This is a genomic window from Flavobacterium sp. H4147 (assembly GCF_029360735.1).
Classification (GTDB): domain Bacteria; phylum Bacteroidota; class Bacteroidia; order Flavobacteriales; family Flavobacteriaceae; genus Flavobacterium; species Flavobacterium endoglycinae.
This window is the reverse complement of sequence record NZ_JARKNB010000001.1, coordinates 115,343-173,013: the sequence shown is the minus strand read 5'-3', so window position 1 is coordinate 173,013 and position 57,671 is coordinate 115,343. Positions and strand designations below refer to the sequence as shown.

Below are 57,671 nucleotides of genomic sequence, written 5' to 3'. Positions count from 1 at the left end.
GCTGATGAAACTGGTCAAAAAAGTACTGGTGACAAAGGTAAAAAAGGCGGAAGCATCGCTGATTATGCATTTAATGATTCTGAGCCAGATAAAATGACGGCTTATGATAAATACATGTATGATAACTACTATAGTGTAGGAACAAAAGATGATCCGTATGCTGGTAGAAAATTAAACAAAAAAGTTAAATTAATCAGAGATACTAAAGCTTATCCAGATGAGTATTATGCTGAAGTAATGGACTCAATGTATTTACCAATTGAAGAATCATACAATGGTTTAAGAACAATTGATGTAAATAAATTGAAATTCCGTTATTCTTGGATGGATATTCAAGCTGCTGCTAAAGCAAAAGTTGGAAAAAGAAAAGACTTCGTAAAAACGGAGCAAGTAAATGTGTATCCTGATACAACAGTTTGGATTAAAGATTTCGCTTATTCATATAATGAACCAATGCACAATGATTATTTCTGGCACAAAGCTTATGGGGATTATCCTGTAGTAGGTGTGACTTGGAAACAAGCTAAAGCTTTCTGTGCTTGGAGAACATTAAACAAAAACAGTTATATTAAATCTAAGAAAAAAGGACGTGACTTAGTTAACGCATTCAGACTTCCAACAGAGGCTGAGTGGGAATATGCTGCAAGAGGTGGTCTGGAGTCTGCTACATACCCTTGGGGGGGACCTTACACGAAGAGTGATAGAGGTTGTTTCCTTGCAAACTTCAAACCAAATAGAGGAGATTACGCTGCTGATGAAGCTTTATACACAGTTGAAGCTAAATCATACGAGCCAAACGGTTACGGATTATACAATATGGCAGGAAACGTTTCTGAGTGGACAGATTCTGCTTATAATCCAAATGCATACGAATACGTTTCTACAATGAACCCTAACGTAATTGATGGAAACAACCAAAGAAAAGTTGTTCGTGGAGGATCATGGAAAGATGTTGCTTACTTCTTACAGGTAAGTACTCGTGATCACGAATATGCTGATTCTGCTAGAAGTTATATTGGTTTCAGAACTGTACAAGATTACATGGGGACACAAGTAACTGGAAACGGAACTGGCAAAAAGAAATAAGTGAATTATTAAATCAATTATAATAACCAAATCGAATCTATTTTAAATTAAAACCTAAAAAAAAATTATTATGGCATTATTAAGTAAAAAAGCAATGAATTTCGCTTATGGTATGGGAGCGGCAGTAGTAATCGTTGGAGCTTTATTCAAAATTACTCACTTTGAAATTGGGCCATTAACAGGAACAGTTATGCTTTCAGTTGGTCTTCTTACTGAAGCATTAATCTTCGCGTTATCTGCTTTTGAACCGGTTGAAGATGAACTAGATTGGACTCTTGTTTACCCAGAATTAGCTAACGGACAGGCTAGAAAAAAAGAGGCTAAAGCTGAAAATCCAACTGAAGCACAAGGATTATTATCTCAAAAATTAGATTCATTATTAAAAGAAGCTAAAATTGACGGTGAATTAATGTCAAGCTTAGGAAACAGCATCAAAAACTTCGAATCAGCTGCTAAAGGAATTGCTCCAACTGTAGATTCTATTGCATCTACTAAAAAATACGGAGAAGAATTATCTCTTGCTGCTGCTCAAATGGAATCATTAAACAGTTTATATAAAGTACAATTAGAAAGCGCTTCTAGAAATGCTGAAGCTAATAAAGAAATCGCTGAAAATGCATCTAAATTAAAAGAGCAAATGCAATCTATGACTGCTAACATTGCTTCTTTAAACAATGTTTACGGTGGTATGCTTTCTGCAATGAGTAACAAAGGATAATTAGTTTTTAACTATTATAGTATATTTATTAATAAGAACTAATTAGAAAAAAATGGCAGGAGGAAAATTAACCCCTAGACAGAAGATGATCAACCTGATGTATCTGGTTTTCATCGCGATGTTGGCAATGAACGTATCAAAAGAAGTTATTTCTGCTTTTGGTTTGATGAATGAAAAATTTGAAGCGGCAAACACTGCTTCTGTTGCAACAAACGAAAGTTTATTAACGTCTTTAGATCAAAAAGCTGCTGAAGCAAAAGGAGAATTTGCTAAAGCTGCTGAAACAGCTCACAAAGTTCAAGCAGTATCTAAAGAATTCTATGACTATATCGCTGGTTTAAAAGCGCAGTCAATCAAAGGATTTGAAATTGATAAAGAAACTGGAAAATTACCTTACGAGGCAATGGACAGAGGTGATAATATCGACGACTGGTTTACGGGAGACGGTTACACTAAAAAAGGTAACGAAATTATCGCTAAAATTGAGAAATATAAATCAGATATTAAAGCTGCTCTAGGAACAGATAAAAAATATGCTGGTATTATTTCTGAGGTTGAGAAAAAATTTGATGTTTCTGACGTAAAAAACAAAGAAGGTATAAAAGAAAAATACTTAGCTTATCACTTTAAAGGTTTTCCTGCAATTGCATCAGCTGCTAAACTTTCAGCTTGGCAAAATGACGTTAAGAAAACTGAAGCAGACGTTTACAACAGCGCTTTAGGAAAAGCTGCGGTTGCTGCTGCATCTTACAGTAATTACCAAGCAATTGTTGTATTAGACAAAAATGCTTATTTCCAAGGAGAGAAAGTAACTGGTAAAGTAGTTTTAGGTCGTTATGACGAAAACACTAAACCAACATCTTTCCAAGGTCCTGGACAAATCGTAAACGGACAAGCGGTTATCTCTTTGACTGCAGGTGGAGTTGGAGAACAGGATATCAACGGACAATTTACGTTCTTAGAGGATGGAAAAAACATTCCACTTAAATTCTCTGGAAAATATGTTGTAGTACCAAGACCAAATTCAGCTACTATTTCTGCTGATAAAATGAATGTTGTATATAGAGGAGTTGTTAACCCAATCTCTGTATCATTCGCTGGTGTTGATGCAAACAAAATCGTTGCTAGTGCTCCTGGATTATCTTCAGCTGGTAAACCTGGAAAATATAACATGAGCCCTGGTTCAGGTACAGAAGCTACAATTTCTGTTACAGGAACATTACCAAACGGTGACAAAGTTACTGATAAGAAAACATTCAGAATTAAAGGTATTCCTGGACCAACAGGAACAATCAGAGGAGAAATGGGAGTTGTTAAAGGTCCTAAATCGAACTTAGAGATTGCTACTATTGGAGCTAAATTACTTGATTTCGACTTTGAAGTTGGTTTAGATGTTGTTGGATTCAACATGAAGATTGCTGGACAGCCTACAGTTGTTGTTACTGGTAATAAAATGAATGCACAATGTAAACAAGTACTTTCAAGAGCAGGTAAAGGAGATCAGGTTACTATTTCTGAAATTAAAACTAAACTTGTTGGAGCTGGTAGTTATTTATTACCAAGAACTGCTCCGGTAATTTATGAAATACAATAATAAAGTAGCTTAAAACTACGTTCAATATCATATAATAATACCACGATGAAAGTAAGAAATTTTTTATTAGCTGTTGTTTCTATCGCTGGAGGTTTTGCTTCTAATGCACAATCTAATTTGCTAAACGCGAAAACACCTGCTCAAATAGGACTTAAAACTCCTGCGCAACTTATCTCTGATAATGATAAGCCTCTAGCTTATGGTTATGTAGATGATAGAGATATTTTGATGGGAAAAACTACTTGGGAGATCATTGATTTAAATGAAAAAATCAACTTTCCAATGTACTTTCCTGTAGATACGGCTAATATTGGACCTGATAGACGTTCTCTTTATGACGTCTTGACGAAAGCTATCAAAAAAGGTAAAATAACAGAGGTTTATACTGATAGCTATTTCAATACTAAAAAATCTATGAAAGACATCGAAGGATCATTATCTCGTATTGATACAACAGATGCTGGTAGAGAGCTTATCAACCAATATCCAGATGATTACAAATCACGTGTAGTGAAGAAAAAAGTAGTTACTGGAACTGGTAAAAATAAGAAAGTAAACTATGTTGAAGAAACAGTTGGACCAACAAGAACAGTTCCTGCTGAGTACATCTTAAAACAAGATCTTACTTCTGCTGATGTATCTCAATATAAAATTAAAGGATACTGGTATTTTGACAAACGTCAAAGTGAATTGAAATATCGTTTACTTGGACTTTGCCCTGTAACTCCTGACGTTTATACTATGAATAGTGACGAAAAGGATTATATCGAGTTATTCTGGGTTTTCTTCCCAAATGCACGTGAAGCGCTGCATGAAGCTAAAGCTTTCAACGATAACAACTCTGCATTGCCAATTTCTTTTGACCAGATATTAAATTCAAGAAGATTTAATGCGGTAATCTATAAAGAAGAAAACTTGTACGGAGATCGTGAGATCAAAGATTACATGAAAGACAATGCTCAGAATCAGTTGTTAGAATCTGAAAGAGTAAAAGAGAAAATCCGTAATTTCGAGCAGGATATGTGGAATTACTAAGTATTTGAATTACAATATATAAAAAACTCTTACTACATTTGTAGTGGGAGTTTTTTTTGTTTATATCTCATTTTGAATATTTTATGTTCCATTTGTGATTGACAGCTCTAAAATGATTTTAATTATGTAAGAAAAATTGCAATATTTTTAAATGAATTACGTTTAACTTCTTAATAATATATATCATTATGAAAGTAAAATTATTTTTAGCAGTTTTTATTGCTTTAGTTGTAAACTTTAGTTCTATTGCACAGTCGAATTTATTGAATGCGAAAAAGCCTTCAGAGATTGGGCTCAAAACCCCTGCACAGCTTATTTCTGATAATGACAAACCTTTAGCATATGGTTATGTCGATGACAGAGACGTTTTGATGGGGAAAACAGTTTGGGAAATTATAGATTTAAATGAAAAAATAAATTTCCCATTATATTTTCCTGTAGATACAGTGAATATTGGTCCAGAACGACGTTCCCTTTATGATGTTTTAACAAAAGCCATCAGGCAGGGAAAAATTACAGAAGTTTATACGGACAGTTATTTCAATACGAAGAAATCTTTAAAAGACATTCAAGGATCTTTATCTCGTATTGATACAACAGATGCAGGAAGAGAACTTATCAATCAATATCCGGATGATTTTAAATCACGAGTTGTAAAGAAAAAAGTAGTTACCGGTACCGGAAAAAATAAAAAAGTAAATTATGTAGAGCAGACAGTTGGACCAACAAGAACAGTTCCTGCAGAATACATATTAAAACAAGATCTTACAGCTGCAGATGTGGAGCAGTATAAAATAAAAGGATACTGGTATTTTGACAAAAGACAGAGTGAATTAAAATATCGTTTGTTAGGAATTTGTCCTGTAACCCCAGACGTTTATACTATGAACAGTGATGAAAAGGATTATATTGAGCTATTCTGGGTTTTCTTTCCTGATGCCCGTGAAGTACTGCATGAAGCAAAAGCTTTTAATGATAAGAACTCGGCATTGCCTATTTCATTTGATCAGATTCTAAATTCGAGAAGATTTAATGCGATTATCTATAAAGAAGAGAATGTGTATGGAGACCGTGAAATCAAAGATTATATGAAGGATAATGCTCAAAACCAATTGTTGGAATCTGAAAGAGTAAAAGAGAAAATCCGCAATTTTGAAGAAGATATGTGGAATTACTAATCCACTTAATTTATAATAAGAAAAACTCTTACTAACTTTGCAGTAAGAGTTTTTTTATTTTATATACACTGCAAAATGCTTGATTATTTAATCGTTGGATCTGGATTGGCTGGAATTTCTTTTGCCGAAGTTGCCCTAAAAAACAATAAGTCTATTTTGGTTATTGATGACAAATCACAAAATTCTTCCAGAATCGCCGGAGGGTTGTATAATCCTGTAATTTTAAAACGCTTCAGTGAAGTATGGAATGCAAAAGACCATTTGGTTTTAATGAATGAATTTTATGATCAAGTGGAAAGTAAACTGCATGAAAAATTCAATTTTAAAATGCCAATTCTCAGAAAGTTCTTTTCGATTGAAGAACAGAATAATTGGTTTGCTGCTTCTGATAAAATTAATTTAGCTCCTTTCTTATCTACAAAACTGATTACTAAAAAATATCAGGGAATTGATTCACCTTACGATTATGGAGAAGTTTTGCATACAGGCTATGTTAAAACGGGACAATTATTAGAAAGTTACAGAGAGTATTTAAAAAACAATAAACTACTTCTAGAAGAATCTTTTCATAGCTCTTTTCTCGATTTTCCTGATTCAGGGATTCAATATAAAAATATTAAAGCACGCCATATTATATTTGCAGAAGGTTTTGGACTGCACAAGAATCCTTATTTTAATTATCTGCCTTTGGACGGAACAAAAGGAGAGTTGTTTTTAATAGAAGCACCTGATTTAAAACTGGATGTTATTGTTAATACCAGTGTTTTTATCCTGCCAATTGGCGGTAATTTGTTTAAAGTGGGTGCAACGTACAATTGGCATGACAAAACAGATCTTCCAACTGAAGAAGGTAAAAAAGAACTTTTAGATCGAATTAAAGAAATTATTACCTGCGATTTTGAGATTGTAAAGCATTTTGCAGGTGTTCGCCCCACAGTTGCTGACAGAAGACCGATTATTGGAACTCACGAAGCTTATCAATCAATTCATCTTCTTAACGGATTAGGGACGCGTGGAGTGATGCTTGGACCGGCTTTGGCCAAAATGTTATTTGATCATATCGAATACGGAATTCCAATCGATAAAGAAGCCGATATAAAACGATTCCATAAAAGATATTTAAAATCTCTTACTCCTGACCGGCTTTAGGATCGTATGAAACAAACATGTTGATGTATAAGTTTCTCGAAAGTCGTAATACAAAAGGAAATAAAAGAACAAGAGTTATTATAATAGCGATGAACGATTGACTAATACTTGCTCTAAAAAAGACGAAAGAGACAATAAAGGCAGCGATTCCAACAGCAACATTCAAAGCATAACTCACATACATTGCTCCATAAAAAAAGGAAGGCTCAATTTGATATTTTAGTCCACAGTGGCTGCAGTGATCATTCATTTTGAGAACGTTATTCAAATGAAGCGGATTTTTGTCTGAATACATGCTTTCTTTTTGGCATTTTGGACAACTTCCTGTTAAAATACTATTTAGTTTGGATCCTTTTTTTAACATTTGCAAAAAATTTAAACAAAGGTACATTTTTGAACCTTTACTGCTGGTAATTATAGTCACAAATTATGCTTAATATACACAATCTTTCTGTTTCTTTTGGTGGAACCTATTTATTTGAAGAAGTTACTTTTCGTTTAGGTGCTGGCGACCGTGTAGGTCTTGTTGGTAAAAACGGAGCTGGTAAATCAACCATGCTTAAAATGCTGGCTGGGGATTTTAAACCAGATTCAGGAGTTATTTCTCAAGAGAAAGATATTAGAATGGGATTCCTACGTCAAGATATTGACTTCGAACAAGGAAGAACTGTTTTAGAAGAAGCATATGAGGCTTTTACTGAAATTAAAGCTGTAGAGAAAAAACTAGAAGAAATCAATCATCAATTGGTTACTAGAACTGATTATGAAAGCGAAGAATACGGACAAATCATAGAAGATTTATCGGATTACACACATCGTTTTGAACTTCTTGGAGGTTATAATTATGTAGGTGATACAGAGAAAATTCTTTTAGGTCTTGGTTTCAAAAGAGAGGTTTTTAATAATCAAACCGAAACATTTTCTGGAGGTTGGAGAATGCGTATTGAGCTTGCAAAGCTTTTGCTGCAATCAAACGATGTATTACTCCTTGATGAGCCAACCAACCACTTAGATATCGAAAGTATTATTTGGCTGGAAAGTTTCCTTAGAAATTATCCTGGAGTAGTGGTAATTGTATCGCACGATAAAATGTTCTTAGATAATGTTACGAACAGAACAATCGAAATCTCTTTAGGAAAAGCATACGATTTCAATAAACCCTATTCTCAATATTTAGAATTACGTCATGAAATTCGTGAGAAACAATTAGCGACGCAAAAGAATCAACAGAAAAAGATTGAAGAAACCGAAAAACTAATCGAGAAATTCCGTGCAAAAGCTTCTAAAGCTTCGATGGCGCAATCGTTGATTAAAAAATTAGATAAAGTAGAAAGAATCGAAGTTGACGAAGACGATAATTCAGTTATGAATATCTCTTTTCCAGTTTCTAAAGAACCAGGAAAAGTAGTTATTGAAGCTGAACATGTAACAAAAGCGTACGGCGACAAAACGATTCTAAAAGATATTAGTTTATTGGTTGAAAGAGGAAGTAAAATTGCCTTTGTTGGGCAAAACGGACAAGGTAAATCTACTTTTATTAAAGCGCTGGTAAACGAATTTGAATACGAAGGAAATATAAAATTAGGACATAATGTACAATTGGGATATTTTGCTCAAAATCAAGCCGAATATTTAGACGGAGAAATTACGTTGCTTCAAACTATGGAAGATGCTGCAACCGATACAAACCGTATGAAAGTTCGCGATATGTTAGGTTCTTTTCTTTTCCGTGGAGATGATGTTGAGAAAAAAGTAAAAGTACTTTCAGGAGGTGAGCGTAACCGTTTGGCACTTTGTAAATTGTTACTACAGCCAATCAACGTATTGCTGATGGATGAGCCTACGAACCACTTGGATATTAAATCTAAAAACGTATTAAAAGCGGCACTTCAGAAATTTGGCGGTACTTTGTTGTTGGTTTCTCACGACAGGGATTTTCTTCAAGGAATGTCGAATATCGTTTATGAATTCAAAGATCAAAAAATCAAAGAATATCTAGGCGATATCAACTTCTTCTTAGAACAGCGCAATCTTGAAAATATGCGTGAAGTGGAGAAAAAAGATGTCGTAAAAAAAGATACTCCAAAAGAAAAAGAAGTCAGCAAAGTGTCTTACGAAGATCAGAAAAAAACAAAAGCGCTTCAGAATAGATTAAGTAAAATCGAAAGTCAGATTCAGCAATTAGAAAAAGATATTCAGCACGACGATAAAGCGCTTGAAACGAATTATGACAAACACATCGAAGACGCTTCATTCTTTACCGCTTACAACAAAAAGAAATCAGATTTAGATCAGTTATTAATTGACTGGGAAACTGTTCAAGAAGAGATTGATAGTTTTAATGCATAGTTATAAGTCGCGATTTTCAGTTTACAGTCTCAGTTTATAGTCACAGTGAAATATTAAAAAACCTTTTTCAAAGTTCTAAACTTTGAAAAGGTTTTTTAATTAAGATTATGCGTAAAGTGTAAACTGAGACTGAAAACTCAAACTAAATAATCCCAATAGACTTAGAATGCTCAATAGCCTCACTGCTGTCTTTAAAATAACACACTGCAACATCAAGTGTTTCTAAATTGTGGAGTATTTTTTTAACTTCTGTTTTTTGAGATTTTCCAGTCTGCCTAATATAAACAGCAATTACGGTAACTGGAAAAATTTTACAGATTCGTTCGTACAACATAGGATCATGCTGAGAATCATCTCCTAATAAAACATATTTCAAATTTGGGTAAAACTCAACCACATGTTTTATCTTTTCATATTTGTGATCGTGATTCCCTCTTCCGCTCATAAAAAAATCGGTGATTCCTCTTTTGATATCTTTCAGCAGAAAAACTGCTTTTGGAAGTTTATTAATGCGGGTAAATTTGGCAATAAACCGGTATAAATTCCATTCGCTGCTTGAAATATAAAAGAATGCATTTCCTTCTTCAGGATTATTTCTTCCAGCCTGGCTCAATGCTTGATAATGTGCCACAACATCTTTGAATACTCTTCGGTCGTTTACATTTTTAAAAAGCAAAATATATATTTTGAGAAATAAATTCTTAGTATGCGAAATCAAAAATGTATCATCAATATCGGATATAATGCCCAGTTTTCCTTTATGTGGCCGAATAAAACTACCCTTGCAGTGAACCGTTTTATCTTGATATTTCAGACTGACTTCATACGGCATCCAGCCAAAATGAGTTTCCTTTTCCAGCGGAATGCAAAAATTAAAAAAACCATCGTCTAAAGTTTTGGTATGAATCACTTCATTATTATAATGGAGATAAACATCAAAATTTTTAATGGTTTTTATTCGGAATAACTTTAGAATCGAGGTGGCGTTTTTTAGCTTTCTTTTTTCAAAATCGTAGTTGTGTTCTCTTCTTAAAACATGCCCCATCACAATTAATTCTTGCTCATTTGCATAACCTCGATATAATTGTAAAATTGGTTTCATTAATTACGTATATTTATGTAACTGTAATTTACTTAATATAATTGGTTTTAAAAATAAAATTTTGAAAAAGAATATACTCTTTGTCGTAAATCCCATCTCTGGAGATCTCGACAAATCCGATTTAATAGAAGCTGTTCAAGAATTTGCAACGACAAATCATTTTGATTTAGAAGTTTATGAAACAACTGGAAAAAATGATTTAAAAGAAATTCAAAAAATATACGATCAATATAATCCAGAACGAATCGTTGTTGCGGGCGGAGATGGAACAATCAAAATGGTCGCTGAAGCCATGGAAGAACACGATGTAATTATTGGAATTCTGCCGGCTGGATCAGCAAACGGACTTTCTGTTGATCTAAATCTCCCTGCTGGAATCGAGGAGAACCTAAAAATAGCCTTTCTGCATCATTATATCGAAATGGATATGATTTGCATCAACGGCAAAAAAAGCATTCATTTAAGCGATCTCGGATTAAATGCTAATCTGGTAAAAAACTACGAGCAAAGTGATGTTCGTGGCTTTTGGGGATATGCGCTGCAGGCTTTTACAACATTAACAGAATCAGATGCGCCGTTTGTAGCTACAATTTCTGCGAATAATAAAACAGTTCAGCATGTGGCCCGAATGATTGTAATTGCCAATTCGCAGAAATATGGAACAGGCGTAATTATTAATCCAAACGGAACTATGAATGATGGAAAGTTTGAATTGGTGATTCTGAAAAGTCTTGATTTGTTTTTAATTGGAAAAATTATCACCGGAAATATGCCAATTGATTCTGATGACATTGTGATCATTTCAACAGACAAAGCGACTATCGAAACGGATTACCCAGTTCATTTTCAAATTGATGGTGAATATTGCGGAGCGCAGACTTCTTTAGAAATTCATATTCTGCACAAACAAATGAAATTGGCAGTTCCTTGATTGTGATTGATTTTTTGTTGAAGGAATATTGCAAATCTTAAATCGTGTCGCTCCGCTGGAGCTTTTTATACCGCCGATATTATTTTCTATAAATATTTCGCTCTTCCAGAGCTAAAAAAGCTCCATTAGGAGCGAAATATTTATAGAAATTGTTATCACTAAAGTTCAAAAGCTCCATCGGAGCGACATGATATTTTTCTAAAAAAATAAACTTTGAAAGGGAATATTTTATTTAAAAGGATTGCGTTCCTGCCATTCCGTTTTAGGTTCCAGATAATTAAAAAATCTTGAAATATTGTGATTAATCAACGAGTTGCTGTGTGTTATCAAACCATACATTTTTACTGGTTTGGCGCCAACAGAACTTTTGATTTCAAGTGCAGTACGAGCAAAAACGATTTCCTTAAAGCCTTGTTTAATGGAGTAGGAGATCATATCGTACAACATGTTCAGATACAGCATTTTTTCGCGTTGTACACTTTCGTCGTATCCTAAGAAATAAGTGTCCATTACTTCGCCGTTTTTAATTAGAGTATTGAATCCGATAAGTTTTTCGTCTAAAAAATAACCATATAATAAAAAGTTATCTCCCATAATTTCTTTGAAAAAACTAAAATGATTTCTGGCTAGAAAGAAAGTATTGAAAGGAGCATTTTTGGCCACATGAAAATACAAATCATAAATTACATCCTCGTATTTTTTAATATCGGCAAGAGTCATTTTTTGTTTTACGATTCCTTCAGATTTTTTTCGGGCACGTTTGTATTGATCGCGGTATTTTTTAGATAAAGCATCGATATAATCCTGTTCGGTTTTCCAGTTTTCTCTGATTTCGAAAACCATATTCGGCTGTGTCGAAAACGTATAATTGTTTTTAAATTCAGCCTGAAGTGGTTCGATTTCTTTTGCAGTAAAATCCTTTATGCTTGTAATGTGGACTTTCTTTCCGCTTTCTTTCAAATCCTTTTTTAGCTGATTTATCGCTTTATGAAGTGTTTTTATCGCTTTAGATTGCTTAACATTTTCTTTAAAGATAAAAGCATTTTGTCCCGTAAGCATATTGTTGCCAACAAATAACACGTGCGAAGCAAAGTTTTTTAAAGCAAAATTACGGACAGATGTTTTTAAACACTTGTCACGTTCTCCAAACGATTCGAGTTTTTCGGCAAATAAAAATTGGGTCAGAACAATTCCAATTAGTTTTTTCTCTTCAAAAAGTCCAATAAAATGACAAGTCATGTTTACTGGGCAAGAATTTTCCAGTACTTCGAGATATTCCCGTGTCAAAAAAATATTATCAGCAGCAAGCGAATTCCATTCTAAAGGCAGTAAGGAAGTGCTTTTGTAAATCTGGAAAGAATAGGTTGTATTCAAATGAGTAGACTAATTTCGTCAAAATTAGAGAATATTTACAATAACTCAATTCCTTTAAGTTATTATTAAGAAAACCCGTTTGAACTTTGATTTCAAACGGGTTTTGTATTTTGAGCTAAGCAAATGCGCAAATGATACCGCCCATTAACGTAAGTGTTATTATCCAGAAACCAGCATGGATAAAAATGTATTTCCAAGATTTTCTTTCAAACAAACCATTGATTCCGATTACAGGGAAAGCAAAAAATAATCCAGATAAGAAACCATGCAGAGCGCCGTGTTTAAATGTTCTGTAAGCTGTTCCATAATCTGCCATGAAAGCAGAAAAAGATGGTTTTGCAGAAGCAATTAAAGGTGGGCCGCCAACCATTCCAACTGCGCCTGATTGATGAATGGTCAACGACATTAAAGTCATCGAAATCATCAAAGAAAAAATGTAAGTAAGTCCGAAAATTTTCAGCATACTTCCTTTTCTCAGTTCTTCTTGGGTCAGATTATTTTCTTTCATCCAAATCGTTCCAAAGACTTTTGGATTGTACCAGATGAAGCCTACGACAAGTGTTACGATCGCAGAAACTAGGAATGCGTAAAAGTTAATTTCCATAATATGAGGTTTTTGTAATTAGTTGTTTCAAAAATACTCAAAATAGTATTGCTAAAAACAAGAAAAATAATACCTTTTTATTTATTAACACTTTATCGACATAAGGCGCTTTGTATCTTGTAATAGATTTTCATAAAAACAATCTGGAAGGAAATATTCCCAATTTAATTGGTAATTTAAAAAAGCTGGAAGTTTTTAGTTTTTCTAGTAATCAATTCTCAGGATCAATTCTTGAAACGATTTGTAAGTTGAAGAATTTGAAAGATTTAGAGCTTTCTAAAAACAATTTGTCTGGAACAATTCCATCGGAAATGGGAAACCGTTTTTATGAGATTTAACCGAAGAAAAGAAATCAGAAAATCACATCTTGAATTGATTTTAACCACAAATTTAATTTAAGTTTGCAGGCCGGTTTCGATTTTTTTTATAACTTTAAAATTGGATTTATTTCCACCTTATTAATTACGAAAACAAAAAGTACAACCTTTAAAAAGATAAAATTATGACACTACAATATCAGGGCGAACAATACGGAAAATCAACAACATTTACCATTAGAATTATTGGTAACAACTTATCTAAAAGCAGTTCAAACTACCAAATTGATCTTTTAGTTGGCGATAAAAAACTTCCAACATTTACAAGTGAAATTCACCAAAGTCTTTCGAATTGTTTAAAAGAGATTTACTTATTCAGAAAACACAACGGAATTAAATTCGACGAATCATCAGAGAAAATTGTTTCTCTTTATGTTCCATACGATAGAGTTTTGTTTAACTATAATAAATACGCTTTATTCAGAGCTTAATTATTTGGAAAATAATTTAGAAAACCGTTCAGAGATGAGCGGTTTTTTTGTGTAAATGAGATTCAGGAAAATAGATCGCCAGTAAATTTAATGTTGTTTCATAAATTGGTTTCTGTCTCACTTTTGAAAGTAACCAAGCCAGAAAGCTCATGATGAAAATATCCTTAGGTCCGTTTTGTGCTGTAATGATAAAATTTTCTATTGTGGTTTGAAACTTTTCATTTTTTATGATTTCGGTTTTCATTACATATTGTTCTATAAGCGAAAGATATTGCACAACGCGCTCTTCGTTTACCGTTAACAGGTATTTTTTATAACGTCGTTTAAAGCTTTTGATTCGGGAAATTGCGAGTTCTGTGTTTTCCTGCTGTGTGTGAAGCATTATTTCCATCAGACATTTTTTGATAGTCCAGTCCATACCCATTTTTTTCTCGTACCAGCTGTCGGTATGGCTTAATTTTGCCATTTCTTTTACAGCACTTCGTCCCGCGTTTTGCTGAATATGAAAAACGATAAGCATTAAACGGACATCGTTACTATCATTAGGATCTGTTTTTTTGTTTAGGGTTAAAGCTTTTTCGGCAATTTCGATTGCTTTTTGCCAATTTCCCAGATAGTTTTCGTTGAAAGCCAGCAAAAGAAAATATCTCAAACAGAAACGATGGTAATATTTACCAGACTGTTTCTGAAGTTCGGTAAACATCGAATTAAGATAATTCAAAGACTCAGAAAACTGACCGTTGCGAAAATGAAAATTAGCAATAAAATACAATATGTAAATATGATAGTATAAATGCTTATTAGTCAAATCTGCTTTTTTGCTGATGAATTTGTAGCTTGTCATCACAAAAGGCTGAATAGGCAGGTAATTGTTGTTTATAGAAGCGTATTCGTTGGCAATAAATAAAATTTGGTACAAGGATTTAAAAGTCAATCCTTGTTTCAATGATATTCCGTGTGTTTCGATGGTGTTTTTTATTACCGCCTGAAAATCTACAATACGACCTTCATGATAAATCGCGGCAAGTTCGCGGCGTAAAACTGCGTAACCAAGATTAAGCTGCTCTTCGTATTCAAGCTTTTTTTTATTGGCTTTAAACTTTTGTATTACTTTTTCAATTGGCTGAGAAAGATTGAAATGAGCAAATTGTATTTGCATCAAATATATTTCATTAAGAAGACGGAAATGTTCAATGTTCGTTGCAATATTTTCCGCTTTTGCCAAACATTTAAAAGCCGTTTTTTCAAGTTTATGTTCAAAAAACAAACGGCTTACCACAATAAGGCGAAGAATTGTATTTTCTTCTGAAGTGTCATTCTCAAAACTTCGAGTCGCCATGAATTCCACCATGTTATCATAAAGCCTTTTTCGTAATGCATGATAAGCATCGCTGCTTTTTTGATTTTTTAAATCTGACTTTTTTAATTTTATATCGTCAGTTTTTAAAGAATTGAATAATTCAATATTTCCAACGTCTTTACGTTTGTTCTTTTTGGATAAATGTTGTATGAATGCCTTTTTTTCTGTTTCATTCATCATGTTGGATATTTCCTGAAGTGCATTCATAGTTTTATATTTATGAATGTAAAAATAAGAAAAACTATTTTTTATATCGTCAGTTTTATTCATAAATTGATTTTCATAACTCCGGTTTCATGCTGAAATTTGCTTCATAATTATAAAACATAAAATTATGGAACCGCTAAAATCAAATGAATCAAACAACAATTCGGAATTAAAAAATGCAAGATTAAATAATGGATCTAGTCCATTAAAACCTAGTGCTGCCTTTATAGGCGCTTCGTGGATGACGTTAATTATTGGGATGACCTCGTATTGTATCGGACTTTATAATTCGGATATGGCGTACAACGAAAAAGGATATTATTTTACAATTCTTCTTTTTGGTCTTTTCTCTGTAATATCAGTGCAAAAAAGTGTGCGTGACAGACTAGAAGGTATTCCGGTTACAGACTTGTATTACAGCATAAGCTGGTTTAGTACCATTGCCTCGATAGTATTGCTTATAATTGGTTTGTGGAACGCCAATTTACTCCTAAGTGAAAAAGGTTTCTTTGGGATGTCGTTTGTATTAGGACTGTTTTCTGCGCTTGCTGTGCAAAAAAACACCCGAGACCTTAAACAATTTGAATCATCGGCTATATAATATTTTAGCGGAGCCTCATTACGGTCACAAATTGTGCAGTTTTGAGGTTTTCTAATTTTAACTCTCTGTAGAAAATGGGGGATTTTCTTTAATTGAGAGTTATTTTAAAAGAAAAAAGCTTCAGATTTCTCTGAAGCTTTTTTTGTAGTCCGTGGGGGAATCGAACCCCCCTTACCAGGATGAAAACCTGGCGTCCTAACCGATAGACGAACGGACCTGTTTTGCTATTGCGGGTGCAAAAATGCAATTAATTTTGGAATAACCAAACACAAAAGCGAAAAAATTTTTTGAAGAATTTTAAGAAAACAACCTATTTAGGAATGTTTAATTATAAAATAATTAAGTTAAGTATGCTGTATTTGTTTGATAGATAATTAATTGTTTTGTGTATAGAAAATAAAATACAATGCTTTTTTCTTCTTTTATTAAAATGAAAAAATTTAAGAAAAATTGAGATTTATTTGATTTGAAGTAATATTCTTATATGTTTTAAAGAGCTTTTGTTTGTTCTTCAATATTTTTAAAATGAAAAAGAGGCTCAAAAGCCTCTTTTTGAATTATACATTTATAAAAGTTTATTCCTTTTTTAATAATTTTTCTAAAACCTTAATTTGTTCTTCTTTGGCTTTTAAAAGTTCCAGATTTAATCGTTTGATTTCTTCTAAAGCTTCAAGCCATTTTTCAATTGGATTTACATTGAAAGTTGGATAGTAATTGTATCCATTGGATTGATCATTAAAAGTATTGGATATAATATTTATGGCTTGTTCTTCATCAAAATTTTTAAAAGCTTCAACAGGAATTTTCAAAGAAGTAGAGATTTGTTTAAGCAGATTATCTTCGATTACATCTTTCTGTTCCAGAATAGAGATTTTTTTCTGATTCCAATCTTCACCCAAATCATAAGCAAGAGCTTCCTGTTTGATACCAAGCATTTCTCTGAAGCGTTTTACGTTTCTTCCCTGATGAATTTTCTGTTCCATAATAATTTCTGATTTTCTGAAGGCTCAAATATAAAGCTATCTCAATTAAAAAGTCTGATTTCAAAGATAAAAAATATCCCGTAAAATATTCTTTTTGTCAGATATTATATCCTAATTTGAAATCATTTATTCTTTTAGATGAATAGTAGAATTAAGAAAAAGTGTTTTGCGCCAAGTGCTGTAAATTGATATTTAAAGTTTGTACTTTTGCCTTTATGAATGATAATTTTATAAATGAATACTTTGGTATAGGAATACAAAATGGTAAAACGCCTGAAAATTTGGGAGTTTTGTGGCGTTCGGCTCAAAACATGGGTGCTACTTTTATATTTACCATTGGTAATCGATATGCGAAACAAGCGTGTGATACTCATGATGCTGTAAAAGCGATTCCTTATTTTCATTACGAGACTTTTGAAGCTTTCTATGAAAATTTGCCTAAAGGAGCACGATTAGTAGGTGTAGAACTGACCGACAAAGCCTCTGATTTAGAAACTTTTGAGCATCCAAGAAGATGCGTTTATTTATTGGGAGCAGAAGATCACGGTTTATCTAAAAATGCGATGAGTAAATGTCATAATTTAGTGAAATTTAAATCGGAAAAAAGCCTAAATGTGGCCGTGGCAGGAACTATTATTATGTACGATAGAAATTTGCCTAAACCACGTTCTTGAGGCAAAGCTTTTTAAAATAGTTTTTTTAAACTTTTCAAACTCGATCGCTGCGATATGTAGACAGCGATAGCGCAGATTTGTAATCTGTGCTCGCAAAGAGAATCAGAAACAAAAAAAGCTTCAGATTTCTCTGAAGCTTTTTCTCTTAGTAGCGGGAACAGGACTCGAACCTGTGACCTTCGGGTTATGAGCCCGACGAGCTGCCTACTGCTCTATCCCGCGATGTTTCGGGTGCAAAGATACACACTAAATACGTTTATCCAAAGAAATTCTTGAAATATTTTCTAGAAAAGGTGTTTTGGTGTAATTTGTTGATATTTAAATAATTATTTATTAATGCTTGAAGAGTTTATATTTTATAAGTCAATAATTCTGCGTAAGGATCGTTTTTTAAACCCAATAATTTGCCAAAAGCAGGCTCGGTTTTATAGCCGTTTTGTTTGAGTTTTATAATCTCTAAACGGAAATTCTCATCTCGCGATTGTAGAATTTCATGTTCTATAATCATGTGTCGGTAACCGTTTTGGTTTTTGGTTGGAATATTTTGACCGAAAATTTCAATTTCAAAATCTTCTAATTTAAAACTTGCAATTATAGAAACTTGTTCATTTACAATTGCTTCCGAAATTTTAAAATCAGTTTTAAATAGAAATAGGTCAGTGATGATTTCGATGAAATGAGTTTTGTTCTGCCAATAACAAATAATATCGAGATCGCTGTTTTCAATATCAATATTTATTGGAATAGTTCCCGCTAAAATAGGATCAAATTCAGACAGATTTTCTAAAATCTTATTTTGGGTAAGTGTTTTATAAGCCTTGATTTGTCTGGGATTTCCATTTTTTAAATAACCAATTGTATCGAAATGAATCATTTTAATTGTCATAATTTTTCTCTTCTTCGATTTCCTGTTTGAGTCTGTTATTGATGTTTACTTTAGCTTTAGTGAAAACGAAAATTGTTGTTTGGTATTCTCTGGCGTATTGATTTGTTATGCTTCCGCCAATGCGTGCAGATTCGAAAAACGGACTGGTTTCTTTAAATTCAGTACTATTTTCTTCAAATTCTTTTACACGAATTAGATTCGTATAATGCACATTCAAATTGAACCAATTCACGTAATCAGCATTGAAAGAAACGGCTTTAATGCTTTTTTTAGTGTAATAATTAATAGCTCCAGCTTGTCCGTAATTATCGCAAAGCACTAAAGTATTTTCAGATTTTGGAAATAAAGCATAAACAGAATCTGTTTTTCGAGCTAGTTCTTTCCAGCCCAGCATATCAGCAAAATCTTGAGAAAGGTTATGTTCTTTTCCATCTTCCCAACGATGTGTTCCAAGTTTGTTTTTTACAATGTATTCTGGACTTTTATTAGGAAAGGCAAGCTGGTACATCGGAATAAAAAACAATAACGGGAGTAAAATAAATACAGGTTTTAAATAGTGTTTCCATCCTGATTGTAAAACATCTTCAAGGTAAACAGCTCCAAATGCTATGTAAATTGGATACAAACCAATGGCGTAATAGGCTTTGGCTTTGAAATAAAGAAAAACAAGCAGCGTGAAAATGATCGATGTAAAAAAGAATTTGAATTTTTCGAAAGGTTTGTAAAATACTAAAGCATAAAAAGAGGAAAGAATTACGAATAAACCTCCAATAAAATATAGAATCTGCTCTTTTAAAAAATCGATACGGTCTACGTTTACCAGTTGTGTTTCTGCTAGTTCTTTCATGTGATGTACAATAGGAAAATTATTGTTGTACTGCCACAATAGATTGGGTAAAATCAAAAGAATTCCTAAAATCAACGCAAAATATAATTTTTTCTCAGCCAATATTTTACGTTGTTTTGAAAGTAAAAGCGCTGGAAAAAGTCCGATTAAGAGGAAAAGAATATTGTATTTGTTTAGGAATCCAAATGCAAAAACAACAGCTCCGATATAAAGCCATTTAGGTTTTTCTGAAGAAATATATTGAATTACCACATAATAAAAAGCTGTCCACGATAAAACATCTACAGAGTTTGGCTGATACAGCATGTTAATTCGTAACAATGCTGAAAAAACAATACATAATGCTCCTAAAATTAAAGCATACCAATTGCCTTTTAAAAGCTCGATAGTTTTCCAAACCATTAAAAGCGTTAAAGCGCCAAAAAGGGCGGGGAAGAACTTTACCCAGAAAACAGAATTTCCTAATAAAAAAATAACGTACGAAAACCAGGAAGTCACAGGCGGAACAGACAGATATCCCCAAGCTAAATGATGCGCTTGGTCGAGATGAAGGTATTCATCACGCTGTAAATCATATTCGGGACTGATTAAAGTATATTGTAAAACAAATTTTAAAATGATAAACCCAATTAATACAATCGTTTTTTTATTCATGAAAATTTAGTTTTTGGAGTGGTGGTTTGGTTTTAGTACAGCTAATATAGGATTTATTTTGATTGTGGGTTTAAAATAAAAAAGCTCCAGATTTCTCTGAAGCTTTTGATTTTATTCCTCGTTTGCGGTTTCAAATTCCATGTGGTCAACGATTTCTTCGTCGGCTTTTGCAGGTTTTGAAGCTTTAAGAGCGTTGAATCTTTCCAGCATTTCAGTTTCTTCTTCTTCACCGCTGAAATATGGAAAAACATCCATAATTGGTGATTCTGAAATTGCCGGAATCGAATATTCGCCCATCGTATTTTTCATTACGTGAATCGTATTGTCGAAGGCTTCTCGTACGTCATTTGCCTGAACCAGCATGTACATGTTTGATTTTCTTTCTTTTCCGCTTTCTTCGTCATAAGCAATCAAAGAAACTTTAGACTTAAACCAACGGTCTGCATTTTCAAAAGGATGAATTTCAGCAAAATTGGCAACTTTTATATTCGTGATTTTAAATTCTTCACTTACATAAGCCGCCATTTCTTCATTAATTCTTTTTTCAGCTTCTGTATACGATATAGCATCTACCAAATAGGGTTCTGTAACCACTTTTTGTCCGCCAGTTTCGTCTGTTTTTCTATATTTTACTTTGCATTCGTACCAAATTGCGCTCATCTTCTTTGTTTTTTTAAGGATGCCAAAGATAATTTTTGCTATCAAAATATCGTCAGAATTTTAGAAATAGATATTCACAATTTGATTTGGTTTTATGTAAAGTGTTGAATGGTTTGTGATTAAGATTTTTAGCAGAAATTAATTTATTAAAAGCCTCTATGCTTTATGTCTCCAAATAATACTCGTATTCAACATAAGTTGAAGTAAAAATTGGATAAGGATAAACTTAAAATTAAATATATATTAAAGTTTTAACCCTTACAAAAACTAATCAAAATTACATTAATGTATTTATTGTCAAATATTTAACAAAATTAATTTTCCAAGAGGGTTAATCTTGTTAAAAAAAATAAAAATTAACATTTAAAAATGGTCTAATATTGTCTACAAAATATATTTTGTTAAAGTTTATAATAATCTATCTAATATATGACCCTTATCCATCAAAACAAATTGCAATATGTTATTAATTATTTGATGAAACAAAAAAGCAATGTTTTTACATTGTTTTTTTTATGCTCAGTTAATACATTTTTATATTCACAAACAACAGCATCTTACACGCCCAAAATCAATAGTATTCCAACTTCGCCAGAAGCAGCGCTTCTCGGTAGGTTTGGTGATATTCCTATTGGATATTATACTGGAACAGCTAATATTTCGATTCCGATATATACTATTAAAGAGGGAGACTTGGAAATTCCGATAACACTAAATTATCATAATTCGGGTATAAAAGTATCAGATCAGGCAACTTGGGTAGGTTTAGGCTGGGATTTGTCTCCGGGTGGAAGTATACTGCAAGAAGTTAGAGGAAAAAGAGATGAATTAGACAATAATCTCAATTATGGGGGTAATCCAAGTGGATATAATTTGTTTAAAGATAGAATTAATAATTCATCTCCACAAGGCGTAAATAAAAACGTTGCAATGACAGGCTATTCATTTTATGAACCTTGTCTAAATATGAGTTGCGATAGCAAAATTGTTGGTAGCGAGGCAGGTGATGATGCAGGTGAAGTTATCGCAGCATTACTGGTAGGAAGCGGACAGCCAGATATTTATCATTATAATTTTGCAAATTATTCTGGTAAGTTTTACATAAATCCTGAAACACAGCAGGTAGTACAAATTGACAAAAAAACAGATATAAAATTTGAAAAAACAACCTCTGGAATTACTATTACAACTCTAGATGGCATAAAATATGTTTTTAATACTGTTGAAACAGCCTATGAACAAGGATATTATGCCAATAGTGATAAGGCCGGAAAAACTTTTAAATTATCAGAAATACAGTTAATAAATGGCAAGAAGATTATTTTTAGTTATATAGATGCACATTTTATTGATTATAACTACTCTGAATCTACACTTTTATATGATTTCTTCGGAGGGCCTTCGCCTGTATTAGGTCTTAATACTCAGCAAAGCGATATCAAAATTCTTTCTTCAATTACAACAGAAGATACTACAATTAATTTTAATTTAGAAAATAGAGATGATATTATTCCAAATGTTAATAATAACGGTAATTTAAAAAGACTAAAATCAATTTTAATTACTTCGGCTGTAACAGGTAGAAAGATAAAAGCATTTGAATTTGGATACAGTTATTTTCCTTATACCACACTAGCAACACCGAATGCTTTAAGCAACCCACTTGTTACATCTTATGAAGGAGCATTAGGTAAAAGATTAAAACTGGATAGTTTAAAGGAAATTGGATATACTGACGAAACAACTCAAGTAGAAGACAGAACTAAGCCTGCATACAAGTTTGATTATGATTTAACAAATACAATGCCTCTTAAAATTTCGATGGCAAAAGACTTTTGGGGGTATTATAATGCTCAGGCAAACCTGCAGTTATTACCTGATTTATCTTATTTTGATTATCCTAAACAATATCTTGCACAAACTAATAATAGTCCTTTTATTTATAATTATTCTGGTGCCAACAGATATACTGATAATTCAATGGCTGGAACATATTTACTCAATAAAATTACTTATCCAACCGGTGGTTATACACAGTTTGAGTATGAACCAAATTCATTTAACAATCAATTTATACCTGATATAGCAAAGAACAATCTCGCTTATAAAAACTACTATGTTTTAGACAATAATGATGTGAATAATACATTGATAAAAACTTTCACCTTATCAAAAAGCGTTGGAATTACTTTCAGTAACGTGATAAGTGCCACAAATATTAACAGAGCTCCTTGGACTTATTTAGAAATGTCAGGTTGTTACATTGAATTTACTAAAACAAAACCAGTTAACGGAACTCCAACTACCACTTTGATCAAAAGATGGGATTTAAGTACAGTTTTGAATGTGGATTTTACAAATAATAGTGGAAAACAATGGTATGAAACAATTCAAGTGCCTTACGATTCTTCTCCTTCAGTTACTTATAGTGTAAAAGTATTCATGCCTGATAATTTAAATTATGCGGAAAATTATTACCATTCTGCATCGGTTAATTCCAGATTTACTTATAATGATGATACTGGAATAGATACTTCTATTAGTAATCAATGTGGAATGCGAATAAAATCTGTGAAAAATTTTGATCGTCCAGGTAATTTAATTTCAAACAAACAGCTTAGTTATTATGGAGGTAAATTGTTAAATCGTTTTGATCCAATAGATGTATTAAGTGAAGCATGGTATTTCTCTTGTACGCCACCAGCGCCGGGATATTCATGCCCAAATTTTGTGGAGCATGGTCCACTTAGTAAATTATCTATATCATCAGATAATTTAATTTCTGAGGGAGGTAATTTAATTGGCTACGATAAAGTTGAAGAAACTGAGATGTCGACTAATACTCAAAATAATATTGGAAAGAGAGTTTTTAATTATTACAATTTTGATAATGTTGTTTCAAAGAACTATCCTGTTTTTCCAAATTTACGTAATGGCTTAATTTGGAACGAATATGTTTACGACAATCTTAATCAGCTTTTAACACAAAAAACATATAATTACACTAATCTCAACAGTGGACTTGTTTATTATTACGGAATTGCTATTAATACTCATTTTTTTGGTCCAGATCCACATGAAAGAGCCATATTAGGTGGAAGACATAAATATTCTTATAATGTTTATCCAATATCGTCAGAATGGAACTTGTTAGACAATACTGTTACAAAACAATATTATGGGACTAATTTTTTAACAAGTACTGAAAGTTATACTTATAATTCTGAAGGAAACATCAGAACTAAATCAACTACAAATAGTAATAACGATCAATTGTCAACTACTTTTTATTATGCTAATGATAATCCAGAACAATTAGCGATAAAAAATACAATGACTGCAGCAAAAATGATAGGAATTCCATTAGTAACTGAAAATCGTAAAAATACACAACTGTTATCGAGACAAATTATTGAATATGCAAAAGATGCTACTACATCTAATTTCATCTATCCAAAGTTTGTTTATGCAGGAAAAGGAATAAATGATGCTAACACCGCCAGTACAGAGAAAAAAGTTACCTATGATAAGTACGATTCAAAAGGAAATATTCAGCAATATACTTTAGAGGGCGGCACTAGTGTCACAATACTTTGGGGTTATAATAAAACTTTACCAATAGCTAAAATTGAAAATGCTACCTATTCTCAAGTAGCTGCTGCATTAGGCATAACAACTACAGTACTGGATACTTATGATGAAAGCAAGTTGTCTCTTATAAATCCTCTTCGTTCGAATGCTAATTTGGTTAATAGTCCTATTAATACATACACTTACAGACCATTAATTGGGGTTAGTACTATAACTGATCCAAAATCGGATATTATGACATATAACTACGATGCTCTGGGCAGGTTAATTACGATAAGAGATAAAGACAATAATATAGTATCAGAAAATAAATATCAGTATAAAAACTAATTTGAAAATGATGAAAAAATACAACTACTACTTAGTATTCTTATTGCTAATGTTTTTTGGTCAAATTCAAGCCGGAATTTATCCTAATTACTCACAAAGTATTGCCGTTACAAGTCTAAATAATACAGGTCAGACTGGTACCGGAGGTGGCGCAATTTCTATTATAGATGATGTTTTGACCATTAAAATAGATGCAAGTTGGGCAACTTCTCAAAATTTAAAAATCGGGAATATTGCTTCCTTGAGTATTTCATTACCTAATATGGATTTAGGTCAGCTTTCTTCAAGTCCTGGAAATCCGTTATCCAATTATGCAGCAAAAATTGAAAATAATACTTTAGTTTTTTATTTGACAAATGCACCTACTAACTTGACTGGGTGCTATTTAAATTTTTCCAAAAACCTTTCATGTACTTTAGCTCCAACTTGGTATTTAGATAATGATTTAGATGGTTTAGGTGATCCTTCATCACCTAGCTTTACCCAATGTATTAAGCCTGATGGGAATTACGTGACCAATAATAGCGATAATTGTCCTTTAATTCCGGGTACAAATGCTAACTGTACTTCTTTAGAAGCGAGTTTACAAAATCAAAACTCTATTAAGAATATTGTATATAAATCAGAGACAACATCGAGTATTGCAAACCCAACTATTTTACAGGCAAATCAAAATATAACCTATTTCGACGGACTTGGGAGGCCAATTCAAAAAGCAGCCTATCAAGCTTCTGGTTCTGGAAAAGACATCGTTATACCTATTGAATATGATTCTTATGGAAGACAGATTAGAGAATATCTTCCATATGCTTCTACGCAGACGAATTCAAATTATATTAACCCTTTAAATCTGATTCCTAATTTAATTTCACAGTATCAAACTAATTATGGCGTAGCAAATACAAATCCATTTAACGAAAAACAGTTAGAGTCTTCTCCATTAGATCGTGTTTTACAGCAAGCTGCACCAGGAAATGACTGGGCTATGGTAAATAACCATACAATAAAAATGGATTATCAAACCAATGTTACTAATGATGCAGTAAAAAACTATGCTGTTAATGCAGTTTGGAATTCAAATAATGGTTTATATGATATTGCATTGTCATACGGAAATGCAAATGGTCTCTATGATCAATATCAGCTTTTTAAGACCATAACATATGATGAAAATACAGCGGCTTCACCTTTAGAGGCTAATGGTTCAACAGTTGAATTTAAAAATAAAGAAGGACAGGTAGTCTTAAAACGTACTTATGATGCCGGAATAAAACATGATACGTATTATGTTTATGATCAGTATGGGAATTTAACATATGTACTCCCGCCTAAAGCGGTAGATATCGTTAATACATTAAACATACCAAGTGATGTTACATCTACTGCGGTAGTTTCTTCAGGATCGACACTGTCATTAACAGCAACAAATTCTATACGATTATTACCGGGCTTTAATGCTGTTTCCGGAAGTACTTTTAGTGCACAAATTGATAATAATTTACAAAACGCTTTAAATAACTTATGTTATCAATACAAGTATGATTCTCGTAACCGACTTGTAGAGAAAAAATTACCTGGAAAACAATGGGAGTTTATTGTTTATGATAAATTAGACAGACCAATAGCAACAGGGCCTTCTTTATCTCCATTTACAGATATTACTTCTTCCGGATGGACTGTAACCAAATACGATGCTTTAAATCGTCCAATCATCACAGCATGGATTACGGGAACTGTTACCAGTTTAGGTAGAAAAGTGCTTCAGGATAATCAAAATGATTATACAACAATTAGTGAAACTAAAATTGCAGATGCAACTAATACTACTATAAATGGAGTATCATTTAGGTATACTACTACTGCCTGGCCAATTGCGGATTATCATGTGCTTACTGTTAATTATTTTGATGATTATAATTATCCCAATGCACCAACAATACCAGCAGTTATTGAAACACAAAATGTATATTATATCACTAAAACTGCCACAACAGAAAAACCTGTTGGACTAGCGACAGGAAGCTGGACAAGAATTTTAGAGAACAGTACTACGTACAGAAACGAACTTGCTTATACGTTATATGACGCTAAAGCAAGGCCGATACGTTCTTATACACAAAATTTCTTAGGAGGCTATACCTATGCAGATAATAAATTGAATCCTTTTTCTGGGCAGCTGCAGTACAGCATTACAAGGCATAAAAGGTTAAGTTCAGATACAGAATTAATGACGAAAGATGCTTTTACCTATTCTAATCAGGATCGTTTATTGACACAGACACATCAAATAAATAATGGTACAGTAGAGCTTATTTCCAGTAATACTTATGATGAGTTAGGACAGTTGATTTCTAAAAAAGTTGGAAATACTACTGTAGCTCCAACTCAAAACATCAATTATGCATATAATATTCGTGGATGGCTTACAAACATTAATGATGTTGATGCATTAACTAAAGGTACAGATCCAAAAGATCAATTTGCTTTTAGAATAAATTACAATACTATATCGAGTGGTATAACAGGTGTAAGAGCTTTATATAACGGAAATATTGCTGAAACCTATTGGACTAGTGCTTCAGAAGTCACACCAGTAATTCGTGGTTATGGTTATAAATATGACAACCTGAATCGATTAAAAGAAGGTGTTTTTAAAAGAGGAACAGCTGCAGCCAATAATGCTTATAATGAAACACTAACCTATGATAAAAACGGTAATATTATGACTCTATTACGCAATGGAGGTAATGATCTCTCAGCAACTGCTATAGATAATTTAATTTACAGTTACGGAAGTACTAATGCTGGTAATCAGCTTACAAAAGTGGTAGACAGTAGTAATAAAAATGTAGGATTTGTTGATAATACTGCTTCAACTGATGATTATACCTATGATGCCAACGGAAACATGATTTCTGATAATAATAAAAATATTACCGCCATAACCTATAATCATTTAAACCTGCCTGCTAAAATTACTTTTGGTACAACAGGGAACATTGCATATCTTTACAATGCAGTGGGACAAAAAGTTCAGAAAATTGTAACTGTGACATCGCCAGCAACTGTTACAACTACAGATTATTTGGGAGGTTATCAATATGTAAATACAGTACTAAAATTCTTCCCGACAACAGAAGGATATGTAGAAGCAGTAACGGCAAGCTCTTTTAAATACATATATCAATACGAAGATCATTTAGGGAATATCCGTTTGAGTTATGACAAAAATCTTGTTATACAGGAAGAGAATAACTATTATCCTTTTGGATTAAAACAAGAAGGATATAATGTTCTTAAAAATTCTACGAATGATGGATTAAAATTCAAGTTCAACGAAAAAGAACTACAAGATGAGCTGGGGCTTAACATGTATGACTTTGGAGCTCGTATGTATATGCCAGATTTAGGTAGATTTGCGGTTGTAGACCCTATGGCTGATTTTGTAAACTATCAATCTCCGTACGTAGTAAGCGATGATAATCCAGTATACAATGTTGATGAATATGGTTTAGGGATTTTTAATTTACTTGGTAATATATTTAGGAGAATAGGTAATGGTATAAAGCAAATAATCTTTGGGAAAGATTGTAGTTGTGTTGTTAAAGAGCCTTCATTATATCAGTCTTTATTTATTGACGCTGATTTTCCAAGCAGTGGAAGCAGAGATAAACCAGTTTACGTAAAGAAAACTGAAAAAACAGGAGAAACAGGAGAAACTCCAGGTAAAATACCTGGGTTGACATCTACTGGGTTAGTTATAGGAGATAATCCTGAACCTGAAACTTCAGAATTTAATATTCCCACTCCTCCGGTTCCGAGTTTGACTAAAAGGATATATCCACCGAGCTTGAAAAAAGATAAAATTATTAATGTGGATATTGTTTTCGAATCTTTCTCACCTAAAATAGATTATGATGCTTCAAGAAAAACATTGAATGACTTATTAAAAACTTTAGTTGATTATCCGCAAGTCTTATTATTAATTCAAGGAAATGTAAGGAATCGAAATCATCCTAATTTGAAAAAAAATACCGTAATTGACATTGATGGGGTTGATGGCACAGTTGGAGATTTACAATTATTAAGAGCAAAAGCAATTAAGAAATTTCTTGTAAAAAATGGCATAGACCCACAAAGGCTGTCAGTAGGACAAGGTATAATAGGTGAAAATTCAAAGAGTGCAACTCTTAAAAGTAGATAATATATGAAAAGGAGATTAAAATATGGAATATTAATATTTGTCATAATTATTTGTAGTTCAACGATACCTAACTATGGATACAGTGAAAAAGCTTGTTGTCAAGAAGAAAATATTATTTTATGGTCTAATGATAGGAAGTTAAAATGGGAAGACTTTAAAGGTGTGCCTGATACAAGTCATTCGGTATTGGTTACTGTGGCTGGAACTACTTCTGTTATTAATTTTGAGTATAAAACAACAGAAAGTATTATTACAAGTTATAAAATTGAATCTATTTTTGTTAAAAATAAATCTTGGACATTAACAAGCGATACTCAAGTTTTAGCACACGAGCAATTGCATTTTGATATTACTGAGTTATATGCAAGGAGAATTAGGAAAGCGTTTGACAGCTTAAAATCTAGAAAAAATTATATTGAGGATAATTATGTGAAAGTTTACAATCGTAATATTATGCAGAAAAACGAATTAGATGATTTGTATGATAATCAAGTTTATGGTAATGACATAAATCAAAATTTATGGATAAAAAAAATTAGTAACGAGATTTTAAAACTGAAAAAATACGAATACTTACCAGATGATTAATCTTTGGTACTGTTTCAAAGTTAATGATATGCGATTTCGAAATTCTAATCTTTTGAAATCTTTTGAAATTGAACAAATTTTAGAAATAAATAATTTAAAGATGAGCATGCTCATCTTTTTTTGTTTTAATATTGCCTTAAATGAGCTAAAATGAGTAAAAATGCGATATAGTGTTCCAAAGTTAGGGATGGTAATGAATTGTGCAAATATAAGAGCAAAAGGTTATAAAAAATGGGAGAACAAAAATAATAAACACAGTACTATTGTAAAATGTGCTCTCACCGTTTTATAGAATATTATACAAATCGAGCTTACAAATTAGATATTAATGAAAGATTGTTCAATTAACCAAAGAGAGGATTGTGAAAGAAGCACAGGAAGAATACTGGAGATATAAGCCCAAACTCTTCCTGAGATATCTCTTTTTCAGAGCGTATTTCGGATCATTAATTAATGGTCATAGTATAGAACATGTAATTGAAGCTTTATCTCCTACAGGAGGGACTTGGGATGCAATAAAAAATATTTTAAGATCAGCAACTACACCTAAATTCTAAATAAATTATGAAAAAAAGCGTCCTAATATATTTTGTGATTTTTCTTTTCAGTTGTCAAAATCAGCAGACAATTGTTGACAAAACTAAGTTATCGAGTATGGATTACAGATTGTTTCAACAAACTATTGTCTGGACACTAGCAAAATCTGTGATGGCAGAAGACAAAGTTAAAATAGAAGAGGAAATAAATAATAAAAAGATACCGATAAATTTTCAAGAAAAAAAATTTGGAAGTACTTTATTAATGATTGCAATTTATAATAATAAATATGAATCTGTAAAGACATTATTAAAATTAGGTGCAGATCCAAATTTGCACGATACTTATACAGGAAAAACGGCAGTAATTGTCGCTGCTAAAAATGATGATTTAAAGTATTTAAGACTTTTGTTGAATTACAAAGGAGATCCTAATTCAATAGAGAACACATTCAATAAGAAGATAAAAAATGAATCTACTATAATAGATTCAGCTATAACTGCATCAATTTCCAGTAATATTGAGGACAATAGTTTTGAAAAAGTTAAATTATTGGTTGAAAAAGGCGCAGATATAAATTATTTTAAAAGAGGATATATTCAAAGTCCATTAGCAGAATCACTAATTCAGGAAAGAATGGATATCGCTGAGTATCTTTTAAGAAAAGGAGCGGATTATAAAAAGCCAATAATAATATCAGTAACTAATAATGAAAAAGAAGTTTCAGTTCTATATTTATTAAGAGCATCAATAATTGATTTAAAATCGCCACAATATCAGAAAAAAAAAAGAAATTGTTGATTTTCTAAAAACCAAAGGATTAGATTACGATAAAGAGCCTATAACAAGTGCAACAATAAAATATGTAAAGACTTTGTATCCAGAAAATTGGCAAGATTATATAAAATATTACTAAATTTATCATCCCTGTTGACGTCAGCGTCTCACTCGTGAATACAAAAAATTCTCTAGACATAAGAGAGAACAATTAATTCATTTGCAGAAGTACAAATAAAAAATGATAATGGGGCGCGTTTTAGTAATGCATATCAGAATTATCATTTCAATGTTGTATAACTTCGACAATAGTAGACTGGATAGATATTTTTACACATCAGTTTTACATGTTCATTTATTTATTATTCTAATGGTTAAAATTAAAACAAATAATAAGAAAATTGGATTATTAATTGCTTTTAATATTTGCTATACTTTATCAAATTTGTTTTTTAAAGTAGTATTTCAACAAAAAAAGCTTCAGAGAAATCTGAAGCTTTTTTTGTTGAGGTAATTTTTAAGATTCTTAAAAATTAGTATTTACTTTTTTAGAACGATCTGCAATAAATGAGATAAGCCATGTTACTTGTCCTTCTTTTACGAAATACACTTTTTTAGACTCCAATTCTGGAATACTTTCTAAACAAGTCAGCAAAATGTTGTTCGCAGAAATAAGATATTTTTGATCGTAAGTGCTTAAAACTCTTGCCGCTTCTGAATTGGTTTTGGCTAGGGTAGTAAATTTGGTGAAATTGTTTTTCAAAATCGCATCATAATCAATTACATCTTGCAGGGTTAAAGTAATATAATGTTCTTTAACGTTTTCATTGTAAAATAGTGTTGAAAATGCCCATACAGCACCACCAGATAAATAAATTTTATTCTTTTTGGTCAAAGGAGGATTTGCATCAAAAAGCTCTTTTGTTTTCTTACGCAGAATAGTATTGTAGTCAAATGACTTTTCTTGATAAGTCAACATATCATTTGCCTGACTTTGATTTAAAACGGTTTTCTGAACAGCATCAGTTAAAGTCATTGTTCCAAAATCCAATTCTAGTGGAACAAATTCTAGTTTGTTATCTTTAAGTTCATCAATGTAACCGCCTTTAGTAGTTTGAGCTCCAATATCAAGAAGAAAAGCACTAGCATAATCAACTGGAGGCATAGCACCTTTAACTAATGTTTTTGCTTCTTCATTAGCCTCAAGGATTTCAAGTTCTTTGTTGGTTAGAGTGGCGATTTTAGTTTTTAAAGTCTCAGCATTTCGTGCAGATTGAAAAACAGGAGCTGCAACGATAAAGATATTTTCTTCAAGAATTTTATAATCAGCTCTGATTTTTTTCAATTGGTCAGATACTACAACACTGGCTCTGTTGATGTCTTCCTGAGGAAGTGCTCCCGTAGCAGCAATATGATCGGCAAAAGGGATTCTTTCAGTTGAGAAAGAAAGAATTTTGTAATCGGCCTTTCTAATATTGTTTACGTCTATAACTGAAACTTTTATAGCTCGGCGACCAATTTCAATTCCAGCATAAATGCTTTTTTGAGAGAATAATGTGATACTAAAAAATAAATTTAAAAGAATGAAAAATAGAACGTGGGGTTTGTTTTTTTTAAGCATTGTATTTAATTAAATATGATTTGTTTTTGAATGCAGGTTTTAAAAAAATGTTGTGTGGTATTTATATGAAAATCGCAATTTTGTATTGAAAAAAATGGGTTTCAATAAAAAATTGCAAATTTATAAAAACATTCAAGAAAATAAACTCAGTTATTGAGAAAAGATATTATTTAATTATTAAGCTTTGTTCTAATGCTTGGTAATTTGTGATTTTTTCTTTTTATAAAGAATTGCCAAAAGATGATAATTCAAGGAAAACGTCAAATTTTAATTCGTATTTTTTTAAAGTATAAAGTAAGAAGTGTTTAAGAATATTACGTATTATGTCCAATAACTTTACTTCCCCTGCTCAATACGTTCCAAGTCTTCATTATGTTTTTTTCTGAATTGGAAATTTTGAAAATCATTGGTTGTTGGTGTTTCAAATTCAAAACTTTTTAGCTCGGCAATTTCGATTTTTAAATTCATGCCCTTAAAATCTAAAACGTGTCCTCCTTTTTTGGTGTCTGCTGAAAGAAAATGAAAATGGAAACCGCTCATTTGTATTCCATTCAAATATTCTGGTAGATGATAGCCAACCAATGTTCCTTTGGTATTTTGGATGTTGAAAAATTGCTGCCTATCTAAAATTGTGGAAAGCGCAGGAAAAGGTTCTTCCTTTACTGGTGGAAACGCCCTAGTTCTCATATTGCTAAAATCGCCTGTAATCTTTACAGCATACATTGCATTTTTATTTGTTAATCGGTTTTCAATAGTTTCCAATAAATCCTTTTGTTCTGTAGCATTGTTTACATAGAATGTCATATTTGCCTCGAAAAAAGTAACTGTTGATAAAGGAGTTTTGTACTCGTTTTCTACTACATTTACTTCGCCTGTGGCTTTTGTCTGGTAAACTTTTCCATTAAGCATAGTTAATTCGCCATCTAGCATATCTGGAGCTGCAATACCAAAATCTCCTTTCAGTTTTAATTCTTTGATAGGTAATGAGCCTTTGTAAAGTCCTCCGATAAAAGCGTCGATAATACCATAATGGTATAATATATTGTTTTTTGATTGTTCAGTTGATGTTATCTTGTCTTTTTCCTCGATTAGCACCCTATTGTGAAACATTTGAGGCATATAGATTTTTTTAGTAGCAGAATTGTAATAAATATCAGCAACACTTTCGCCTGTAAAGTATGTTTGGCTTGTTTGTTCTAATAAATCGTAAATCCATAATTTTCCAAAGTCTTTTACCGGAAATGTTACCCAATCTGAAATTAACAAATGGTTATCATCTATCCATTCTATACCGTCAAAAAATCCATTAGCAATATTAGGTAACTCTTTAAATATTCCATTTCCTGTTTTAATGTAAACCGAACCTTCTCCATAGTTTTTACCATTGGTGCAAACCACTAATTGTTTCGTTTTTTTGTTGTAGTTTATTCCGTTTGCAGCAGGTAAATTACCAATTATTTCAACTGATTTGTCTTTAGTGTTTATCTTGTAGATATTGCCTGAAATCGTTTCTGTAACACCAATAAAATCATTTTCTAACCTACAAATATCATTTAAAACTATTGCATCTGGTATAGTGAGTTCAAATACTGTTTTTCTTGTATTGATATCAAAGCCAACAATGCGCTCCATATCTGCAACGTACAATATGTTGTTTGCTATTGTTAACCCTTTAGGGGCATTTAAAACCCCTTTTTGTGGTAAAAACTTCAGTTTGATTAGTTTTCCGTCTTCCGATATTTCACTTATAAAACCATCTCCATCTTTGCTGAAAACATCTTGTCCTTGATTGGAAACAAAATAGCGTTTGCCATCTGATGTTACGCTTTCAGGCATTGCAAAACCGTTGATAATCTGTTGTGGGTAACCGTTAAATTTGATGCATACAAAGATTATCAAGACTATATTTCTTATTTTCATTTCTTTAAAATTTGATGACTATTTTTCCGAAAGCATTCCCTGATTTCAATTTTAAAAATGCTTCTTGTGTTTGTTCTATTGAGTAAATGCTATCTATGACAGGTTTAATGTTGTTTTTTTCAATAGCATTGACCAACTCTTCTAATTCCTGTGCATTCCCTACAGAATAGCCCTGCAAACGGATATAGTTTATAATTAAGGGGAAGACGTCAAAAGTAATTTTGCTGCCAGACATAAATCCTACTAAGCCTACAAAACCATGCTCTTTAACAGAAAGAATACTTTGCTCAATTGTTTTGTTTCCAGCTACATCAAGAGTAATGTCCACACCAGTATTGTTGTTTAAACGTTTTACTTCATTGCTCCATTCGAGAAAGTCGTTATAATTAATAACTTCATCAGCTCCTAATGCTTTTAGTTTATGCTCTTTTTCCTTGCTTCCTGTGGTAGCAATAACTTTCAATCCCGACATTTTTGCAATTTGTAAGGCAAACAAAGAAACACCGCCACTTCCTTGTATTAGGATCGTTTGTCCGGCTTTTATACTGGCTTGAGTTACTAGCATTGCCCAAGCGGTCAATCCTGCAATAGATAGGGAAGTGGCTTCTTCATCCGTAAGATTTTGAGGAGTGCGAACTAATGTGTTTTCGGGTTGTACAGTAAATTCTGCTAAAGTTCCAGAAGTCTGCATACCAGTTCTTAATGCATTATGATAGGAAGTGATTTTCCCTGCTTCCCAACGTATAATAAATGGAATAAGGACACGGTCGCCTTTCTTCCAGCGTGTAACATTCTTTCCTACGGTTTCTACAACACCCACACCTTCCGAAACAGGAATAAATGGTAGAGGAATGTTAAAGCCGAAACTGTTTTCAACTGTAAGTAAGTCCAAGTATTGCAATGAAACTGCTGTAGTTCTTACTAATACTTCATTTTCGTTTATTTCTGGCGTTGGAACTTCTACTGTTTTTAAATGTTCGATGCCATAACTGTTTAATTGTATTGCTTTCATAATGTAAATTTTATGAAGCAAAATTATAGTCTGATGTTTGCTTTAAATTATGCTAATCAAACAAGTTGTTATGAAATAGAAACGCTTGTTTTTCTAAATTGATTAGGAGTTTCGTTGGTTTGTTTTTTGAAGAAAATAATAAAATTGGATGAGTGTTCAAAGCCTAAACTATATGCTATTTCTGCTATATCCCAACTGCTGAATTTTAATAATGCTTTTGCTTCTTTAAGCAGTGTTTCTGCAATCCATTCAGAAGTGGTTTTGCCTGTACTTTCTTTTAATGCTCTGTTTAGAGTATTGGTATGTAAATTGAGTTGTGCAGCAAATTCATTAGCTGTTTTAAGTTTCAATGTTTGGCTTGGGGAATCAATAGGAAATTGTCTTTCTAATAATTCCAAAAACATCATGCTAATACGTTCTGCAGCATTGGTAGGTTGGTAAAAAGTTTCTGGTGATTGCATTTTCATAGCCTCGTGCATGATAATTTGCACATAACTTCTCAATAAATCATATTTATTGGTATATACGGAACAGATTTCCTGAGTCATATTTTCAAAAATGCCTTCCAAAAGTTTTAAATTTTCTTCATTGAGAAAGAATATATGATTGCCGCCTACTTTGAATAATGCTGACTGCGAAAGGTTTTCGTTTTTTAATGAGGAGTTTACAAAATCTTCAGTGAAAAGACAGAAAAAACCTGTTTGATTTTCAGAAGTTGGCTGCCATGAATAGGGAATAAGCGGATTAAGAAACGTAATCGCGGGTTTGTCAATATTTATTGATTTATCTGCATAACTCATAATTCCTGTACCTTTTGTAACAAGTGAAATTTTATAAAAATCTCTACGGTTAGGTGGTAAAGACGTATTATCGCAAGCAAATTCCTCTCTACGGTATACATTGAATTGTCCTGTTTTGGGATATTCTTGCCCGTGATTGGTGTAAAATTCTCTAATTGTTTCTTTTTGTTTCATCTTTTAAGTTATGAAAATCAAACAAAGAAGTTGGTGTAGTTTGAATCTCAATTAGATTAGAAGTAAATAATAAGGCTTTTGGCTTTTATGGAATTTTCGAGAATAAAGAATGTAAACAACAAATTCTTTCATAGATATAAAATTAATAAAAAAAAACACCACTTGTTAGAAGTGGTGTTTTTGGTAGTAGCGGGAACAGGACTCGAACCTGTGACCTTCGGGTTATGAGCCCGACGAGCTGCCTACTGCTCTATCCCGCGATGTTTCGGGTGCAAAGATACGCCCATTTTTGAGAATTCCAACGAAAATTTTAAAAAATCTTTTATTTTCTGTATTGAGTTGATATTCCTACCTTTGCAAATTAAATATTATGCAAATGTCACATAAAGCAGGTTTCGTAAATATCATCGGAAATCCAAATGTTGGAAAATCAACTCTAATGAATGCCTTCGTTGGAGAAAGATTATCAATCATTACCTCAAAAGCCCAAACAACACGTCATAGAATTCTCGGAATTGTGAACGGAGAAGATTTTCAATTGGTATTATCAGACACTCCCGGAATTATAAAACCAGCTTACGAAATGCAGGAGTCGATGATGAACTTCGTCAAATCGGCTTTTGAAGATGCTGACATTTTAATATATATGGTTGAAATAGGGGAGCAGAACTTAAAAGATGAAGATTTCTTCAAGAAAATCTATCATGCTAAAATCCCTGTTTTACTACTTTTAAACAAAATTGATAATTCAAATCAAGAACAATTAGAAGAACAAGTTGCTTTTTGGAAAGAAAAAGTGCCAAATGCTGAAATTTTCCCAATCTCAGCGCTTCAGAATTTTAATGTACCGGAAGTTTTTGGCAGAATTATCGAATTATTACCAGAATCACCTCCTTATTACCCAAAAGATCAGTTAACCGATAAACCGGAACGTTTCTTTGTGAATGAAACCATTCGTGAAAAAATCTTATTGAATTACAGTAAAGAAATTCCATATGCAGTTGAAATTGTAACAGAAGAGTTTCATGAAACAGATGCTATTATCAGAATTCGTTCTGTAATTATGGTGGAACGCGATACACAAAAAGGAATCATCATTGGACATAAAGGTGCCGCTTTGAAAAAAGTAGGAACAGATGCCCGAACTGACTTAGAGAAATTCTTCGGAAAACAAATTCATCTTGAACTTTATGTAAAAGTGAATAAAAACTGGAGAAGCAATGCGAATATGCTGAAGAGATTCGGATATAATCAATAGTGTTTATTTAATCGGTTAATCGTTGATTTGTTTAATCGTAAAAATGAAAGTTCTTTTGGAAAATGTCCTAGCCCAGATAGGAGCGATATCCTTTTTTTGGCTTCTTTAGCCAGGAAAAGATATAGCGGATAGCTGGATTAGCTCTTAAAAATTATACAAAAAAACAATAAAAACTTAGGTACTTAGAAACTTAACATCTTAGCAACTTTTTTATGTACCTTTGCAAAAAATTTAAACAAAGTATTTTGGATTACAATTGATTAGGTTTTTAAAGGAATTAAAAATCTAGGATCTGAAATCTAAAATCTAAAATTTACAAAAATGAGTAATAACATTGTTGCGATAGTAGGAAGACCTAATGTGGGGAAATCGACCCTGTTTAATAGGCTGATACAAAGAAGAGAAGCTATTGTAGATTCAGTATCTGGGGTTACCCGTGATAGAAACTATGGTAAAAGCGAGTGGAACGGAAAAGAGTTTTCTGTCATTGATACAGGTGGATATGTTCGAGGGTCTGATGACGTTTTCGAAGGTGAAATCCGCAAACAAGTTGAGCTTGCTATCGACGAAGCCGATGTTATTATTTTTGTGGTGGATGTTGAAGAAGGAATTACACCAATGGATGAAACGGTTGCAAAATTGCTGCGTAAAGTAACAAAACCAGTTTTATTGGCTGTAAATAAGGTTGATAATGCTATGCGCGAAAAAGACGCTGTTGAATTTTACAATCTTGGTTTAGGCGAATATTATACTTTCGCCAGTATTTCTGGAAGTGGAACAGGAGATTTATTAGATGCTTTAATTGAAGCTTTCCCAGAAAAACCAGAACCAGTTACAGCAGAAGTTGAATTGCCTCGTTTTGCAGTTGTAGGTCGTCCAAACGCTGGAAAATCTAGTTTCATCAACGCTTTGATTGGTAAAGATCGTTATATTGTTACCGATATTGCTGGAACAACTCGCGACGCTATTGATACAAAATTTGATCGTTTTGGTTTTGAATTTAATTTGGTTGATACTGCCGGAATTCGCCGTAAAGCAAAAGTTAAAGAAGATTTAGAATTTTATTCTGTAATGCGTTCTGTAAGAGCAATTGAGCATGCAGATATTTGTATATTGGTTATCGACGCAACACGTGGATTTGAAGGTCAGGATCAGAGTATTTTCTGGTTGGCTGAAAAAAACCGTAAAGGTGTTGTAATCTTAGTAAACAAATGGGATTTGCTAGAAAAAGATACCATGTCTACTCGTGATTACGAAGAGAAAATCAAGAAAGAATTAATGCCTTTTACAGATGTGCCCATTTTATTCGTTTCTGCTTTAACCAAGCAGCGTTTATTGAAAGCGCTTGAAGCTACAGTTCAGGTTTTCGAAAATAGAAAACAAAGAATTCCAACTTCTAAATTCAACGAATATATGTTGAAAGTAATTGAAGCTTATCCGCCGCCGGCTATGAAAGGAAAATATGTGAAAATCAAGTATTGTATGCAGTTACCAACTGCGACGCCGCAATTTGTGTTTTTTGCAAACTTACCACAATACGTAAAAGAACCATACAAACGTTATTTAGAAAATAAAATTCGTGATAATTGGGATTTTGCAGGAGTGCCAATCGATATTTACATTAGAGAAAAATAAGATTTTAAAAATCTTTATGATAAATAAAAGCAGTATTTCAGTCGAAATACTGCTTTTTTGGTTTAAAACTTTAATCTACGCTTCGTAGAAGAAAATTTGTTCCAATGGTGTGCCGCCATCAGAATCTCCATAATCACCATTGTGTTTTCTGGTAGACGAATACAATTTTAAAGTATACGTACAACGAGTCATATCGGCCGGCGGATTGTTGAGCTGTGAACTGTTATTAGTTCTTTCGTCAACTGCCGGAAGAGTATTTATTACCCCATCTGAAATATCTCTTTCTACCGAATGACTGTTATTATTTAAATGCAGGCTGCAACCTGATAAATACGGATGATAAACGGTATATCTCGCATGTATAGTGCCGCTTATTGGACTGCAAAGACTGGTTTCGTCCAATTCTTTAACAGATAATTGTCTGTATATTGGATTGTTATTCATGATAACAGAATTAAGTGTTTTTCCGTTTCCGCCAATAACGCCAAAAATGTTGGCTGCTTTGTTGATTACTTCTCTAATCTCAAATCGGATGGCAAATTTTTCTAATCCAATTTTATTGGCTGCTGGAATATTCTGCCCTGCTTTAATACCGCCAGGAACATTTGGTGCTGTTGTCAGTGCTGTTGTATTTAATGAAATCAGCGTATCTTCTTCAATAATATTATAAAGAGCTAAATCGGCAGGTGTCAATCCTACTGCAATTAAAGTTCTTTCAATAGCATGATTTACGTCAAACCAGCCTTCGGCATCAAAATCACTCTGATCGCTGTATACAAAAATGTCATTAAGAATAAACGAATATACTTTTCGGGTTAATTTTGAAACTATGCTTGGATAAAATAATCCTGGCGTAACGCCCACAATTTTGGTAAAATTAGATTCGGCTAAACTAGCTGTATTATTTGGCGCTGTAGTATCACTGATTCTAAAACGATATTCAATTGGATTCCCCGAAGCTGATTTTAACGCCGCCTGTCCCGTTAATCTAATAATCGAATAGATAACATGTTTGCCAGATCCAGCATAACCATCGGCATCAAAATCGTAACTGCTCGATCCATAAGATGAACTGAAAGCATTTCCAATTCCTGTCCATGCACTTGGGAAATTAGGATCGTCAGGATTTACGACATTTACATCAGAACATAAATTCACACATAAACAATACCCTACATTTTTGCGTGCATTGGCTTTGGTTTCGTCAATTAATTGTGTTCCCGCTAATTCTGCTTTAAAATAGACATCAGGTCCGCTTTGAAAAGAAAGAAAATTAGGATCAGTTTCTACATTAATCCATGGAGAAAGAAAAGTTTTTTTGAAGTCGGCAGAAGTATAATCAATTCTAAAATGTCCGTTAGAATCAGTTGTAGCAATTCCCAGATTGTCATCGGTTAAAAAATCCGCATCCATTGCTGTCACTTTTGCATTGGCAATTGGAGTATTGGTTCTGCAGTTCATTAAATGACCACAGATCGTCCAAGCGTCAAAAAAATGTCCGCGAATGTAACACCACCATTTATATGCAATGGCATATTCCCAACGATAATTTTGGTCTTTTGCCTGCTTTGCTAATTCTTCACGTATTGATATCGTAGCTATATGAAGCTGTACAATTTCATCTTTTTTTGGTTTTGGATGTTTAGGGGGAACAGAACCGCATACAAAATCAACATCAAAACTAGCATCAAGATATCTTTCATCAATTTCGATCGCAAAATTACCTTTTGCATCCGTTTTTGCTTTGTAAACGAGTAATTCTGCTCTTTGCTTTATTTCATCTTTTGAAACAAAACGAAAATCGTCTTTTTCATTGGTAGCTGCTTGAGCGGCAGTGTTCGTTCTTTTGTATGGATGATAAATTAAAATTTCAACTTCAGATATTTCTTCACGACAATCCTCACACACATATCCTTTTAAGGAACCTTTAAAAATATTTCTCATGATAATTTGGTTTTAAAAATGCCTACTCTAATCAGTTTTCGACTTTTCTGTCATACTCTTTTTTAGGATTTTCTGATTGCTCCTTTAATTTGTTGTCGCAAAGTTTTTGATTTTTTTAGAAGCAGGAGCAAGGTTAAAAACGGTTTTTATAAGGGGAAAATCACCCTTTTTTATTGGTGTAAATTTTTGAAATCCAATATTTTGCAATAAATTTAATTAGGAAGTGATCTTATATGCATTGTCTAATATGAATTTTAATGGCACGTTATTTGAATAAATGTAAAATCTACAATTAAACCTTTTGGTTTTTTTATAGTCTAACTAAACTCACCAACCTATTTTTATGACCAAATTAATTTCATTTTTATCGCTTTTTTTCCTTTTTGTTTTTGCTGCAAATGCACAAAACGATATCACTGTTAAAGGAACAGTTCTAGATGTAAACACACAACTGCCATTAGAACTTGCCACTGTTTATTTTACCACCGTAAAAGATTCTACTGTAATCGAATATGCCACAACCGACAAAAACGGTGCTTTTCGAATGAATATTAAAAAATTTGATAAACCTGTATTCTTAAAAGTAAATTACATGGGATATCAAACGTATTATGAAGAATACAAAGGACTTACAGAAAGTAAAGATTTTGGAAAAGTATACCTTATAGAAAATGTAAATGCGCTTAATGATGTTGTAATTAAGACGGAAGCAGCGCCAATTACCATCAAAAAAGATACTTTAGAGTTTAATGCGGCATCTTATAAAGTCCGCCCAGATTCTAATGTTGAAACTTTACTGAAACAACTGCCTGGATTTGATGTTGATAACGACGGGAAAATTACTGTAAACGGAAGGGAAGTCAATCAGGTTTTAGTAAATGGAAAAACGTTTTTTGACAAAGATGGCGCTATTGCCATTAAAAACCTTCCAGCCGATATTATCAAAAAAGTTCAAGTTTCGGACTTTAAAACCAAAAAAGAAGAACTTTCAAAACAAGAATCTACTTCTGATTTTTCAAGTATTAATATTACTATTGATGAAAAGAAAAACAAAGGGTATTTTGGAAAAGTAATGGGTGGCTATGGTACAGATGATCGTTATGAAGCCAATGTCAATTTGAACTTTTTCAATAATAAACAAAAAATAAGTCTGCTTGCTTCTTCAAACAACATTAATTCTACAGGATTTTCTATGGACGATGTGTTTGACAATATGAGTGGCGGACGAAATAGCAGTGGAAGAGGAGGGAACTCAAATTCTGGCTCAAGCGGAAAAGGAATCACACAGTCAAATCTAGTGGGAATTAATTACTCTGATGATTGGACAAAAGATTTGCTGGCAATGGGAAGCTATAATTTCTCCAATACAGTGAATAAAAATGACAGTAAAGCGAATCAGTTAAGTTTTCTGCCAACAGGAAATATTATCACTGAATCCGAATCAAAAACAAGAAACGAAAGTACAGGAAACAACGCCAACTTTGAGCTGGAATATAAAATTGACCCGAAAACTCGAATTGTGGTAGCACCCAAAGTGAGCCAATCGCGAACAAATAGTAATGCTATTTCTTCAAGCTCTTCTGAAGATGAAAACGGAAATCCTTTAAATGAAAGTACTGGAAGCTCTTATTCTGAAAGTAACAATACCAATTTTGCGAATACAATCAATTTCAATAAAGCTTTTGAAAGAAAATCGCGTAATCTGAGTGTTGTTTTCACGAATAATAATACCAACAGTGATTCTGATGCCTTGAATATTTCCGAAACTATCTTTTATCAGGATAACAAACCAAATGATGAAAGAAATCAGAAAACAAGAAAGAAAAGTACAAGTGATTCTTATTCGGCAGATATCGAATATACAGAGCCAATTACGGACTCATTACGAATTAGAATTGGATCAGATTTCGATTGGAAAAGTACCAGCAACGACGAACGTACTTTTAATTTTGATGCTGATACGCAAGCCTATACCGATTACAATCAGGCTCTAAGTAATTACACTAGTTCTACTCAAAACTCAGTTACACCAAAAGTTGGGGTTACTTTGCAGAAAAATAAATTTACAGTTAATTTAGACAGCCGTACTTCGATTGTGAATTTTGATAATCATTCGTTATACCTTAATAATGCTTCAGATTTAAATAAAAAATATGCATTACCTTTTGCGACTGCGTTACTTCGATATAAATTCAGCCGTTCTAAAAATTTATCATTTAAGTACGATTATTCGAATACATTGCCATCTGCAGCTCAGTTAATGCCAGTGGTTAATTTAAGTAATCCGTTGAATACCATTGTGGGAAATCCTGATTTGAATCCAATAGAAAAGAGCAGTGTTAATTTTAATTTTAGAAATTACGATTTCAGATCTCGTTCAGGTTACAGTGTAAATTTAAAAGGAGATTATTATGACAATGATATTGTGTCGACTTCGGTGTATGATGATAGTGGAAAAAGAACCACAACGTACTTAAATATTTCTGGAGTTTATAATATTTCGTTGGGAGCAAACTGGAATCAGTCAGTTAAAAGTGGTGCGCATACACTTCGTTATGGTCTAGGGATCAGCGGAAATTATACTTTTGATAAAGGATTTACAAATGCTGCTTTATACAATGCAAAATCAACTGGAATCACTCCAAAAATATACATGTCGTATGATTACGGAGAAATATTGACTATTGCACCATCATATAATTTATCATACAATCAGTCGAAATATGAAAATTATTCAAGAGATGCAACGTCTAACGTGGTGCACAGAATCAATTTACAAACGACAACGTACTGGCCAGAAAATTTAATTTTCGGTAATGATTTTGGTTATACCTACAATTCGAATATTTCTGATGGATTCAAAAAAGATTTCTATCTATGGAATACCAGTTTGTCTTATGGATTTTTAGATAAAAAACTGTACGCAAAAGTAAAAGTGTATGATATTTTAAATCAGAATTTAAGTGCCACAAGAACAATCTCAGCAACCTCAATCCGCGATGAAGAAAATACGGTTTTAAGACGATATGTAATGTTTTCTTTAGCTTATAAAATAGGAAACTTTACAGGTTCTGAAAAAGGAGGAAAGAGAAGATCTAGAGATTAGGTTTTTTTTCCAATAAAGGTTCAAAGGTACAGAGGCTCAAAGGAACAAAGCTTACAAAAAACCCGTTCAAATTTTCAATTTGAACGAGTTTTTTGTAAAATCTAAAATCTAAAATCTAAAATCTAAAATTAAAACTTACGATCAATGCGATGATATAAAGTAAATCGAATAATATCCCGATCATAGAAATCAACTCCGCTTAATCTTCTCTGAAAGTTTTTTATATATCCTAATTCCAATCCGATATTGGGAGTAACATGATATCGTAACGCAGCGTACAAACGGTTTTGATCAAAAGTATTTCTTTTGTTGTCTTTTCCAAAATTGAACATCACTTCATCAGAAATAGTTCCTTTTATGCTTCTGCTTTCTTTTTTCCAAAGATCAAATGTCGATTGTACTCTATAACGAAAGCGAAATGAAAATGAGAAATCATTCAGTAATTCTGTTTTGTCTGCTTTTTGAATATAACGCTCTTCAAGCTGAAATCGATTATGAAAAGTAATCTTGGCAATATCGTTGATTAAGGTAATATCTTGTTGTGCACGATATTCTGGAACAGAATAATCTGGATCAACGTTTGGGTTTTGTGTATTGACATTAAAAAAAGCAAAACCACTTCCTAAATCAATTAGTTTTGAAGCACGATATCGTCCTTGAGCTCTGATTACAAATAAATTTTGATGAATGGGATTTACAAAACTTCGATTGTCAATTTCAGAATGAATGGCCCATTTTTCAGACAGCGGAAAAATATTATAATAGCGAATCCAGGTCAGTGTCTGCTGATCTGTTTTCTTTATGTTTTGCGCCGATGCAAAACTGCTTATAATGCCTAAAATAAGTACTAACCTGAAAATCTTCATCTAGTCGATACATTCAAGCTGCGAATATAGACAACCAGAATTAATTAAAAGCAGGATTAAAATTTGTTTTAAATGCTATTTTGTGATTTCGGAATTCAAAAAAGCGAGATATATTTTTAGGTATATCTCGCTTTTGATTGAAAATTTACAGTTTAAATTTATTATTTATTAAACAAATCTTCTGCATTTACATTTTGGCGTTGTGTCTCTGTAGCCATTTGCCATTCCTGTTTTTTAAATCCAAAATTAGTACCAATTACATTTCCAGGAAAAGTGCTAAGACCATTATTGTAATCAGTAATAGAAGCACTTAAATAACGACGACTGGCGGCTATTTGTTCCTCTGATTCATTCCAGCTGTATTGTAAATTATTAAATTGACTGCTGGCTTTTAAATCAGGATAATTTTCTACTTGGATCATGATTTGTTTCATCATCTGGCTGACTTCACTGTCTGCAGTATACTCAGTTGTATCTGATTTTGATTGACGCAATTGTGTTATTTTTTCCAATACTTCTTTTTCGTAATTGGTGTATTGTTTTACAACGGTTACAAGGTTTGGAATAAGATCACTACGTTTGATAAATAAAGCATCTAAAGATGAGAACGCATTTTGAATTTGATTGCGTCGCATATTCAATGAATTATAAACCGAGATGATGGATACTATTATGGCTATGACTATTATAGCTATAATTAAAGAAATTAGTCCTGTCATAATTTGAATGTTTAATTAACTACTGTTTCCAAATATTGATATTCAGTTTAAGATCATCAATAATTGATAATTGTTTGTATAGGTCTTCGTAAAAAGAGGTCAATAATTCAGGTTTCAATTTGGTTGTAACACCAGTTTCAAATTTATTTTCACGATTATTGTTGGCAACAATTATTTTGTTATTGGTAAAAAACAAGAAAAGATTTCCTTTTGCTTTGACAGCTATGTCTTTAATATTCTGCATAGTGCTTGGTGTTAAAACATAACGTGCTTCTATTTGATCATCAGCATACACATCGAACATTTTTGTAAATTCAGGATCTTCCAGCATTATTTTGTTTGAAGGCTGGATAATATTCGCAGAAAAAGAATTGCTGGTGATAAATCCTGAGACTCCAGTTTTTGGAGAAACTACAATTTGCGTATTAAATGTTTTGTTGAATTTTGCCATAAAGAATTGCCCAGAAAAAATTTCTTCAGCTGATTGGTGTTCTAAACGTATACTAGGCATGTAAGTGATATGCAAATCGCAATACTGAAAAGGTACACCATTATGACTGCCAAGAATCTGGTCATTTCCTGTAATGTCATAATTTTTATCTTTAAGTATAGCTATTTCCTGTAGTTCTTTTTTTCCAATGTAACCATGCTCTACGTATTGAAAAGAAGGATTGATGAAGGAAATCATCTGTTTTAAGATACGCTCTTTAAACGAGGTATAATTTTCTCCAGAATCTCCCACTTGTTGGTATTTTTTCTTCATCAATGGCATGTAAACCAAGTAAATAAGAGCAAATAATATCCCAAAACCTATAATATAGTACATGAATATAGAATTCCCATATGTTTCAGTTGTAGTATTTGTTGCATTGGATACGGCCGTGTAATTGAACACCATAAATCCTACTATTATTAAAAGAGAAAAAATAGTAGCTATAATAGAAAAACTCAATCCTTTTTTTCGGCTTTTTTCCATTTTTTCCAATATTGAAGTCAGTTCCTGATTGGCATAATCTTTAAATTCTGCAATGGATTTCAAAGCAACAGGCTGTGCGCTTTCAATTTTTGAATCATTATAAAGATTCTCTTTTAGCGTATTAACATGATTGATGTTTACACCACTAAGTAAAACTTTAAAATCTGATTCGATACCCACCGGTACAGGTAAAATATATTGTTGATTGGCTAAAGAAAAAGTAAGGAAGTTTACAGGAAGCAATTTGATTTTCATTCTTCCTAATGGCAATATTACTTTATAATCAATGTATTGTGTTATCGAAGAAGCCTTTTTTCCATTATTTAAATTATTAAATAGCTGTTCTATTAATAAATGACGAGTGTTAAGTGCTTTAATTTTTTTGAATACTACAATTCCAAAACCAATAATGATAACAGGTCCAATCAATTTGTAATAAGTAGGAGTGGTTCCAGTAAAATTGGATAAAAGCATCCTGAACAAAGCAATTATAACCAAAACGCCAATTACAGCATAAAAAGCAAAAGCGTAAAAGGTTAGTTTTTTATCACGATTATGTTCTTGTAAAAGAATTTCTTGTATGTTATTATTGTTCATTTTATATTTTTTTATTGTTGATTATACAACTGCTATATTAAATATGGTTGTAACTTTTTATTTCTCGTTGTTTAAAAGCATTTGTATATTGAAAATAGGGGCCAGTAATAGGCCCCTTTGAAAAATATCTTTTTAAAAATTATATTATTTCAATGGATATGTATTCCACAAACTGCTAGGATTGTTTAACATTTCTAATATTGCAGCTGCAAAATTAGCTGGACTACCTCCATACATAAATAAGCGTCCTGTCATGAATGATGCTGCATATTCAGACCAATTTTGGTAGTTTTCTTTGGCCATTTTACTGGCGATTTCTAAATATTGCAGACAAGTTTGCTGATCTATATAACCAGCAGCATAGCAATAACGTGCAACAGAACCTATACGCTCAATATCCCAAGCGTCAATATCTGTAGGATTACCGTTTTCATCAATATTAAGTTTAACTTTTGGTGATAAAGCTTCTTGATATTCTTTGATTTCTTCTATTGTATCTTCATCAATTTCTGCTTGTTGGTTTCTATGTCCCTCTTCTTTTAACCATTCAAGAGTTTCAATTGCTCCTTCTTGATTTATTATTTCCCATGAATTTTCAAGCATATCTTTTAAATCGCTTTTGTAACCATAGATCTCAAAAGTATCTGTAGGATGCTGGCATAAAATTATAGAACCAAAAGCAAGTAATCCTTTCTTATCACTAGGTACTGGTTCAATCTCAAAGTCATCATCATCGTCATCATCGTCGTCTGCACCTCCAAAAAGATTTGACATATTACCCATTAATTGAGAGTAAATTGAATTTGCTCCCGCATTGGCATTATTTTCTGTGCTTGTTAGCAGATTGCTGAATTTAGGACTTAATCCAGGGTTACCATAATATTGCATATAGGTTCCCATGTCAGTCATTGCGGCAAATTGATATTCTGCACATACTTCTGTCCATTGATCAGAATTAATATTCAAAGCGTTTAATATGGCATCAAAGCTTAATGATTGATTTGCTAATGCTCCTGTTGCGGCAGCATAATCTGCAAGGTTTACACCGTGTATTGTATTACTCATAATACTGTTTGTTGTTAATTTCTAAATGACATATCAACTACAATTGAACCTGCAATTGCAATTGTTTTTAAAGGATCGTTCGTGTACTTTGGATCAATAGTTACACAATATTTATCAGTTCCTGGAAATAGTGCCTGTGCAGCTATTTCTTTTACACCATTTTTCCATTGTCGTTCTATAGTACCAATTTTTTCATCAGAAACTCCAGTAATGCTAAAGTCTGTTAAACCTGCTGAGGTTGATTTTATAGAAGCAATTACTTTTCCTTCAGGATTTTCAATTTCGAATGAATTATGCATTAGCTTCATCTTCTCCTTCATTACCCCAATTTTGTTGTTATTGGCATCATAGATTTCAATTTTTGACATAAAGAATGTCCATCCTCTTTTAATCGTTGCCGCTACATTTCCGCTATTATCTGCAATAGTATACGTATAAGGGAACGATTCTTTGCTTAAGGCAAGCGATAATAATTTTTGCCACCCAGGCACTTTTTGATCTATTACACCAATATTATTTCCGTTTTCGTCCAGTATATTATAGGTGTTTCCAAATTTTACGAATTTGGCTTTTTCTGCAATAACGTAAACGTCTCTTTTTAATAGGTCCGGAATTCTTGATTCTGTTTTTTCCATTTTTTAATTTTTTAGATAAGTTGCTTTGTTAGGTCAACAGGCTTATTTCCAATCTTTCTCTAGTTTTGTATCCCATTTTAACTGGAAAGGGCTTTTTGAGTCTTTGTTTAATTCTGTTACAAAACCTTGGCGCTGAACATATTTTGATGATTGATCTTTTGGATCTTCGTTACTCCAATACAAGTAACCGTATAAATAGCTTCTATTGTATTCATCCCATGATTTAAAGGTTTTTTGAATACGTTTTGTAACTTCAAGTGAATTGTTTAAAGCTGTACTTTCATCTGTAAAATCAGCTACGTAGAAACTTGTCAACAAGAAATTTGCTCTTCCTAAATCCCAACCCACAACAGCATTATATCCAAGATCTTTGTATGCATCATATAATAATTGGAAATGAATTTTGTGTTCAGGATCTGTCAGTTTTGAAAGCTGGCTATTGAATTCTTCTTTAGACATTTTATCAATACCTAGTTCTTTAACTTCACTGATAAAATCTTTACTGTCCATACCTTTTTCTGATGTTAGTTCGGCTACTTGTGCCATTCCTGATTTTAAATCAGATATTTTCCACCAATTTTGAAGCATTTCTTTTATACCTTCCTGTGTTGAAGCATCTTTTGGTTGTCCTCCAACTAAATTGTAATCTCCCTGATTTTGTAGAGTCATTATAGCATATGTACCATTTATAAACTGAATTGTTTCGGATGAGGTATTACCTTTTCCGCAACTAGATACTAAAAAGCTAATTGCTAATAAAAGTGTTGTACTTAAATAAAAGAAAGGTTTCATTTTTTTCATGTTTAATAAAATTTAGTTTTTTTAAATGTTTGACAAATAAATAGTTATTAAATGCCAAGATGGATTTATTGACTTTCTGTTTTATGAACAGAGGTATAATTAAGTCTGCAAAAGAACTTTATTACCGACATAAAATGTTACCGTAAAAGGTTTTAAAATAACAGAATAAGACAAAAATTATATGTGAAGACAACTGAACATAGTTTTTCTGAATTTTAAAAACAGGGCAAAAAAAAACCGGGACAAGTATTTAACTTGTCCCGGTTACTATTTTAATTATGATGAATCTTCTTTATAAAGAATATTTTAATGTAATTCCGTATGTTCTTTGATCGCCAAGAACACCAGCATATTGTCCTGCATTACCTCCTGCCGGTAATAGTTGCTCATAATAATCTTTATTCAGTAAGTTACGTCCCCAAAAGTGAACTGATAAACCTTGCGATGCACGGAAACCTAAACGCGCATTAAAAATGGCATATCCCTGAACTACTAAATATTTTGAAGCAGAAGGGCTTGATGAAAATTCAGAACGTGCATACGAATCAACAGCAAGGAATATTTTTCCTGCATTTCCAAAGAATCTTGCACGATCAGAAAGTTCTCCTCCTAAAGATCCTGCCCATCTTGAAGCTCCTGGTAAGTCAGTTCCCGAAACATCTTTAAAAGATACAGGAGCTCCAGTTTCTTCTAATGGAAGTGGTGCGTTTGTAAACTTAACATATTTTCCATCTGTATACGTTGCAGCACCATTTATCGTTAAATGGTCGCTTATGAAAAAACTTGCATCCAATTCAACACCTCTTACGCGAACTTTATCAGCATTAGCAAGATAACCACGGTTTACACCCAATTCGGCTGCTTGAACGTTAGTTTGGAAATCTTTAATATCAGTATTGAAGAAAGCCAAGTTAAAAATTGAATTTTTGAAGGGAGAAGTTTTTACTCCTACTTCATAATGGTATACTTTTTCAGGTTTGATAACAGCAAGATCTAATAATGGCTGACCAGCTGAATTTGTTGGAAGTCCTGCTACGTTTACTCCAACTGGTTTGTAACTTTTAGCGAAAGTTCCGTAAGCATTGATTTTATCTGTTGCTTTAAAATTTACAGTAATGTTTCCTGAAAAATCGGTGTTGTCTGTACTCGAATCAAAAGCCTGATCTGAATAAACCAATTTTTTCAAAGCCAATAATTGTGGATCATTTGTTTGTAATCCTCCGTATGTTGTACGCGCGTAGTGCGCATCTTTTTTGTCGAAATTATATCGTAAACCTGGTAAAACGTGTAAACGATCTGTAATTGCCCAGTCAAGCTGACCAAATACCGCAGCACTCGAAGCTCTAATTCTTGCATCAGTTTTGATTCCATAACCTTCAAAAAGTCCTGGAGTTTTCCATAATGAACTTGTAGTACTTTGAGAGAATCTCCATTGCGCATTTCCTGATTCTTCAGTTCCGTCTGTTTGTGAAGTTTGATCAATAAAGAATACACCTGCAACACCACTTAATCTAGAAGTTAACTGACCTGCATAACGAACTTCTTGAGTAATTTGAGTTTGTCTTGTTGGATTTTGAGATTTTGCCAATACTTGTAATCCTGTAAAATCTCTGTCGTTTGATGGATCCCAGTTCCAAAAACGCCAAGCTGTTGTTGAAGTAAGAGTTCCACCACCAATTTTAGTATCAATATTTAAAGAGAAACCTCCCATGTCTTGGTTAGAACGCCAAGGTGTGTCTTGATCAATTTTACGATCAAAAGCATTTTGACTTGGTAATTGGTAATTTAAATCAGCGATAATAGCATTGAACTGACGATAAGCTGCTCTTTGAGTTGGAGCTACTCCTGCAACAACTTGTGCATATCCATCCGGACGCTGTGTTGTAATGTCAGCAGCAAAGATAACATTCGTATTTACAGTTGGTGTCCAAAGTAACTGACCTCTGATTCCTTGATTGTTCAAAGTATTAGTTGGTCTTCCTGTTACCACATTATCAATTAGACCATCACGTTGAGTTCCTGAGAAAGATAATCTTCCGGCTACTTTTTTACCCAATGCACCAGTAAGAGAAGCTTTAGCTTGTAAGAAAGAATAATTTCCATAACTTACTTCAAAATCAGCGCCCGAAGTAAAACTTGGTTTACGTGTTGTAATGTTAAACGCTCCTGATGTAGTGTTTTTTCCAAACAGAGAACCTTGAGGACCACGCAAAACCTCAATTTGTTCTACGTCGATAAAGTCAAGAGTTGTAGCAGCTGGACGTGCATAATAAACTCCGTCTACATAAAAACCAACTCCAGGATCAATTCCGTCATTTGTCAATCCGAATGGAGAACCTAAACTACGGATGTTAATTCCAGTATTTCTAGGGTTTGAAGAATATAATTGTACAGAAGGTACTAATTCTTTAATACGATTTACGTTGAAAGCTCCAGTTTGTTCAGCTTGTTTTCCTGTAATAACAGATATCGCAATTGGCACATCCTGTACTTTTTCGATACGACGTCTTGAAGATACGACTACTTCAATAAGTTCATTTTCTTCTTTCAATGCAATTTGAATAGGATTTACTGGTATAGCCGAAACTTCAATTTCTGCGGTTACATAACCCACATATTGAACCAGTAAAGTTAAAGGAAGTCTTCCTTTTGTATCTATAATAAATTTTCCGCTGTTATCTGTAGTCGCACTAGAAGTAGTTCCTTTTATTACCACGTTAGCAGCCTCTAAAGGTATGTTTTCATTTGTTGTAACAACACCTTCTACGTTTTGAGCGAATGAAATAGAGAAGGTTAAAAAGAATAGAATTGTAAAAATATTTTGTATTGATGTTTTCATTTTTATATTAAGTATATATGATTAGTAGAATTTAATATTAAATTTTTTTTACCAACACATACACATCATAGATGAAGCATTCTTTACAGCTGTGAACTGCCTATTTTGTTTTTGCAAAAGATTTGTGACACCTGAGGGACTAAATTGTTCTTTCATGGGTTAAAATTTTGTAAATGGTTTGTTAAATATTTTTGGCAAATATATACATAAATTCTATCGATTTACTAGGAATTAAAAAATATTTTTTTATTTATTTACTAATGAAGCGATTGTGATGCCTTCCATTGCCTTTAAAGTTTTGTCGCGAATAAGCATTAAACCATGGCGTAGGTTGCATTCTGACTCGGTTTTGCAATCAGAACAAGGTTCGTAAAAGTTTAAAGAAGCGCATGGCAAAAGTGCAATTGCACCGTCAAATAATCGGTGAATTTCTGCCAAAGTGATGTCATTTTTTGATTTTATCAGATAATATCCACCAAATTTTCCCTGTTTACTGCTCACAAAACGTCCTCTTTTTAGATCCAATAAAATCTGTTCTAAAAACTTTTTAGGAATATTAGCTCCTTCAGCAATTTCCACTGTTCTGGAAATGTGATTTTCGTCTTGTTCTGCTAAATAAAGTAAGGCCTTAAGGGCGTATTTTGCTTTATGTGATAACATCTATTTTTTAATTATGAATTATGAATTGTAAATTATGAATTAAATTTTGAAACTAAAATATCTTCAAAGATAACTTGAAACTTTAAACAAAACTTAAAACATGAAACAAAATTTAATTTACCAGCTACCGCCAGAACCTCCTCCTGAGAATCCGCCGCCGCCAAATCCACCACCGAAGCCTCCGCCTCCGCCTGATGATCCACCGCCGAAACCTCCAAATCCGCCGCCTCCGCTTCTTCCAAGATTACTTAGAATAATAACGTCTAAAAGGCTTGGGCCTCCACCGCTGCTCCCCGAATTTCCTCCTCCTTTTTTGCCACGAGATAGTAAAATTAAGACAATTACAACGATCACAATAAACGGAAGTATTGGAAAATCTTTTGATTTGTTTTGCTTACGTTCACCTTTATATTTTCCTTTAAAAACATTAAATAAGGCGTCAGCACCTTTGTCAAGTCCGTTATAGTAACTACCTGCTTTAAATTCAGGAATAATAATATTTCTAACTATTTCTCCTCCAATTCCAGCGGTTAAACGATCCTCGAGTCCATAACCTGGTGAAATCCATATTTTTCTTTCAGTTTTAGCTAAAAGAATTAATACGCCATTATCTTCTTTGGCCTGTCCAATTCCCCATGCATGTGCCCATTTTGGAGTAAGAATACCAATATCTTCGCCTTTTAAGCTTTCGATAGTAATAACCACAATTTGAGTTGAGGTGGAATCTGAGTAACGAATTAATTTTTCTTCTAATTGCGTTTTTTCAGATGCACTTAAAACATTGGCATAGTCGTAAACAGAAGTTTGAAAATCAGGCTTTTTAGGAATGTCAAATTGAGCAAAAATACTGTTGCCAGTAAAAAATGCAATCAACAAAAGGGTAACTTGAAAAATTCTATTGAAATTTAGAATTTTATTTTTGGAATTTTTCATCATTTATCCTTTTGAGATTTCGTTAGATAATTCGTCAATATCGTCTTCTAATGAAGGAAAGTGTTTTTTTAACTGCTCGCCGGCATTGAGGATACCGTCTACAATACCTTGTTTAAAATTGCCAGATTTAAAATGATTGGTCATGACATCTTTGGTGCAATCCCAAAAATCATCAGATACCAAATCGTTAATTCCTTTATCGCCACAAATCACGAAGTTTTTATCTTCTACGGCAAAATAAAGCAATACTCCATTCTGCAATTTGGTTTCATCCATTCGTAATTCATGAAAAACTTCTAAAGCTCTTTCGTAATGAGCTTTAGAAGATGTTTTTTCTATATGTACTCTAATTTCACCGGAAGTGTTTTTTTCAGCCATACGAATAGCTTCAACAATTTCGTGCTCTTCTTCTTTGGTTAAAAAATCTTCTACTTTCGACATAAAAATGATTTTAGAGTTTAGATTGTTGATTTTAGATTTTGTCTAAAATATGCTTTTAGAATTTTACTTCAACAGGTTTATCTGCTCCCGTAGAAGCTTCAAAATATGGTTTTTCTTTAAGCCCATACATTCCAGCCAAAATATTTCTTGGGAAAGTATTAATATTATTATTATAAGGTTTCACAGCTTCATTAAAACGTACTCTAGCAGTTTGAATCTGGTTTTCAGTGCTAGCTAGTTCATCTTGTAATTTCATAAAACTTGCATCAGCTTTAAGATTTGGATATTGTTCAACACTTACTAATAATTTTGACAATGATGAAGTGACTCCTGATTGTGCAGAATTAAATGCGGCTAATTGTTCAGGTGTAACATTGGTAGGGTCAATTGTAATTCCAGTTGCCTTGGCACGTGCTTCTATTACGGCTGTTAAAGTACTTTGTTCATGTTGTGCATATCCTTTTACAGTACTAACTAAATTTGGGATAAGGTCATTTCTTCTTTGATAAGCAGTGTTAACATTTCCCCAACTTTCTTTTACGTCTTGGTCAAGTGTCACTGCAGTATTATAAATTCCACTTGCCCAGCTATACAATCCAATAACTATTACAGCAACAACTCCAAGAATTATTAATCCTTTCTTCATATTTGTTTCGATTTAAATTTATGTTTAATTACAATTCGTTTTTGATTTCGTTTAATTGTGTTTTGATGGTCTCTAATTTACGTATTATTTCGAATTTATCTAATGTTTTCTTCTGACCCTCTTTTAAGTGTGTTTTGGCTCCTTCGAGTGTAAAACCTCTTTCTTTAACCAGATGATAAATCAACTGAAGGTTTGTAATATCTTCGGGAGTAAACATTCTGTTGCCTTTGGCATTCTTTTTGGGTTTCAGGATGTCAAACTCGCTGTCCCAAAAACGTATCAACGATGCATTGACATTAAAAGCTTTGGCTACTTCGCCAATGCTGTAATATCTTTTATCTTTTGAAAGCTCAATGTGCATGTTTTTTTGTTCTAATTTATTTCAAAAATAATACTTTTTGTAGTATTAATCTAATGATTGATTTTCTTGGTTTGCCATATGTGAAATAGCAACATATTCGGCAGCTGAAATATTTCCGTAATAGAAGTTCAGCGGGTTTACGACATTTCCATCTTTATGAACTTCATAATGACAATGCGGGCCTTCCGATCTTCCGGTGCTTCCTACATAACCAATTACATCACCTCTTTTTACTTTTTGTCCTGGTCGGCAGTTGTATTTGCTTAAGTGGGCGTAGAGGCTTTCATATCCAAAACCATGCCTGATTACAACATGATTTCCGTATCCAGAAGCAGTATTGTCAGCTCGATCAACCACACCATCGCCGGTGGCATACACAGGAGTGCCTGTACTGGCTGTAAAATCCATTCCGTTATGCATTTTGCGCACTTTCGTGAAAGGGTCAATTCTATATCCAAAACCTGACGCGACACGTTTTAAATTTTCATTTCGGACTGGCTGAATGGCAGGAATTGCCAATAATAGACTTCCTTTTACACTGGCAAGTTTTAATATTTCATCTAATGATTTCGACTGGATCGCTAATTGTTTTGAAAGCTGATCTACTCGTTTCGTAGTGTTTAAAACCAATTGCGAGTTATTGTAACCTTCTAAAATTTTATATCGTTCTGGATTTCTAAAACCAGCTTTTCGGATAGAATCTGGGATTTCGGCTTTATTAAAATAAATTCGGTAAATATTATTGTCGCGGTCTTCTAAAGCATCGGCAACAGCATCTATTTCGTCTAGTTTTTTATTTAAAATGGAATATTGCAATTTTAAATTCTCAATTTCACGAGCCTGCAGACGATCTTTTGGGGTTTCAAAATAAGGAGTGTTAATTAAGAGTACAAAAATTAAAAATCCAAATAGGGCAGAGGCTAGTAAAAACAGCAATGCATAACCGATTTTTATTCTTTTTCTGGTTTTTATTTTCGTATAAGCCAGATTTTCTGAGTCGTAATAATATTTTACTTTCGCCATATTTTAAAATACCCTATTTTTGCAGCTTGTAAAATGAGTTAGTCGAGCAAATTTACTAAATGTTTCAGTTGTTCAGGGCTTTTTTACAAGAACAAAATTAATTAGATAATTGGACCAACAAGATAATTAGATAATGCGCAAAATAAAGAATTTATTGTTCTAAACTATAAGTTTTTTTAATTTCAATTTAAAAATAAATGCATCATCAAATAAACGAATTATCTAATTGTCTAATTTTCAAATTGACACATTTTAAACAGACACATTTTCTAATTTTAATATGAAATCACAAGACGTACGTAAACAATTTTTAGATTTTTTTGAGAGTAAAGGGCATACTATTGTTCCTTCTGCTCCTATTGTTCTTAAAGACGACCCAACCCTAATGTTCAATAACTCGGGAATGGCCCAGTTTAAAGAATTTTTCTTAGGAAACGGAACTCCAAAAAGTCCAAGAATAGCCGATACGCAAAAATGTCTTCGTGTTTCAGGAAAACATAATGACCTTGAAGATGTTGGTTTTGATACCTATCACCATACCATGTTTGAAATGCTTGGAAACTGGTCTTTTGGAGATTATTTCAAAAAAGAAGCAATTAACTGGGCATGGCAGCTTTTGACAGAAGTATATAAAATTCCAAAAGAAAATCTGTATGTTTCTGTTTTTGAAGGAAGTAAAGAAGATAATGTTCCTTTTGACCAAGAAGCTTGGGATATCTGGAAAACTTTAATCGACGAAGACCGAATTATTTTAGGAAATAAGAAAGATAATTTCTGGGAAATGGGAGATCAGGGACCATGCGGACCTTGTT

General features: G+C 32.7%; 47 protein-coding genes and 3 tRNA genes (2 of these 50 running past the window's edge). 20 read left to right on the top strand and 30 right to left on the bottom strand.

The annotated features are described in order from the left end of the window. The 6 genes from gldK to P2W75_RS00690 form a co-directional block, all read left to right on the top strand. Nucleotides 1-1,086 carry the 3' portion of a gliding motility lipoprotein GldK gene (gene gldK / locus P2W75_RS00715; protein ID WP_207297586.1) on the top strand. 318 nt of this gene lie to the left of the window's left edge, so the window shows 1,086 of its 1,404 coding nt (coding positions 319-1,404); the start codon falls outside the window, past its left edge; the stop codon is at nt 1,084-1,086. Between the two features lie 70 nt (nt 1,087-1,156). After that, complete coding sequence (gene gldL, locus P2W75_RS00710; RefSeq protein WP_207297585.1) at nt 1,157-1,804, top strand: gliding motility protein GldL; 648 nt, start codon at nt 1,157-1,159, stop codon at nt 1,802-1,804. 52 nt (nt 1,805-1,856) lie between these two features. Next, nucleotides 1,857-3,398, top strand: coding sequence for a gliding motility protein GldM (gene gldM / locus P2W75_RS00705; RefSeq protein ID WP_276378544.1), 1,542 nt, complete (start codon nt 1,857-1,859; stop codon nt 3,396-3,398). 45 nt (nt 3,399-3,443) lie between these two features. After that, complete coding sequence (gldN, locus tag P2W75_RS00700) at nt 3,444-4,433, top strand: gliding motility protein GldN (protein WP_207297583.1); 990 nt, start codon at nt 3,444-3,446, stop codon at nt 4,431-4,433. A gap of 188 nt (nt 4,434-4,621) precedes the next feature. Then, a complete protein-coding gene (gene gldN, locus P2W75_RS00695; RefSeq protein WP_207297582.1) occupies nt 4,622-5,611 on the top strand; it encodes a gliding motility protein GldN in 990 nt (329 codons plus the stop codon). 75 nt (nt 5,612-5,686) lie between these two features. Continuing rightward, nucleotides 5,687-6,760: an FAD-binding oxidoreductase gene (locus P2W75_RS00690; RefSeq protein WP_276378542.1), complete on the top strand. Its 1,074-nt coding sequence runs from the start codon at nt 5,687-5,689 to the stop codon at nt 6,758-6,760. On the opposite strand, the gene P2W75_RS00685 is transcribed toward P2W75_RS00690, so the two are convergent. Beyond that, nucleotides 6,741-7,124: a DUF983 domain-containing protein gene (locus P2W75_RS00685; protein WP_276378541.1), complete on the bottom strand. Its 384-nt coding sequence runs from the start codon at nt 7,122-7,124 to the stop codon at nt 6,741-6,743. The genes P2W75_RS00690 and P2W75_RS00685 overlap by 20 nt on opposite strands. 65 nt (nt 7,125-7,189) lie before the next feature. Between P2W75_RS00685 and P2W75_RS00680 the strand changes: the two genes are divergently transcribed. Beyond that, complete coding sequence (locus P2W75_RS00680; protein WP_276378540.1) at nt 7,190-9,109, top strand: ABC-F family ATP-binding cassette domain-containing protein; 1,920 nt, start codon at nt 7,190-7,192, stop codon at nt 9,107-9,109. Between the two features lie 142 nt (nt 9,110-9,251). Here P2W75_RS00680 and P2W75_RS00675 read toward each other — a convergent pair whose 3' ends face one another. Further along, nucleotides 9,252-10,211 (bottom strand): App1 family protein, encoded by a 960-nt coding sequence (locus P2W75_RS00675; protein WP_207297578.1) that lies wholly within the window; start codon nt 10,209-10,211, stop codon nt 9,252-9,254. Nucleotides 10,212-10,272: 61 nt separating this feature from the next. On the opposite strand from P2W75_RS00675, the gene P2W75_RS00670 reads away from it, so the two are divergent. Further along, nucleotides 10,273-11,142: a diacylglycerol kinase family protein gene (locus P2W75_RS00670; RefSeq protein WP_276378539.1), complete on the top strand. Its 870-nt coding sequence runs from the start codon at nt 10,273-10,275 to the stop codon at nt 11,140-11,142. A gap of 228 nt (nt 11,143-11,370) precedes the next feature. Here the strand turns inward: P2W75_RS00670 and P2W75_RS00665 are convergent, their stop codons facing one another. Both P2W75_RS00665 and P2W75_RS00660 read right to left on the bottom strand, forming a co-directional pair. Then, the gene (locus P2W75_RS00665) at nt 11,371-12,516 is read right to left on the bottom strand and encodes a GNAT family N-acetyltransferase (protein WP_276378538.1); all 1,146 of its coding nucleotides are present in this window, start codon (nt 12,514-12,516) and stop codon (nt 11,371-11,373) included. A 115-nt stretch (nt 12,517-12,631) separates the two neighbouring features. Continuing rightward, complete coding sequence (locus tag P2W75_RS00660) at nt 12,632-13,120, bottom strand: DUF1761 domain-containing protein (RefSeq protein ID WP_207297575.1); 489 nt, start codon at nt 13,118-13,120, stop codon at nt 12,632-12,634. Between the two features lie 110 nt (nt 13,121-13,230). Between P2W75_RS00660 and P2W75_RS00655 the strand changes: the two genes are divergently transcribed. Beyond that, a complete protein-coding gene (locus P2W75_RS00655; RefSeq protein ID WP_276378536.1) occupies nt 13,231-13,458 on the top strand; it encodes a hypothetical protein in 228 nt (75 codons plus the stop codon). 164 nt (nt 13,459-13,622) lie between these two features. Continuing rightward, nucleotides 13,623-13,928: a hypothetical protein gene (locus tag P2W75_RS00650; protein ID WP_207297573.1), complete on the top strand. Its 306-nt coding sequence runs from the start codon at nt 13,623-13,625 to the stop codon at nt 13,926-13,928. Between the two features lie 28 nt (nt 13,929-13,956). Here the strand turns inward: P2W75_RS00650 and P2W75_RS00645 are convergent, their stop codons facing one another. Next, the gene (locus tag P2W75_RS00645; protein ID WP_276378535.1) at nt 13,957-15,558 is read right to left on the bottom strand and encodes a tetratricopeptide repeat protein; all 1,602 of its coding nucleotides are present in this window, start codon (nt 15,556-15,558) and stop codon (nt 13,957-13,959) included. A 64-nt stretch (nt 15,559-15,622) separates the two neighbouring features. Here P2W75_RS00645 and yiaA point away from each other — a divergent pair, with 64 nt between their 5' ends. Next, complete coding sequence (yiaA, locus tag P2W75_RS00640) at nt 15,623-16,096, top strand: inner membrane protein YiaA (RefSeq protein WP_276378534.1); 474 nt, start codon at nt 15,623-15,625, stop codon at nt 16,094-16,096. Between the two features lie 145 nt (nt 16,097-16,241). Here the strand turns inward: yiaA and P2W75_RS00635 are convergent. Together P2W75_RS00635 and P2W75_RS00630 are read right to left on the bottom strand one after the other, a co-directional pair. Next, a tRNA-Glu gene (locus P2W75_RS00635) sits at nt 16,242-16,313 on the bottom strand. Nucleotides 16,314-16,671: 358 nt separating this feature from the next. After that, nucleotides 16,672-17,079: a helix-turn-helix domain-containing protein gene (locus P2W75_RS00630; RefSeq protein ID WP_207297569.1), complete on the bottom strand. Its 408-nt coding sequence runs from the start codon at nt 17,077-17,079 to the stop codon at nt 16,672-16,674. Nucleotides 17,080-17,294: 215 nt separating this feature from the next. Between P2W75_RS00630 and P2W75_RS00625 the strand changes: the two genes are divergently transcribed. Then, entirely contained in the window at nt 17,295-17,753 is a 459-nt protein-coding gene (locus P2W75_RS00625; protein ID WP_207297566.1) for an RNA methyltransferase, read from the top strand. Between the two features lie 149 nt (nt 17,754-17,902). Here P2W75_RS00625 and P2W75_RS00620 read toward each other — a convergent pair. The 4 genes from P2W75_RS00620 to P2W75_RS00605 all read right to left on the bottom strand — a co-directional run bounded on the left by P2W75_RS00620 (nt 17,903) and on the right by P2W75_RS00605 (nt 20,800). Further along, nucleotides 17,903-17,975, bottom strand: a tRNA-Met gene (locus P2W75_RS00620). A gap of 127 nt (nt 17,976-18,102) precedes the next feature. Then, on the bottom strand, nt 18,103-18,627 hold the full coding sequence (locus P2W75_RS00615; protein WP_276379901.1) for a DUF4269 domain-containing protein: 525 nt from the start codon (nt 18,625-18,627) through the stop codon (nt 18,103-18,105). Nucleotide 18,628: 1 nt separating this feature from the next. Next, complete coding sequence (locus tag P2W75_RS00610) at nt 18,629-20,140, bottom strand: glycosyltransferase family 39 protein (RefSeq protein WP_276378533.1); 1,512 nt, start codon at nt 20,138-20,140, stop codon at nt 18,629-18,631. A gap of 111 nt (nt 20,141-20,251) precedes the next feature. After that, on the bottom strand, nt 20,252-20,800 hold the full coding sequence (locus P2W75_RS00605) for a DUF4494 domain-containing protein (RefSeq protein WP_276378532.1): 549 nt from the start codon (nt 20,798-20,800) through the stop codon (nt 20,252-20,254). A gap of 477 nt (nt 20,801-21,277) precedes the next feature. Here P2W75_RS00605 and P2W75_RS00600 point away from each other — a divergent pair, with 477 nt between their 5' ends. The 4 genes from P2W75_RS00600 to P2W75_RS00585 all read left to right on the top strand — a co-directional run bounded on the left by P2W75_RS00600 (nt 21,278) and on the right by P2W75_RS00585 (nt 30,851). Then, nucleotides 21,278-24,721: a hypothetical protein gene (locus P2W75_RS00600; protein ID WP_276378531.1), complete on the top strand. Its 3,444-nt coding sequence runs from the start codon at nt 21,278-21,280 to the stop codon at nt 24,719-24,721. A 7-nt stretch (nt 24,722-24,728) separates the two neighbouring features. Continuing rightward, nucleotides 24,729-28,925, top strand: coding sequence for a DUF6443 domain-containing protein (locus P2W75_RS00595; protein ID WP_276378530.1), 4,197 nt, complete (start codon nt 24,729-24,731; stop codon nt 28,923-28,925). A 3-nt stretch (nt 28,926-28,928) separates the two neighbouring features. Continuing rightward, the gene (locus P2W75_RS00590) at nt 28,929-29,513 is read left to right on the top strand and encodes a hypothetical protein (protein ID WP_276378529.1); all 585 of its coding nucleotides are present in this window, start codon (nt 28,929-28,931) and stop codon (nt 29,511-29,513) included. Between the two features lie 708 nt (nt 29,514-30,221). After that, complete coding sequence (locus tag P2W75_RS00585; RefSeq protein WP_276378528.1) at nt 30,222-30,851, top strand: ankyrin repeat domain-containing protein; 630 nt, start codon at nt 30,222-30,224, stop codon at nt 30,849-30,851. 502 nt (nt 30,852-31,353) lie between these two features. Here P2W75_RS00585 and P2W75_RS00580 read toward each other — a convergent pair. The 5 genes from P2W75_RS00580 to P2W75_RS00560 form a co-directional block, all read right to left on the bottom strand. After that, nucleotides 31,354-32,448 carry an exopolyphosphatase gene (locus P2W75_RS00580; protein ID WP_276378527.1) on the bottom strand — a complete coding sequence of 365 codons (1,095 nt, stop codon included), beginning with the start codon at nt 32,446-32,448 and terminating at the stop codon, nt 31,354-31,356. A gap of 336 nt (nt 32,449-32,784) precedes the next feature. Further along, on the bottom strand, nt 32,785-34,368 hold the full coding sequence (budA, locus tag P2W75_RS00575; RefSeq protein WP_276378526.1) for an acetolactate decarboxylase: 1,584 nt from the start codon (nt 34,366-34,368) through the stop codon (nt 32,785-32,787). A gap of 4 nt (nt 34,369-34,372) precedes the next feature. Beyond that, complete coding sequence (locus tag P2W75_RS00570; protein ID WP_276378525.1) at nt 34,373-35,380, bottom strand: NAD(P)-dependent alcohol dehydrogenase; 1,008 nt, start codon at nt 35,378-35,380, stop codon at nt 34,373-34,375. Nucleotides 35,381-35,448: 68 nt separating this feature from the next. Continuing rightward, nucleotides 35,449-36,354: an AraC family transcriptional regulator gene (locus tag P2W75_RS00565; protein ID WP_276378524.1), complete on the bottom strand. Its 906-nt coding sequence runs from the start codon at nt 36,352-36,354 to the stop codon at nt 35,449-35,451. A gap of 187 nt (nt 36,355-36,541) precedes the next feature. Then, nucleotides 36,542-36,614: transfer RNA gene (locus P2W75_RS00560), tRNA-Met, on the bottom strand. Nucleotides 36,615-36,730: 116 nt separating this feature from the next. On the opposite strand from P2W75_RS00560, the gene era reads away from it, so the two are divergent. Together era and der are read left to right on the top strand one after the other, a co-directional pair. Next, complete coding sequence (gene era, locus P2W75_RS00555; RefSeq protein WP_207297554.1) at nt 36,731-37,612, top strand: GTPase Era; 882 nt, start codon at nt 36,731-36,733, stop codon at nt 37,610-37,612. A 321-nt stretch (nt 37,613-37,933) separates the two neighbouring features. After that, nucleotides 37,934-39,247, top strand: a complete 1,314-nt coding sequence (der, locus tag P2W75_RS00550) for a ribosome biogenesis GTPase Der (RefSeq protein ID WP_276378523.1) — start codon at nt 37,934-37,936, stop codon at nt 39,245-39,247. 75 nt (nt 39,248-39,322) lie between these two features. Here der and P2W75_RS00545 read toward each other — a convergent pair whose 3' ends face one another. Then, nucleotides 39,323-41,191, bottom strand: a complete 1,869-nt coding sequence (locus tag P2W75_RS00545) for a hypothetical protein (RefSeq protein WP_276378522.1) — start codon at nt 41,189-41,191, stop codon at nt 39,323-39,325. A gap of 343 nt (nt 41,192-41,534) precedes the next feature. On the opposite strand from P2W75_RS00545, the gene P2W75_RS00540 reads away from it, so the two are divergent. After that, nucleotides 41,535-44,297 carry an outer membrane beta-barrel protein gene (locus tag P2W75_RS00540; RefSeq protein WP_276378521.1) on the top strand — a complete coding sequence of 921 codons (2,763 nt, stop codon included), beginning with the start codon at nt 41,535-41,537 and terminating at the stop codon, nt 44,295-44,297. A gap of 128 nt (nt 44,298-44,425) precedes the next feature. Here the strand turns inward: P2W75_RS00540 and P2W75_RS00535 are convergent, their stop codons facing one another. From P2W75_RS00535 to P2W75_RS00475, 13 genes are all read right to left on the bottom strand, one after another. After that, nucleotides 44,426-45,163, bottom strand: a complete 738-nt coding sequence (locus P2W75_RS00535; protein WP_276378520.1) for a DUF2490 domain-containing protein — start codon at nt 45,161-45,163, stop codon at nt 44,426-44,428. 161 nt (nt 45,164-45,324) lie between these two features. Beyond that, entirely contained in the window at nt 45,325-45,882 is a 558-nt protein-coding gene (locus tag P2W75_RS00530) for a LemA family protein (RefSeq protein WP_276378519.1), read from the bottom strand. 19 nt (nt 45,883-45,901) lie between these two features. Beyond that, complete coding sequence (locus tag P2W75_RS00525; RefSeq protein ID WP_276378518.1) at nt 45,902-47,455, bottom strand: DUF3137 domain-containing protein; 1,554 nt, start codon at nt 47,453-47,455, stop codon at nt 45,902-45,904. Between the two features lie 144 nt (nt 47,456-47,599). Further along, the gene (locus P2W75_RS00520) at nt 47,600-48,520 is read right to left on the bottom strand and encodes a DUF1266 domain-containing protein (protein WP_276378517.1); all 921 of its coding nucleotides are present in this window, start codon (nt 48,518-48,520) and stop codon (nt 47,600-47,602) included. Between the two features lie 14 nt (nt 48,521-48,534). Further along, nucleotides 48,535-49,155 carry a phospholipid scramblase-related protein gene (locus P2W75_RS00515; RefSeq protein WP_207297546.1) on the bottom strand — a complete coding sequence of 207 codons (621 nt, stop codon included), beginning with the start codon at nt 49,153-49,155 and terminating at the stop codon, nt 48,535-48,537. Between the two features lie 42 nt (nt 49,156-49,197). Next, on the bottom strand, nt 49,198-49,956 hold the full coding sequence (locus P2W75_RS00510) for a DUF1266 domain-containing protein (protein ID WP_276378516.1): 759 nt from the start codon (nt 49,954-49,956) through the stop codon (nt 49,198-49,200). A 292-nt stretch (nt 49,957-50,248) separates the two neighbouring features. Continuing rightward, the gene (locus P2W75_RS00505; protein WP_276378515.1) at nt 50,249-52,795 is read right to left on the bottom strand and encodes a TonB-dependent receptor; all 2,547 of its coding nucleotides are present in this window, start codon (nt 52,793-52,795) and stop codon (nt 50,249-50,251) included. Between the two features lie 246 nt (nt 52,796-53,041). Then, nucleotides 53,042-53,455 (bottom strand): Rrf2 family transcriptional regulator, encoded by a 414-nt coding sequence (locus P2W75_RS00500; RefSeq protein ID WP_207297543.1) that lies wholly within the window; start codon nt 53,453-53,455, stop codon nt 53,042-53,044. A gap of 117 nt (nt 53,456-53,572) precedes the next feature. Continuing rightward, nucleotides 53,573-54,388 carry a YgcG family protein gene (locus P2W75_RS00495; protein ID WP_276379900.1) on the bottom strand — a complete coding sequence of 272 codons (816 nt, stop codon included), beginning with the start codon at nt 54,386-54,388 and terminating at the stop codon, nt 53,573-53,575. Between the two features lie 3 nt (nt 54,389-54,391). Continuing rightward, entirely contained in the window at nt 54,392-54,829 is a 438-nt protein-coding gene (locus P2W75_RS00490; RefSeq protein ID WP_207297541.1) for a TPM domain-containing protein, read from the bottom strand. A 55-nt stretch (nt 54,830-54,884) separates the two neighbouring features. After that, nucleotides 54,885-55,475, bottom strand: a complete 591-nt coding sequence (locus P2W75_RS00485; RefSeq protein WP_276378513.1) for a LemA family protein — start codon at nt 55,473-55,475, stop codon at nt 54,885-54,887. A gap of 28 nt (nt 55,476-55,503) precedes the next feature. After that, the gene (locus P2W75_RS00480) at nt 55,504-55,836 is read right to left on the bottom strand and encodes a MerR family transcriptional regulator (protein ID WP_026985753.1); all 333 of its coding nucleotides are present in this window, start codon (nt 55,834-55,836) and stop codon (nt 55,504-55,506) included. Between the two features lie 45 nt (nt 55,837-55,881). Further along, entirely contained in the window at nt 55,882-56,859 is a 978-nt protein-coding gene (locus P2W75_RS00475; RefSeq protein ID WP_207297539.1) for a M23 family metallopeptidase, read from the bottom strand. 280 nt (nt 56,860-57,139) lie between these two features. Here P2W75_RS00475 and alaS point away from each other — a divergent pair, with 280 nt between their 5' ends. Then, nucleotides 57,140-57,671, top strand: partial view of an alanine--tRNA ligase gene (gene alaS, locus P2W75_RS00470; RefSeq protein ID WP_276378512.1) — the beginning only. Its footprint extends 2,105 nt past the window's final position; only the first 532 of its 2,637 coding nucleotides appear in the window; it begins with the start codon at nt 57,140-57,142; its stop codon lies beyond the right edge, outside the window.

Excerpts from the sequence above, each read along its gene's own strand:
- gldL (WP_207297585.1), top strand. The coding sequence starts at position 1,157 with ATGGCATTATTAAGTAAAAAAGCAATGAATTTCGCTTATGGTATGGGA.
- P2W75_RS00690 (WP_276378542.1), top strand. The coding sequence starts at position 5,687 with ATGCTTGATTATTTAATCGTTGGATCTGGATTGGCTGGAATTTCTTTT.
- P2W75_RS00490 (WP_207297541.1), bottom strand. The coding sequence starts at position 54,829 with ATGTCGAAAGTAGAAGATTTTTTAACCAAAGAAGAAGAGCACGAAATT.
- P2W75_RS00585 (WP_276378528.1), top strand. The coding sequence starts at position 30,222 with ATGGCAGAAGACAAAGTTAAAATAGAAGAGGAAATAAATAATAAAAAG.
- era (WP_207297554.1), top strand. The coding sequence starts at position 36,731 with ATGTCACATAAAGCAGGTTTCGTAAATATCATCGGAAATCCAAATGTT.
- P2W75_RS00515 (WP_207297546.1), bottom strand. The coding sequence starts at position 49,155 with ATGGAAAAAACAGAATCAAGAATTCCGGACCTATTAAAAAGAGACGTT.
- P2W75_RS00480 (WP_026985753.1), bottom strand. The coding sequence starts at position 55,836 with ATGCACATTGAGCTTTCAAAAGATAAAAGATATTACAGCATTGGCGAA.
- P2W75_RS00600 (WP_276378531.1), top strand. The coding sequence starts at position 21,278 with ATGAAACAAAAAAGCAATGTTTTTACATTGTTTTTTTTATGCTCAGTT.
- gldN (WP_207297582.1), top strand. The coding sequence starts at position 4,622 with ATGAAAGTAAAATTATTTTTAGCAGTTTTTATTGCTTTAGTTGTAAAC.
- P2W75_RS00645 (WP_276378535.1), bottom strand. The coding sequence starts at position 15,558 with ATGAATAAAACTGACGATATAAAAAATAGTTTTTCTTATTTTTACATT.
- der (WP_276378523.1), top strand. The coding sequence starts at position 37,934 with ATGAGTAATAACATTGTTGCGATAGTAGGAAGACCTAATGTGGGGAAA.
- P2W75_RS00475 (WP_207297539.1), bottom strand. The coding sequence starts at position 56,859 with ATGGCGAAAGTAAAATATTATTACGACTCAGAAAATCTGGCTTATACG.
- P2W75_RS00485 (WP_276378513.1), bottom strand. The coding sequence starts at position 55,475 with ATGAAGAAAGGATTAATAATTCTTGGAGTTGTTGCTGTAATAGTTATT.
- P2W75_RS00650 (WP_207297573.1), top strand. The coding sequence starts at position 13,623 with ATGACACTACAATATCAGGGCGAACAATACGGAAAATCAACAACATTT.
- P2W75_RS00495 (WP_276379900.1), bottom strand. The coding sequence starts at position 54,388 with ATGAAAAATTCCAAAAATAAAATTCTAAATTTCAATAGAATTTTTCAA.
- P2W75_RS00675 (WP_207297578.1), bottom strand. The coding sequence starts at position 10,211 with ATGAAACCAATTTTACAATTATATCGAGGTTATGCAAATGAGCAAGAA.
- gldM (WP_276378544.1), top strand. The coding sequence starts at position 1,857 with ATGGCAGGAGGAAAATTAACCCCTAGACAGAAGATGATCAACCTGATG.
- P2W75_RS00510 (WP_276378516.1), bottom strand. The coding sequence starts at position 49,956 with ATGAAAAAAATGAAACCTTTCTTTTATTTAAGTACAACACTTTTATTA.
- P2W75_RS00525 (WP_276378518.1), bottom strand. The coding sequence starts at position 47,455 with ATGAACAATAATAACATACAAGAAATTCTTTTACAAGAACATAATCGT.
- P2W75_RS00615 (WP_276379901.1), bottom strand. The coding sequence starts at position 18,627 with ATGATTCATTTCGATACAATTGGTTATTTAAAAAATGGAAATCCCAGA.
- P2W75_RS00545 (WP_276378522.1), bottom strand. The coding sequence starts at position 41,191 with ATGAGAAATATTTTTAAAGGTTCCTTAAAAGGATATGTGTGTGAGGAT.
- P2W75_RS00565 (WP_276378524.1), bottom strand. The coding sequence starts at position 36,354 with ATGAAACAAAAAGAAACAATTAGAGAATTTTACACCAATCACGGGCAA.
- P2W75_RS00505 (WP_276378515.1), bottom strand. The coding sequence starts at position 52,795 with ATGAAAACATCAATACAAAATATTTTTACAATTCTATTCTTTTTAACC.
- P2W75_RS00540 (WP_276378521.1), top strand. The coding sequence starts at position 41,535 with ATGACCAAATTAATTTCATTTTTATCGCTTTTTTTCCTTTTTGTTTTT.
- P2W75_RS00630 (WP_207297569.1), bottom strand. The coding sequence starts at position 17,079 with ATGGAACAGAAAATTCATCAGGGAAGAAACGTAAAACGCTTCAGAGAA.
- yiaA (WP_276378534.1), top strand. The coding sequence starts at position 15,623 with ATGGAACCGCTAAAATCAAATGAATCAAACAACAATTCGGAATTAAAA.
- P2W75_RS00500 (WP_207297543.1), bottom strand. The coding sequence starts at position 53,455 with ATGTTATCACATAAAGCAAAATACGCCCTTAAGGCCTTACTTTATTTA.
- budA (WP_276378526.1), bottom strand. The coding sequence starts at position 34,368 with ATGAAAATAAGAAATATAGTCTTGATAATCTTTGTATGCATCAAATTT.
- P2W75_RS00570 (WP_276378525.1), bottom strand. The coding sequence starts at position 35,380 with ATGAAAGCAATACAATTAAACAGTTATGGCATCGAACATTTAAAAACA.
- P2W75_RS00605 (WP_276378532.1), bottom strand. The coding sequence starts at position 20,800 with ATGAGCGCAATTTGGTACGAATGCAAAGTAAAATATAGAAAAACAGAC.
- P2W75_RS00610 (WP_276378533.1), bottom strand. The coding sequence starts at position 20,140 with ATGAATAAAAAAACGATTGTATTAATTGGGTTTATCATTTTAAAATTT.
- P2W75_RS00660 (WP_207297575.1), bottom strand. The coding sequence starts at position 13,120 with ATGGAAATTAACTTTTACGCATTCCTAGTTTCTGCGATCGTAACACTT.
- gldN (WP_207297583.1), top strand. The coding sequence starts at position 3,444 with ATGAAAGTAAGAAATTTTTTATTAGCTGTTGTTTCTATCGCTGGAGGT.
- P2W75_RS00520 (WP_276378517.1), bottom strand. The coding sequence starts at position 48,520 with ATGAGTAATACAATACACGGTGTAAACCTTGCAGATTATGCTGCCGCA.
- P2W75_RS00680 (WP_276378540.1), top strand. The coding sequence starts at position 7,190 with ATGCTTAATATACACAATCTTTCTGTTTCTTTTGGTGGAACCTATTTA.
- P2W75_RS00590 (WP_276378529.1), top strand. The coding sequence starts at position 28,929 with ATGAAAAGGAGATTAAAATATGGAATATTAATATTTGTCATAATTATT.
- P2W75_RS00530 (WP_276378519.1), bottom strand. The coding sequence starts at position 45,882 with ATGACAGGACTAATTTCTTTAATTATAGCTATAATAGTCATAGCCATA.
- P2W75_RS00625 (WP_207297566.1), top strand. The coding sequence starts at position 17,295 with ATGAATGATAATTTTATAAATGAATACTTTGGTATAGGAATACAAAAT.
- P2W75_RS00595 (WP_276378530.1), top strand. The coding sequence starts at position 24,729 with ATGATGAAAAAATACAACTACTACTTAGTATTCTTATTGCTAATGTTT.
- P2W75_RS00685 (WP_276378541.1), bottom strand. The coding sequence starts at position 7,124 with ATGTTAAAAAAAGGATCCAAACTAAATAGTATTTTAACAGGAAGTTGT.
- P2W75_RS00580 (WP_276378527.1), bottom strand. The coding sequence starts at position 32,448 with ATGCTTAAAAAAAACAAACCCCACGTTCTATTTTTCATTCTTTTAAAT.
- P2W75_RS00535 (WP_276378520.1), bottom strand. The coding sequence starts at position 45,163 with ATGAAGATTTTCAGGTTAGTACTTATTTTAGGCATTATAAGCAGTTTT.